The organism is Nocardioides oceani (assembly GCF_030412965.1).
GTDB lineage: Bacteria > Actinomycetota > Actinomycetes > Propionibacteriales > Nocardioidaceae > Nocardioides > Nocardioides oceani.
In genome coordinates this window covers 55,434-111,399 of sequence record NZ_JAUHJQ010000001.1, presented here as the reverse complement: position 1 = coordinate 111,399, position 55,966 = coordinate 55,434, and the positions used below count along the sequence as shown (strand labels likewise).

60 protein-coding genes and 2 tRNA genes (2 of these 62 only partly in view) are annotated in these 55,966 nt (G+C 74.2%); 43 read left to right on the top strand and 19 right to left on the bottom strand.

Annotated features, from left to right (window positions below):
* A protein-coding gene (locus tag QWY28_RS00600) for a helix-turn-helix transcriptional regulator (protein WP_300950360.1) crosses the window boundary here: on the top strand, window positions 1-277 show its end. Its footprint begins 863 nt before the window's first position; the window shows 277 of its 1,140 coding nt (coding positions 864-1,140); the start codon falls outside the window, past its left edge; its stop codon occupies window positions 275-277.
* 46 nt (window positions 278-323) lie between these two features.
* On the opposite strand, the gene msrB is transcribed toward QWY28_RS00600, so the two are convergent.
* Complete coding sequence (gene msrB, locus QWY28_RS00595; RefSeq protein ID WP_300950359.1) at window positions 324-740, bottom strand: peptide-methionine (R)-S-oxide reductase MsrB; 417 nt, start codon at window positions 738-740, stop codon at window positions 324-326.
* Window positions 741-859: 119 nt separating this feature from the next.
* On the opposite strand from msrB, the gene QWY28_RS00590 reads away from it, so the two are divergent.
* The 5 genes from QWY28_RS00590 to QWY28_RS00570 all read left to right on the top strand — a co-directional run bounded on the left by QWY28_RS00590 (window position 860) and on the right by QWY28_RS00570 (window position 5,382).
* Window positions 860-1,960, top strand: coding sequence for a ferredoxin reductase (locus QWY28_RS00590; protein WP_300950358.1), 1,101 nt, complete (start codon window positions 860-862; stop codon window positions 1,958-1,960).
* 80 nt (window positions 1,961-2,040) lie between these two features.
* On the top strand, window positions 2,041-3,294 hold the full coding sequence (locus tag QWY28_RS00585; protein WP_300950357.1) for a fatty acid desaturase family protein: 1,254 nt from the start codon (window positions 2,041-2,043) through the stop codon (window positions 3,292-3,294).
* Window positions 3,294-3,764 (top strand): hypothetical protein, encoded by a 471-nt coding sequence (locus QWY28_RS00580; protein WP_300950356.1) that lies wholly within the window; start codon window positions 3,294-3,296, stop codon window positions 3,762-3,764. Before QWY28_RS00585 ends, QWY28_RS00580 begins: the two co-directional genes overlap by 1 nt.
* An 18-nt stretch (window positions 3,765-3,782) precedes the next feature.
* Window positions 3,783-4,886: a DNA polymerase domain-containing protein gene (locus QWY28_RS00575; protein ID WP_300950355.1), complete on the top strand. Its 1,104-nt coding sequence runs from the start codon at window positions 3,783-3,785 to the stop codon at window positions 4,884-4,886.
* 19 nt (window positions 4,887-4,905) lie between these two features.
* The gene (locus QWY28_RS00570) at window positions 4,906-5,382 is read left to right on the top strand and encodes a DinB family protein (RefSeq protein WP_300950354.1); all 477 of its coding nucleotides are present in this window, start codon (window positions 4,906-4,908) and stop codon (window positions 5,380-5,382) included.
* Between the two features lie 40 nt (window positions 5,383-5,422).
* Here the strand turns inward: QWY28_RS00570 and QWY28_RS00565 are convergent, their stop codons facing one another.
* Entirely contained in the window at window positions 5,423-5,764 is a 342-nt protein-coding gene (locus QWY28_RS00565; protein WP_300950353.1) for a hypothetical protein, read from the bottom strand.
* A 76-nt stretch (window positions 5,765-5,840) separates the two neighbouring features.
* Here QWY28_RS00565 and QWY28_RS00560 point away from each other — a divergent pair, with 76 nt between their 5' ends.
* On the top strand, window positions 5,841-6,827 hold the full coding sequence (locus QWY28_RS00560; protein ID WP_300950352.1) for a sulfotransferase family protein: 987 nt from the start codon (window positions 5,841-5,843) through the stop codon (window positions 6,825-6,827).
* Window positions 6,828-6,844: 17 nt separating this feature from the next.
* Here the strand turns inward: QWY28_RS00560 and QWY28_RS00555 are convergent, their stop codons facing one another.
* The 4 genes from QWY28_RS00555 to QWY28_RS00540 are packed head-to-tail and all read right to left on the bottom strand — an operon-like array spanning window position 6,845 to window position 12,137.
* Window positions 6,845-9,541 carry a stealth family protein gene (locus tag QWY28_RS00555; RefSeq protein WP_300950351.1) on the bottom strand — a complete coding sequence of 899 codons (2,697 nt, stop codon included), beginning with the start codon at window positions 9,539-9,541 and terminating at the stop codon, window positions 6,845-6,847.
* Entirely contained in the window at window positions 9,538-10,440 is a 903-nt protein-coding gene (locus QWY28_RS00550; RefSeq protein ID WP_300950350.1) for a hypothetical protein, read from the bottom strand. The genes QWY28_RS00555 and QWY28_RS00550 overlap by 4 nt, the downstream gene beginning before the upstream one ends.
* A 1-nt stretch (window position 10,441) precedes the next feature.
* A complete protein-coding gene (locus tag QWY28_RS00545; RefSeq protein ID WP_300950349.1) occupies window positions 10,442-10,978 on the bottom strand; it encodes a hypothetical protein in 537 nt (178 codons plus the stop codon).
* A 10-nt stretch (window positions 10,979-10,988) separates the two neighbouring features.
* Window positions 10,989-12,137 carry an ATP-dependent DNA ligase gene (locus QWY28_RS00540; RefSeq protein ID WP_300950348.1) on the bottom strand — a complete coding sequence of 383 codons (1,149 nt, stop codon included), beginning with the start codon at window positions 12,135-12,137 and terminating at the stop codon, window positions 10,989-10,991.
* Between the two features lie 277 nt (window positions 12,138-12,414).
* On the opposite strand from QWY28_RS00540, the gene QWY28_RS00535 reads away from it, so the two are divergent.
* The 13 genes from QWY28_RS00535 (at window position 12,415) to QWY28_RS00475 (ending at window position 25,146) form a co-directional block, all read left to right on the top strand.
* Window positions 12,415-12,804 (top strand): GIY-YIG nuclease family protein, encoded by a 390-nt coding sequence (locus tag QWY28_RS00535; RefSeq protein WP_300950347.1) that lies wholly within the window; start codon window positions 12,415-12,417, stop codon window positions 12,802-12,804.
* Window positions 12,805-13,277: 473 nt separating this feature from the next.
* A tRNA-Gln gene (locus QWY28_RS00530) sits at window positions 13,278-13,356 on the top strand.
* Window position 13,357: 1 nt separating this feature from the next.
* Window positions 13,358-14,848, top strand: coding sequence for a bifunctional UDP-N-acetylglucosamine diphosphorylase/glucosamine-1-phosphate N-acetyltransferase GlmU (gene glmU, locus QWY28_RS00525; protein ID WP_300950346.1), 1,491 nt, complete (start codon window positions 13,358-13,360; stop codon window positions 14,846-14,848).
* A 34-nt stretch (window positions 14,849-14,882) separates the two neighbouring features.
* Window positions 14,883-15,863, top strand: coding sequence for a ribose-phosphate diphosphokinase (locus QWY28_RS00520; protein WP_300950345.1), 981 nt, complete (start codon window positions 14,883-14,885; stop codon window positions 15,861-15,863).
* Window positions 15,863-16,003, top strand: coding sequence for a hypothetical protein (locus QWY28_RS00515; RefSeq protein ID WP_300950344.1), 141 nt, complete (start codon window positions 15,863-15,865; stop codon window positions 16,001-16,003). The genes QWY28_RS00520 and QWY28_RS00515 overlap by 1 nt, the downstream gene beginning before the upstream one ends.
* A 211-nt stretch (window positions 16,004-16,214) precedes the next feature.
* The gene (locus tag QWY28_RS00510) at window positions 16,215-16,898 is read left to right on the top strand and encodes a 50S ribosomal protein L25/general stress protein Ctc (RefSeq protein WP_300950343.1); all 684 of its coding nucleotides are present in this window, start codon (window positions 16,215-16,217) and stop codon (window positions 16,896-16,898) included.
* Between the two features lie 66 nt (window positions 16,899-16,964).
* Entirely contained in the window at window positions 16,965-17,564 is a 600-nt protein-coding gene (gene pth / locus QWY28_RS00505; protein ID WP_300950342.1) for an aminoacyl-tRNA hydrolase, read from the top strand.
* 23 nt (window positions 17,565-17,587) lie between these two features.
* Entirely contained in the window at window positions 17,588-18,190 is a 603-nt protein-coding gene (locus QWY28_RS00500) for an HAD family hydrolase (protein ID WP_300950341.1), read from the top strand.
* 558 nt (window positions 18,191-18,748) lie between these two features.
* Complete coding sequence (locus tag QWY28_RS00495) at window positions 18,749-19,528, top strand: 3'(2'),5'-bisphosphate nucleotidase CysQ (RefSeq protein ID WP_300950340.1); 780 nt, start codon at window positions 18,749-18,751, stop codon at window positions 19,526-19,528.
* Between the two features lie 55 nt (window positions 19,529-19,583).
* Entirely contained in the window at window positions 19,584-20,096 is a 513-nt protein-coding gene (locus QWY28_RS00490; protein ID WP_300950339.1) for a hypothetical protein, read from the top strand.
* Between the two features lie 103 nt (window positions 20,097-20,199).
* On the top strand, window positions 20,200-23,772 hold the full coding sequence (mfd, locus tag QWY28_RS00485; protein ID WP_300950338.1) for a transcription-repair coupling factor: 3,573 nt from the start codon (window positions 20,200-20,202) through the stop codon (window positions 23,770-23,772).
* 28 nt (window positions 23,773-23,800) lie between these two features.
* Window positions 23,801-24,496: a hypothetical protein gene (locus tag QWY28_RS00480; RefSeq protein ID WP_300950337.1), complete on the top strand. Its 696-nt coding sequence runs from the start codon at window positions 23,801-23,803 to the stop codon at window positions 24,494-24,496.
* Between the two features lie 5 nt (window positions 24,497-24,501).
* Window positions 24,502-25,146, top strand: a complete 645-nt coding sequence (locus QWY28_RS00475) for a nucleoside triphosphate pyrophosphohydrolase (protein WP_300950336.1) — start codon at window positions 24,502-24,504, stop codon at window positions 25,144-25,146.
* A 24-nt stretch (window positions 25,147-25,170) separates the two neighbouring features.
* Here QWY28_RS00475 and QWY28_RS00470 read toward each other — a convergent pair whose 3' ends face one another.
* Window positions 25,171-26,658 carry an amidase gene (locus tag QWY28_RS00470; protein WP_300950335.1) on the bottom strand — a complete coding sequence of 496 codons (1,488 nt, stop codon included), beginning with the start codon at window positions 26,656-26,658 and terminating at the stop codon, window positions 25,171-25,173.
* 89 nt (window positions 26,659-26,747) lie between these two features.
* On the opposite strand from QWY28_RS00470, the gene eno reads away from it, so the two are divergent.
* From eno to QWY28_RS00415, 11 genes are all read left to right on the top strand, one after another.
* Window positions 26,748-28,025: a phosphopyruvate hydratase gene (gene eno, locus QWY28_RS00465; protein WP_300950334.1), complete on the top strand. Its 1,278-nt coding sequence runs from the start codon at window positions 26,748-26,750 to the stop codon at window positions 28,023-28,025.
* A gap of 21 nt (window positions 28,026-28,046) precedes the next feature.
* A complete protein-coding gene (locus QWY28_RS00460; protein WP_300950333.1) occupies window positions 28,047-28,640 on the top strand; it encodes an FtsB family cell division protein in 594 nt (197 codons plus the stop codon).
* On the top strand, window positions 28,637-29,152 hold the full coding sequence (locus QWY28_RS00455; protein WP_300950332.1) for a DUF501 domain-containing protein: 516 nt from the start codon (window positions 28,637-28,639) through the stop codon (window positions 29,150-29,152). Before QWY28_RS00460 ends, QWY28_RS00455 begins: the two co-directional genes overlap by 4 nt.
* On the top strand, window positions 29,149-30,048 hold the full coding sequence (locus QWY28_RS00450; RefSeq protein WP_300950331.1) for a Ppx/GppA phosphatase family protein: 900 nt from the start codon (window positions 29,149-29,151) through the stop codon (window positions 30,046-30,048). The genes QWY28_RS00455 and QWY28_RS00450 overlap by 4 nt, the downstream gene beginning before the upstream one ends.
* 92 nt (window positions 30,049-30,140) lie before the next feature.
* Complete coding sequence (locus QWY28_RS00445) at window positions 30,141-30,395, top strand: hypothetical protein (RefSeq protein WP_300950330.1); 255 nt, start codon at window positions 30,141-30,143, stop codon at window positions 30,393-30,395.
* Window positions 30,392-31,234: a uracil-DNA glycosylase gene (locus QWY28_RS00440; RefSeq protein WP_300951285.1), complete on the top strand. Its 843-nt coding sequence runs from the start codon at window positions 30,392-30,394 to the stop codon at window positions 31,232-31,234. Before QWY28_RS00445 ends, QWY28_RS00440 begins: the two co-directional genes overlap by 4 nt.
* Window positions 31,231-31,761, top strand: a complete 531-nt coding sequence (locus QWY28_RS00435) for a glycine cleavage system transcriptional repressor (protein ID WP_300950329.1) — start codon at window positions 31,231-31,233, stop codon at window positions 31,759-31,761. The genes QWY28_RS00440 and QWY28_RS00435 overlap by 4 nt, the downstream gene beginning before the upstream one ends.
* Window positions 31,758-32,315, top strand: coding sequence for a peptide deformylase (gene def / locus QWY28_RS00430; protein ID WP_300950328.1), 558 nt, complete (start codon window positions 31,758-31,760; stop codon window positions 32,313-32,315). The genes QWY28_RS00435 and def overlap by 4 nt, the downstream gene beginning before the upstream one ends.
* Before the next feature lie 16 nt (window positions 32,316-32,331).
* Window positions 32,332-32,405, top strand: a tRNA-Leu gene (locus QWY28_RS00425).
* 55 nt (window positions 32,406-32,460) lie between these two features.
* Window positions 32,461-33,141 (top strand): class I SAM-dependent methyltransferase, encoded by a 681-nt coding sequence (locus QWY28_RS00420; RefSeq protein ID WP_300950327.1) that lies wholly within the window; start codon window positions 32,461-32,463, stop codon window positions 33,139-33,141.
* Window positions 33,142-33,244: 103 nt separating this feature from the next.
* A complete protein-coding gene (locus QWY28_RS00415; RefSeq protein WP_300950326.1) occupies window positions 33,245-34,114 on the top strand; it encodes a Bax inhibitor-1/YccA family protein in 870 nt (289 codons plus the stop codon).
* 149 nt (window positions 34,115-34,263) lie between these two features.
* On the opposite strand, the gene QWY28_RS00410 is transcribed toward QWY28_RS00415, so the two are convergent.
* Window positions 34,264-35,331, bottom strand: a complete 1,068-nt coding sequence (locus tag QWY28_RS00410) for an SGNH/GDSL hydrolase family protein (RefSeq protein ID WP_300950325.1) — start codon at window positions 35,329-35,331, stop codon at window positions 34,264-34,266.
* A 78-nt stretch (window positions 35,332-35,409) separates the two neighbouring features.
* Between QWY28_RS00410 and QWY28_RS00405 the strand changes: the two genes are divergently transcribed.
* The 3 genes from QWY28_RS00405 to QWY28_RS00395 all read left to right on the top strand — a co-directional run bounded on the left by QWY28_RS00405 (window position 35,410) and on the right by QWY28_RS00395 (window position 38,502).
* Window positions 35,410-36,795, top strand: coding sequence for a cystathionine beta-synthase (locus tag QWY28_RS00405; RefSeq protein WP_300950324.1), 1,386 nt, complete (start codon window positions 35,410-35,412; stop codon window positions 36,793-36,795).
* A gap of 64 nt (window positions 36,796-36,859) precedes the next feature.
* Complete coding sequence (locus QWY28_RS00400; RefSeq protein ID WP_300950323.1) at window positions 36,860-37,312, top strand: Zn-ribbon domain-containing OB-fold protein; 453 nt, start codon at window positions 36,860-36,862, stop codon at window positions 37,310-37,312.
* Window positions 37,309-38,502 carry a lipid-transfer protein gene (locus QWY28_RS00395; protein ID WP_300950322.1) on the top strand — a complete coding sequence of 398 codons (1,194 nt, stop codon included), beginning with the start codon at window positions 37,309-37,311 and terminating at the stop codon, window positions 38,500-38,502. The genes QWY28_RS00400 and QWY28_RS00395 overlap by 4 nt, the downstream gene beginning before the upstream one ends.
* Before the next feature lie 41 nt (window positions 38,503-38,543).
* Here the strand turns inward: QWY28_RS00395 and QWY28_RS00390 are convergent, their stop codons facing one another.
* Genes QWY28_RS00390 through QWY28_RS00380 form a run of 3 tightly spaced genes read right to left on the bottom strand, consistent with a single transcriptional unit; the run spans window position 38,544 to window position 40,210 of the window.
* Window positions 38,544-39,305: an endonuclease domain-containing protein gene (locus tag QWY28_RS00390; protein WP_300950321.1), complete on the bottom strand. Its 762-nt coding sequence runs from the start codon at window positions 39,303-39,305 to the stop codon at window positions 38,544-38,546.
* 15 nt (window positions 39,306-39,320) lie between these two features.
* The gene (locus QWY28_RS00385) at window positions 39,321-39,839 is read right to left on the bottom strand and encodes a GNAT family N-acetyltransferase (protein WP_300950320.1); all 519 of its coding nucleotides are present in this window, start codon (window positions 39,837-39,839) and stop codon (window positions 39,321-39,323) included.
* Window positions 39,836-40,210 carry a YchJ family protein gene (locus tag QWY28_RS00380; RefSeq protein WP_300950319.1) on the bottom strand — a complete coding sequence of 125 codons (375 nt, stop codon included), beginning with the start codon at window positions 40,208-40,210 and terminating at the stop codon, window positions 39,836-39,838. Before QWY28_RS00380 ends, QWY28_RS00385 begins: the two co-directional genes overlap by 4 nt.
* A 53-nt stretch (window positions 40,211-40,263) precedes the next feature.
* Here QWY28_RS00380 and QWY28_RS00375 point away from each other — a divergent pair, with 53 nt between their 5' ends.
* Together QWY28_RS00375 and QWY28_RS00370 are read left to right on the top strand one after the other, a co-directional pair.
* A complete protein-coding gene (locus QWY28_RS00375) occupies window positions 40,264-41,649 on the top strand; it encodes a magnesium chelatase ATPase subunit I (protein ID WP_300950318.1) in 1,386 nt (461 codons plus the stop codon).
* Window positions 41,649-43,664 carry a vWA domain-containing protein gene (locus QWY28_RS00370; protein ID WP_300950317.1) on the top strand — a complete coding sequence of 672 codons (2,016 nt, stop codon included), beginning with the start codon at window positions 41,649-41,651 and terminating at the stop codon, window positions 43,662-43,664. The genes QWY28_RS00375 and QWY28_RS00370 overlap by 1 nt, the downstream gene beginning before the upstream one ends.
* 13 nt (window positions 43,665-43,677) lie before the next feature.
* On the opposite strand, the gene QWY28_RS00365 is transcribed toward QWY28_RS00370, so the two are convergent.
* From QWY28_RS00365 to QWY28_RS00355, 3 genes are read right to left on the bottom strand one after another with little or no spacing between them, the layout of a single operon-like run.
* Window positions 43,678-44,919, bottom strand: a complete 1,242-nt coding sequence (locus QWY28_RS00365; protein WP_300950316.1) for a hypothetical protein — start codon at window positions 44,917-44,919, stop codon at window positions 43,678-43,680.
* The gene (locus QWY28_RS00360) at window positions 44,916-46,172 is read right to left on the bottom strand and encodes a hypothetical protein (protein ID WP_300950315.1); all 1,257 of its coding nucleotides are present in this window, start codon (window positions 46,170-46,172) and stop codon (window positions 44,916-44,918) included. The genes QWY28_RS00365 and QWY28_RS00360 overlap by 4 nt, the downstream gene beginning before the upstream one ends.
* Window positions 46,169-46,474 (bottom strand): DUF2695 domain-containing protein, encoded by a 306-nt coding sequence (locus QWY28_RS00355; RefSeq protein ID WP_300950314.1) that lies wholly within the window; start codon window positions 46,472-46,474, stop codon window positions 46,169-46,171. The genes QWY28_RS00360 and QWY28_RS00355 overlap by 4 nt, the downstream gene beginning before the upstream one ends.
* A gap of 186 nt (window positions 46,475-46,660) precedes the next feature.
* On the opposite strand from QWY28_RS00355, the gene QWY28_RS00350 reads away from it, so the two are divergent.
* Genes QWY28_RS00350 through QWY28_RS00330 form a run of 5 tightly spaced genes read left to right on the top strand, consistent with a single transcriptional unit; the run spans window position 46,661 to window position 50,256 of the window.
* Window positions 46,661-47,542 carry a PorA family protein gene (locus QWY28_RS00350; protein ID WP_300950313.1) on the top strand — a complete coding sequence of 294 codons (882 nt, stop codon included), beginning with the start codon at window positions 46,661-46,663 and terminating at the stop codon, window positions 47,540-47,542.
* Between the two features lie 58 nt (window positions 47,543-47,600).
* A complete protein-coding gene (locus tag QWY28_RS00345) occupies window positions 47,601-48,383 on the top strand; it encodes a TSUP family transporter (protein ID WP_300950312.1) in 783 nt (260 codons plus the stop codon).
* Complete coding sequence (locus QWY28_RS00340; protein ID WP_300950311.1) at window positions 48,380-49,009, top strand: YigZ family protein; 630 nt, start codon at window positions 48,380-48,382, stop codon at window positions 49,007-49,009. Before QWY28_RS00345 ends, QWY28_RS00340 begins: the two co-directional genes overlap by 4 nt.
* Before the next feature lie 21 nt (window positions 49,010-49,030).
* The gene (locus QWY28_RS00335; RefSeq protein ID WP_300951284.1) at window positions 49,031-49,753 is read left to right on the top strand and encodes a VOC family protein; all 723 of its coding nucleotides are present in this window, start codon (window positions 49,031-49,033) and stop codon (window positions 49,751-49,753) included.
* Complete coding sequence (locus QWY28_RS00330; protein ID WP_300950310.1) at window positions 49,750-50,256, top strand: DinB family protein; 507 nt, start codon at window positions 49,750-49,752, stop codon at window positions 50,254-50,256. The genes QWY28_RS00335 and QWY28_RS00330 overlap by 4 nt, the downstream gene beginning before the upstream one ends.
* 26 nt (window positions 50,257-50,282) lie before the next feature.
* On the opposite strand, the gene QWY28_RS00325 is transcribed toward QWY28_RS00330, so the two are convergent.
* From QWY28_RS00325 to msrA, 5 genes are all read right to left on the bottom strand, one after another.
* Window positions 50,283-51,614 carry an ABC1 kinase family protein gene (locus QWY28_RS00325; RefSeq protein WP_300950309.1) on the bottom strand — a complete coding sequence of 444 codons (1,332 nt, stop codon included), beginning with the start codon at window positions 51,612-51,614 and terminating at the stop codon, window positions 50,283-50,285.
* Between the two features lie 84 nt (window positions 51,615-51,698).
* On the bottom strand, window positions 51,699-51,989 hold the full coding sequence (locus QWY28_RS00320) for a GlsB/YeaQ/YmgE family stress response membrane protein (RefSeq protein ID WP_300950308.1): 291 nt from the start codon (window positions 51,987-51,989) through the stop codon (window positions 51,699-51,701).
* A gap of 23 nt (window positions 51,990-52,012) precedes the next feature.
* Window positions 52,013-52,573, bottom strand: a complete 561-nt coding sequence (locus tag QWY28_RS00315; RefSeq protein ID WP_300950307.1) for a GNAT family N-acetyltransferase — start codon at window positions 52,571-52,573, stop codon at window positions 52,013-52,015.
* A gap of 20 nt (window positions 52,574-52,593) precedes the next feature.
* On the bottom strand, window positions 52,594-52,923 hold the full coding sequence (locus tag QWY28_RS00310) for a TIR domain-containing protein (protein ID WP_300950306.1): 330 nt from the start codon (window positions 52,921-52,923) through the stop codon (window positions 52,594-52,596).
* Window positions 52,924-52,952: 29 nt separating this feature from the next.
* The gene (gene msrA, locus QWY28_RS00305) at window positions 52,953-53,600 is read right to left on the bottom strand and encodes a peptide-methionine (S)-S-oxide reductase MsrA (RefSeq protein ID WP_300950305.1); all 648 of its coding nucleotides are present in this window, start codon (window positions 53,598-53,600) and stop codon (window positions 52,953-52,955) included.
* A gap of 106 nt (window positions 53,601-53,706) precedes the next feature.
* On the opposite strand from msrA, the gene QWY28_RS00300 reads away from it, so the two are divergent.
* The gene (locus QWY28_RS00300) at window positions 53,707-54,891 is read left to right on the top strand and encodes a cystathionine gamma-synthase (RefSeq protein ID WP_300950304.1); all 1,185 of its coding nucleotides are present in this window, start codon (window positions 53,707-53,709) and stop codon (window positions 54,889-54,891) included.
* 9 nt (window positions 54,892-54,900) lie between these two features.
* A protein-coding gene (locus QWY28_RS00295; RefSeq protein WP_300950303.1) for an AI-2E family transporter crosses the window boundary here: on the top strand, window positions 54,901-55,966 show its 5' portion. It continues 308 nt past the right edge of the window; 1,066 of the gene's 1,374 nt are visible here — the first part of the coding sequence; the start codon lies at window positions 54,901-54,903; its stop codon lies off the right edge, out of view.

The window sequence follows — 55,966 nt, the reverse complement described above, 5'->3', positions numbered from 1 at the left end:
GGCGCGGCCGCCGGAGATCGTCGCGCTCGTGGTCGCCGCGTTCGGGCTGACCCAGCGCGAGCGGGACGTCACGCAGCTGGTGCTGCAGGGGGTCGACACCAAGGAGATCGCCGCGACGCTGCACGTGTCGACGTACACCGTCCAGGACCACCTGAAGTCGGTCTTCGACAAGGCCGACGTCCGGTCCCGCCGCGAGCTCATCGCCCGGATCTACTTCGACCAGTACGTCCCGCGGATGGGTTCCGAGCTCGGGCCCTCGGGGTGGTTCAGCAGCTGACCTGCCCGGACACGTCGCGGAGACCCGCAGACGAGCCAGGCCCGGGTCAGCCCTGCTCGGCGGGCTGGGTCGCCGGCTCGAGGGTCAGGCTGATCGAGTTGATGCAGTACCGGTCGCCGGTGGGGGTGCCGTAGCCGTCGGGGAAGACGTGCCCGAGGTGGGAGCCGCAGCTGGCGCAGCGGACCTCCACGCGCCGCATGCCGTGGGAGTTGTCCTCGATGTACTCGATCGTTTCGGTCATCGGCTGGTAGAACGACGGCCAGCCGCAGCCGGAGTGGAACTTGGTGTCGGACTCGAACAGCGCGGCCTGGCAGGCGCGGCAGCGGTAGACGCCAGTGGTCTCGGTGTCGGTGTACTCACCGGTGAAGGCGCGCTCGGTGCCGGCCTGGCGCAGCACGGCGTACTCCTCGGGGGACAGCTGCTCGCGCCACTCCGCGTCCGACTTCTCGACCTGGTAACCCATGCCTCCCAGCGTACGGCGGGGCTCCAGCAGGCCCGCTGTCGCGGACAGCCCGTTGACCGGTCGGGAGAACATGTGTTCACTGAGGGTGCGACGGACGTCACGTGGGTATTGGGGGCGACATGGCAGGCACCATCCCGTGGGAGCGGGTCCGCAAGGCGGGCCACACGCTCACCACGCCGCTCGACCCGGACGACTACCTCCGGTTCCTCAACCCGTTGTGGACCTCGCGGGAGCTGCGTGGGCGCGTGGAGGAGGTCGTGCCCGAGACCGACGACGCAGCGACGCTGATCATCCGTCCCGGCTGGGGCTGGCGCTACCGCCACCGGCCCGGGCAGTACGTCGGCATCGGGATCCAGGTCGACGGCAAGTTCCAGTGGCGGTCGTACTCGGTGTCGTCCGCGCCCCGGCGCAAGGGCCGCACGATCGCGATCACCGTGCGGGCGATGCCCGAGGGCAAGCTGTCCTCGCACCTGGTCAAGGGGCTCGAGCCCGGCACGATCCTGCGCCTGGCACTGCCCGAGGGCGACTTCGTGCTGCCCGACCCGCCGCCGGCGAAGATGCTCTTCCTCGTCGCGGGCAGCGGCGTCACGCCGGTGATGTCGATGCTGCGCACGCTCGACCGCCGCGGCACCCTCGACGGCGCCGACGCCCCGGACGTGGTCATGCACTACTCCTCGCCGACGCCCGACCGGATGATCTTCCGCGAGGAGCTCGAGGCGCTGGCCGAGAAGCACGAGCGGCTCACCCTGCACCAGCTGCACACCGACACCGACGGCATGCTCGAGCTCGACCACCCCGAGAAGGGGCTCGACGGCATCTGCCCGGACTGGCGCGAGCGCGAGACCTGGGCGTGCGGCCCCGGCCCGATGCTGGACGCGATCACCGAGCACTTCGAGCAGGCGGGTCTCGAGGAGCAGCTGCACCTCGAGCGGTTCTCCCTCAAGCTCGGCGGCGAGGGCGGGGAGGGCGGCACGATCAGCTTCCGCAACTCCGGCAAGTCCATCGAGGTCGACGGTGCCACGACGGTCCTCGAGGCCGGCGAGCAGGCGGGCGTCGGCATGCCGTACGGCTGCCGGATGGGCATCTGCCACACCTGCACCCTGACCCTGGTCGAGGGCACCGTGCGCGACCTGCGCAGCGGCGACGAGTTCGGCCAGCCCAACGAGCCGGTGCAGACCTGCGTCACCGCCGCCGTCGGGGACTGCACCCTCGACATCTGAGCACCCGAGTCACCTGAGCCCCCGGCTCGAACGAGCAGCACCCACCACCGGCACGACCCGACACCACCACTGGAGGCCCCGTGGCCATCGCGGACGTCAAGGAGTACACCCACCTCTCCGAGGAGGAGGTCGAGCAGATCGGGCGGGAGCTCGACGCCATCCGGCAGGAGATCGAGGACTCGCGCGGCGCCGCCGACGCGGCGTACATCAACCGCCTCATCAAGATCCAGCGCGGCCTCGCCGCCGCCGGCCGGGTCTCGATGCTCGCGGGCACCTGGGGCGGCCGCTGGGCGCCGAAGGCCACGAAGCCGGCGCTCGTCGCGGGCGCCACCTTCCTCGGGCTGGCCAAGATCCTCGAGAACATGGAGATCGGCCACAACGTCATGCACGGCCAGTGGGACTGGATGAACGACCCGGAGATCCACTCCTCGAACTGGGAGTGGGACACCGCCCAGCCGGCCGAGCAGTGGAAGCACTCGCACAACTACATCCACCACCAGTTCACCAACGTGCTCGGCCACGACAACGACATCGGCTACGGCATCCTCCGGATGGCGCGCGAGCAGCGCTGGCACCCCTACTACCTGGGCCAGCCGGTCTACAACGCGCTGCTCGCCACGCTCTTCCAGTGGGGCGTCGCGCTCCACGACCTCGACCTCGAGCGGATCCGCAAGGGCGAGAAGGACCCCAAGGAGATGAAGCGGCAGCTCGCGCAGATCTTCCGCAAGGGTCGCAACCAGGTCCTCAAGGACTACGTCGTCTACCCGGCGCTGTCCGGCCCGCGGTGGAAGGAGGTCGCGGTCGCCAACGCCACCGCCAACCTCAGCCGCAACCTGTGGTCCTACGTGATCATCTTCTGCGGCCACTTCCCCGACGGCGCGATGCACTTCACCGAGGAGGAGCTCGAGGACGAGACCCGCTCGGAGTGGTACCTGCGCCAGGTGCTGGGTGCCGCGAACTTCAAGGGCGGCCCGCTGCTGCACATCATGAGCGGCAACCTCGGCTTCCAGATCGAGCACCACCTGTTCCCCGACCTGCCGAGCAACCGGTACGCCGAGATCTCGGTCAAGGTCCGGGCGCTGTGCGACAAGTACGACATCCCGTACACCACGGGTCCGCTGCACCGGCAGTACGGCCAGGCGCTGCGCACGATCATCAAGCTCTCGGTGCCGAACAGCTGGACGACCAGCAACGACCCGGCCCCGCCGGAGCGCTCGGACACCGCGAACGAGCCGTCGAAGGACCGTCGTCGCAAGTCCGACGAGGAGCGCCAGCCGCGGCGTGCCGAGCTCGGCGCCTGGACCCGCTCGCCCCGGGAGAGGAGCCACGACTGATGGATCCCGCCCCACGCGCGTTCGGCGAGCTCCCGACCGACCCCGAGCTGGGGGTGCCGGTGCCGTTCGCGGCCGGCACCGACGTCGGGTACGGCGACCGGCCGGCCGGCGCGCCGCTGTCGGCCCGCGGGCTGGACAAGCGCCGGGTGACCCAGTGCGCGCTCAGCCGGGTCTGCGGGGTCTGCGGCGCCACCCTCGGCCGCCCGCTGGCCTTCGTCGGCACGCGGACCGAGGTCGACCGGCTGGCCTTCCACCTGCCCCCGGCGCACCTGTCCTGCGCGCAGGCCCTGCTGGCGGCGTACGCCCCGGTGGGGGAGGCGGTGCTCGGGCTCGACGCGCCGCCGTCGGCGTGGGTGCTGGCGACGACCGCGAGCTTCGAGTTCGTCCGCCCGGGGCGCGACGACACCGACAAGCGGCCGACGTTCCAGCCGAGCTCGGCGCTCACGGAGGTCACGCCGGCCGGGCGTTGACCCCGCTAGCGTGGCCCCATGGCGAAGGCAGCGGCCGCGACGGTCGTGGCGGGGGACCGCGAGGTCCGGGTGACCAGCCCGGACCGGGTGATCTACCCGGCGACGGAGAGCACGCCCGAGGTGACCAAGCTGATGGTCGCGGAGTACGTCGCGTCCGTCGGCGACGGGCTGATGCGGGCGCTGCGGGGCCGGCCCACGGCGCTCGAGCGGTGGCCCGCCGGCGTGCACCCCGGCATCACGCTGGCCACCGGCCGGCCGGGTGAGAAGGCCGACGCCTTCTACCAGAAGCGGGTCCCGAAGGGGGCGCCGGACTACCTGGAGTCGGTGGAGATCACCTTCCCGTCGGGGCGCACCGCCGAGGAGATCTGCCCGACCGAGATCGCGGTGCCGGTGTGGTGCGCGCAGATGGGCACGCTGACCTTCCACCCGTGGCCGGTGCGGCGCGACCCGGCGTCGGAGACCTGGGCGGACCGCCCCGACGAGCTGCGGATCGACCTCGACCCGCAGCCGGGCACGGGCTTCGCCGACGCGGTCCGCGTGGCCGGCCTCGCGCGCGAGCTGCTCGAGGAGCTCGGCATCCGCGGCTATCCGAAGACCTCCGGCAACCGCGGGGTGCACGTCTACGTGCGGATTGAGCCGCGCTGGGAGTTCACCGACCTGCGGCACGCCGCGATCGGCTTCGGTCGCGAGCTGGCCCGCCGTGACGACGGCGTCACCGTCGAGTGGTGGAAGGAGGAGCGCGGGGAGCGGGTCTTCGTCGACTACAACCAGAACAACCGCGACCGCACCATCGCCTCGGCGTACTCCCTGCGCCCGATCCCCGGTGCGCCCGTCTCCACCCCGGTCACCTGGGAGGAGCTGTCGACGCTCGACGACCCACGGGGGTTCAACCTGTTCACGGTGCCCGACCGGCTTGCGGACGGCGACCCGTGGGCCGACATCGACGACGTCGCGCACTCCCTCGAGCCGCTGCTGCGGCTGTGGGAGGAGCTGCCCGGCGGCGAGCTGAACTTCCCGCCGGACTACCCGAAGATGCCGGGCGAGCCGCCGCGGGTGCAGCCGAGCAAGAAGGTCGCCTCGCACTGGGACGAGGACGGCAACCGGGTCGAGGACGCCCGGTGATCGCCCTGGTCGGTGCCCGGTGACGGACGTGCAGGTGGCCGGCGAGCGGGCCGTGCTGGAGGCGATGGTCGACCGACAGCGTGCGGAGGTCCGCGCGCTGCTGGAGGACCTCACCGAGGCGGAGGCGCGCGAGCGGCTGGTGCCGTCGCTGACGACCGTGCTCGGGCTGGTCAAGCACGCGACCTTCGTCGAGCGGGTGTGGTTCCACAGCCGGGTCGCCGGCGTGCCGCGCGCGCAGGTCGGTCTCCCCGACACGGTCGAGGAGAGCTTCGTGCTCGACGACGGCGACACGATCGCCTCCGTCCGGGCGGCCCACCTCGCCGCGTGCGAGCGCTCACGCGAGATCGCTGCGGAGCACGACCTGGACGAGGAGTTCCCCTGGCACGCCGGCCCGGTCAGCCTGCGCTACGTCCACGCCCACCTGGTCGCCGAGCTCGCCCGGCACGCCGGCCACGGCGACATCCTGGTCGAGCAGCTGCGGGCCCGACGGCGCTGAGCGCGGGTCGACCTCGGTCGGTCGCGGTCGGTCCCGGGGGTCAGCCGGCGGCGTGCTCGACGAGGCTGAGCGCGTAGCCGGCGTCGCCGGGGACCGCCCGGGCGACCTCGCGCCAGTCCTGGTCGGCGAGGCGACGGACATAGGCGCGCACGTCGGGCTCGCGCGAGCCCAGGAGCAGCAGCCGCCGTCGGTCCGGTGCCACGACGTCCTCGACGGGCAGCACCAGCTCGAGCTCGTGGACGACCGGCGCGGCGGTCGCGTCCTCGAACCGCACGCGGAGCACGGCCCGGGTCCCGTCCGGCCGCTCGGCCCACACCGCGGCCCGGCCCTCGTGCTGCACGGACCCCGCGGCCGGTGCCACGGGCAGGAAGTCGGCACCCATCGCTCTCACGGTCGCGCAGCCTACTGAGCGCGGGTCCGGGTCGGGACGAGAGCCGGTTCGCGTAGCCTCGGCGCCCGTGAGGCTCGTCATCGTCACCGGCTCCGGCCGCAGCGGCACCAGCAGCGTCGCGGGCACCCTCAAGCGGCTCGGGCTCCACGTCCCGCAGCCGGAGGTGGAGGCCGACGAGTCCAATCCGCGCGGCTACTACGAGCCGCTGTGGGTCACGGAGTTCCACAAGCGGCTGCTCAACCCGGTCCCCGTGCGCACCATCGACACCCGGCCCACGGCCGCCGAGGTCGCCGCGGGCGCCGTCACCCCCGAGGTCGAGGCGGAGCTGCGCACCTGGCTGGCCGAGGTGGTCGCGCTGGGCGAGCCGCAGGTGCTGGTCAAGGACCCGCGCGAGTTCTGGGTCCACGACCTGTGGCTGCGGGTCGCGGGCGAGCTGGGGGTGGAGGTGTCGACGCTGACGATGCTGCGCCACCCGACCGAGGTGGTGCGCTCGCGCGACACGGCGTACCTCACCGCCCAGTCCGACTCCTTCCGCCGCCAGCGCGAGACCGCGAACGTCGCGGCGTGGGTCAACGCCGCCTTCCTCACCGAGCAGGCGACGCGGGCGCACCGCCGCGCGTTCGTGCTGTACGCCGACCTGGTCGCGGACTGGCGCTCGGCGATGACCCGCGCCGGGGACCAGCTCGGGATCACCTACGCCGGGCCGCTGGACGCACCGCACCCGGTCGACGAGTTCGTCGACGTCCGGCTCAACCGGTCGCAGGTCACCTGGGACGACATCACCGTCGCCCCGGCGCTGCGCTCGCTGGCCGACCGGACCTGGGCCGCGATGGCCACGCTGGTCGCCTCGCCCCACGACGAGGGCGCGGTCGCCGAGCTCGCGGGCCTGCAGGAGGAGTACGTCGCGATGTACGACGCCGCTGCCGCGATGGCCTCCGACGAGACCCAGGCGCAGGTCGCCGCGGTCCGCCGGCAGCTCAAGGAGCGGCTCGCGGTGAAGAACGAACGGATCGAGAAGCTGCGCGCCGAGCTGAAGGCGCTGCGCCCCACCTGAGGGCGGGCCTGACCCGCTCAGCGCTCCCAGGGCGCGGCGACGGGGTAGTACTCGGCGTAGAAGTCCGCCAGCAGGCGGTCCAGCCGGGCGGCCGTCACCGCGTGGTCGTGGTGGTCGCCGAGGCAGAAGAAGTCCTGCTCGCGGTCCAGCAGCCGCTGCAGCTGCCACTCGACGTCGCTGTTGCTGACGTTGACGAACGCGTGCTCGGCCGTGCCGACGTACGCCGTGCCGGTCGCGAGGCCGTAGTGCTGGGCCAGCGAGCTGAGCAGCGACACGTCGGTCTCGGAGCGGAACGGCGCCCGCGCGGTGCGGTCCACGTCGCCCGCGAACCGCTCGGCGATCTCGGTGAGCACCGAGACGCGGTGCGGGTGCGGGGTGTGCGCGAGGGTGCTGGTGGTGGTGACGCCGAACGCGTCGCGGAGCAGCCGGCGGTTGTTCCAGGCGGCACGGAGGTACGCCGGCGCGCCGGGCGCGTCGTCGGGGCCGACGGTCGTGGCGGAGAGGAACACGGCGTTCTGCCCGGCCGGCGTGAACAGCTGCTCGGGCCGGACCGGCCGGCCCAGGAACACGTCGTCGTTGAGGTAGACCCACTGCTCGCTCAGCCCCGGGATGCGGTGCAGGCCGGTCTCGATGGCGTGGGAGCTGAACGTCGGCAGCGCGTCCGCGGGGAGGATCTCGCGGTGGTCGACGACGGTCACCTGCGGGTGGTCGGCGAGCCACTCCGGGCGCTGGCCGGCGGTGACGAGGTGGATGTTGCGGACCCACGGCGCGAAGAGGTGGACGCTGCGCATCGAGTGCCGCAGCTCGTCGCGGTGGACGAAGCGCGCCCGCCCGCTGGCCTCGCGGGTGGCCGCGGTGCCGGTGACCTGGGCGAGCCGGGCCGCCCGGGCGTCGTTCCACGTCGGGTCGTCGCCGTCGACCCAGGTGTAGACGACGTCGACGGGGAAGCGGCACTGGTCGAAGGTCGGCTCGGCCATGAGCGGCAGCGTCCGGACCGCCACGCCGTCGACCTCGTGGTCGACGAGGTCGGTGCCGAGCGGCACGAGCTGGACCCACCGGTTGCGGCGGGGCGCGACCAGGTCGCCGTCGACGGTGGACTCCCAGAACTGCACGTCCACCCCGCAGTCCTGGGCGAGGAGCCCCGGCCGGCCGGTGCGCGGGTCGGTCGGCCACGGCTCGAGGGCGACCTGGGTGGTCATCCCGCGCCGCAGGTCGCGGGCGAGGCCGGCGACCGGTCCCCGTCGCTCGTGCCAGCCGTGCTGGGCCGGGTCGCGCAAGGAGAGGTACGCCGGGACGTCCGCGGCGGCCAGGTGGTCGAGGAGCTCGCGGCGGGCCGACATCGGCACCACGACGGTCGGCGGGGCGGCGCCGTCGCGCGGCACCACGAACCACGCGTCGCTGGCGGTCCGGGCCGCGTCGACGGCCAGGCGCAGCGCGGTGCGGCGGGCCTCGGTCGGGGTGACGCCGGCGGCCTCGACCCGGTCCGCCGTCGACCGCGGCCGGCGGGGCGGCTTGGCGAGCGCCCGGGCCTCGAGGCGTCCGCGGCCGGCCCGGCGGGCGCGCGCGTCGGCGAAGACGCCGAGCCACCGCTCGGCGAGCGCGTGGGCGTCGTACTGCCGGGCGGCGCGGTGCGCGCTGGCGCCGAGGCGGTGGCGCAGCTCGTCGTCGGTGGCCAGGCGCAGCAGCGCAGCGGCCATGCCCGCGACCGACTCGGGCCCGACCAGGAGGCCGGAGACCTCGTGCTCGATGATCTCGCGCGGCCCGGAGGCGCAGTCGAAGCTGGCGACCGGCACGCCGGCGGCCATGGCTTCCTGGACCACGAGCGGGAAGCCCTCGGCCCGCGAGGTCAGCGCGGAGATGCTCGCCCGCGCCCACTCGCCGCGCATGTCGGGCACCGCGCCGGGCAGCTCGACGCGGTCCCAGAGCCCGTCCTTGCGGACCTGGCGCATGATCTCGGCGCGCTGCGGGCCCTCGCCGCAGATGCGCAGCCGCCATCCGGGGAGCCGGTCCGCGACCTGCCCGAACGCGGCGACCAGCTTCGGAAACTGCTTCTCCTGCACGAGCCGGCCGGCTGCCACGACGACCTTCTGGTCCAGCCGGGAGCGGGGGACGAAGCCGATCGGCAGGGGGTTCGGGACGACCACGGTCTCGGGCGCGACCTCGCCGAGCCGCTCGCGCAGCCACGCCTCGACCGTCGGGGTCAGCAGCGCGACGACGTCGGCCTGCGGCGCGTAGGTCAGCAGCGGCTCGAGGCCGGAGGTGCGGTCGGAGGAGGAGCGGTGCTCCTGGTGGACGACGGTGACGTGGTCGGGCAGCAGCTGCACGGCCGCGGCGAGCAGCGCGGGGGTGACCGTCACCAGCACGTCCACGTCGAGCGCGGGCAGCGCGGCCTCCATCGCGACGTCGGTCAACGCGGAGAACTGGCCGTCCCAGCGGGCCGGCACCAGCGCCGACTCCCGGTCGGCGAGGGCGGTCGCGACGGCCGGGGTGACGCCCGGGACCGGCGGTGCGCTGGGGTCGCGGTCCTCGCGGACGTCGACGAGGTACTGCACCGCGACCCGGTCGTCCACGTCGTAGTGCGGCCGGTCGCCGCTGCGGGTCACGCTGACCAGGCGCACGTCGTGGTCGGCGGCGAGCGCGTTGGCCTGCGTGATGGCCGAGCGCGACGTCCCGCCCATCCCGTCGAGGTTGAAGACCAGCCAGGCGATCCTCACGAGGCGTCCTCCTGCGCGTCGGCCGCGCTGTCCTGGCCGCGGGGCGGCACGCGCACGCCGAGGGTCCGGTCGGGCGTCCACACCAGGCGCCACAGCGGGCGGTCGGCGTCGTCGAGGTAGAGGTGGGGCAGCAGCGTGGCCGGGTTCGCCTCGCGCAGGTCGTTGGCGTCGCGCGCGACCGGGCGGGCCGCGGCGGCGGTGCCCGCGGTGACCGCCAGCTTCCGGCCGCGGTCCAGCGGCACGTCGTCGCGGTGGAGGACCGCGCGGCCGGCCACGATCGGCACGGTCACCACGACCTCGCCGTCGGCCCCGCCGGCCCGCAGGTGGAGCTCGCCGCCGAGCGCGCCGACCACGTGCAGCTCGACCGCGTCGCCGGTCGAGGTGACCGACGCCAGGCGGGGGAGCGGCTCGGCGACCGGCGTGCGGATCACCCGCAGCGTGCCGTCCTCGGACCGCTCGAGCGCGAACCGGACCGACCCGTCGCGGCTCGTCGGCGCCAGCGTCGGGCCGTCGTGCACGTCGGGGCCCACGTCGGCCAGCGGCGGCGTCCACACCGGCTTCGGCGAGCGGCCGCCCGGGCCGACCAGCACGGCGTCGTACGTCGCCTCGCCGGTGCCGGGCAGGACCAGCAGGTCCGCGCGGACCGAGAGGTGGCTCAGGGAGTCCTCGTGGTCGCCGACCAGGGGCACCACCTCGCCGGTGCCGGTCTCCCGGAGCGCGAGCGTGCCCGGGGCCGCCTCGACGGCCAGCCAGAGGTGCTCGCCGTCCAGGACGGCGGCGTACGCCGCGACGGGGCGCCCGCGCGGGGGCGTCGGGCGGGCGGGGCGCTCGAGCGTCGTCGCGGGGACGGGCTCGTCGGCGGGGCCGGTCTCGGTGGACCGGCGGAGGGGGAGTCGCACCTCAGAAGCCCGTGACGCCCTCGCCGCCGCCGGCCTGCTCGTCGAAGTTCTCGTGCTCGAGCAGGTGCAGCACCGGCACGCCGATCTTGCGGCGGGCCTGGGAGGTCCAGTCGACGTGGAAGAACTCGGCGACCACGTGCGGGCGGGTCAGGATGATCGCCTCGCGGCCGTCGACGGCCTTGACCTTCTCGGCCAGCGCGTGGATGGGCGGGTCGGTGACGACCTCGCCGGAGGCGGTCGCGCCGGCGGCGTGCAGCGCGTCGAGCGTGCGGGCCAGGTCGTCGCGCGAGCGCTCCTCGCAGTCGTGGCGGACAGCGTCGAGGTCGACCTCCGACATCGCCATCGCCGGGGAGGCCAGCAGCTCGCCGCCGGACAGGGACCCCATCGCGGACTCGATGCGCGCCGCGGCGTCCTCCATGGGCAGCAGGACGTGGTAGGTCACCGGCTCCTCGATCGCCTCGTGCAGCGAGCGCACCTGGGCGGCGTCGGCGGGCGTCAGCGCCTGCTCGACGAGGAGTACGACGTCGTAGTCGGCCATGGCCGTCACCCTAGTCCCCGGCCGGGTCGGCCGCGGGCGCCCCGGGGGCGGCGCTGAGCACCTCGGCGAGGTCGTAGCGGACCGGCTCGTCGAGCTGGTCGTAGCCGCACGAGGCCGGGTCGCGGTCGGGCCGCCAGCGCTTGAAGTGGGCCGTGTGGCGGAAGCGCCGGCCCTCCATGTGGTCGTACTTCACCTCGAGCACCCGCTCGGGCCGCAGCGGGGTGAACGACAGGTCCTTGCCGACGCTCCACCGGCTCTGGGTGCCGGGGACGCGGTCGGGGTTGGCGATCGCCATCTCGCTCCACGCGCCCCACGGGTGCTCCTCGGGCGGGCAGACGAGCGGCTGCAGCTCCTGGAGCAGCTCGGCGCGACGCTTCTCGGTGAAGCTGACGCTCACGCCGATGTGCTGGAGCGAGCCGTCGGCGTCGTACAACCCGAGCAGCAGGCTGCCCAGCAGCGGCCGCTCCGGCGTGCTCGTCTTGTGCTCGCGGTAGCCGGCGACCACCACGTCCGCGGTCCGCTCGTGCTTGACCTTCATCATCGTCCGGCCGTTCTGGACGTACGCCGCGTCGAGCGGCTTGGCGACGATCCCGTCGAGGCCGGCGCCCTCGAAACGGGTGAACCAGCCCTCCGCCTCCGCGGGGTCGGTCGTCGCCCGGGTCAGGTGGCACGGGCCACGGCCCCCGACCAGGTGCGCCAGCGCTTCCTCCAGCGCGGCCCGGCGCTCGGCGAACGGCCGCTCGACGTACGACTCATCGCCCAGCGCCAGCAGGTCGAAGGCCACGAAGCCCGCCGGCGTCGTCTCGCTGAGCATCGTCACGCGGGAGGCCGCCGGGTGGATCCGCTCTTGCAGCACCTCGAACTCCAGACGGTCCGCCCCCGAGGCCGAGCGCTGCGCCACGAACAGCTCGCCGTCGAGCACGCACCGCTCGGGCAGCTGCTCCTTCACCGCCGCCACCACCTCGGGGAAGTAGCGCGTCAGCGGCTTGGTGTTGCGGCTGGTCAGCTCCACCTCGTCGCCGTCGCGGAACACGATGCAGCGGAACCCGTCCCACTTCGGCTCGTACAGCAGCCCGCCCGCGTGCTTGGCCGGGTCGGGCACCCCCGCCACCGACTTGGCGAGCATCGGCTGGACAGGTGGCATCACGGGCAGGTCCACGCCCCCGAACCTAGCGAGGAACGGGAACGCCGTCCGGGAGGTCCCTGCTGGTCGAGCAGCGAGGTGCACCAGCGCCGGCTGTTGGTCGAGCAGGGAGGCGCGCCAGCGCCGAGCGTCGTCGAGACCCGGTGGGGTGGCTGCGGTCCACCGCTGGTCGAGCAGGGAGGCGCGCCAGCGCCGAGCGTCGTCGAGACCCGGTGAGGTGGCTGCGGTGTCGGGGACGGTCGCTGGGCCTCGACGACGTCGCGGACGCTCGCTGCTCGACCAGCGGTGGGCGGTGAGCCGCCTCGTCCACAGCCGGCCGGCCGTCGTGCGTGGCTCCGCCGGGATCGGGCAGGAGGCGACCATGGCCTGGACCTACATCCTCGAGTGCGCGGACGGCAGCTTCTACGTCGGCAGCACCACCGACATGGCGCGCCGGTTGAGCGAGCACGACCTGGGGCTCGGCGCGGCGTACACGCGTCCGCGACGCCGCCGGCCGGTTCGGCTCGCCTGGTGCGCGGAGCTCGGTCGCATCGACGACGCCTACGCGTTCGAGAAGCAGGTGCAGGGGTGGAGCAGGGCGAAGCGCCAGGCCTTGATCGACGGACGGTTGGACGACCTGCCGGTGCTGGCCCGCGGGCGTTGCCGGCCGCCTCCGTCACCCGGGGCGGGGGAGCGCGGCTGAGGCCCTGCGCCGGTGCGGGGGTCTCGACGACGCTCGCTGGCGCTCGCTGCTCGACCAGCGGCGGACCCGTTGTCGAGCAGGGAGGCGCGCCAGCGCCGAGCGTCGTCGAGACCCGGTGAGGTGGCTGCGGTGTCGGGGACGGTGGCTGGGTCTCGACGACGCTCGCTGGCGCTCGCTGCTCGGCCGGCGGTGGGCGGCGTTCGCTGGCGCTCGCTGCTCGACCAGCGGCGGACCCGTTGGTCGAGCAGGGAGGCGCGCCAGCGCCGAGCGTCGTCGAGACCCGGTGAGGTGGCTGCGGTGTCGGGGACGGTGGCTGGGTCTCGACGACGCTCGCTGGCGCTCGCTGCTCGACCAGCGGTGGGCGACGTTCGCTGGCGCTCGCTGCTCGGCCGGCGGTGGGCGACGCTCGCTGCCGCTCGCTGCTCGACCGGCCGGCGCTCATCTAGGCTGGGCCGGTCCTCCACGGGGGACATTCCCCGGTTGGTCTGCCGGCAGGGCCCGCCTGACTTTGAATCAGGACTAGCGACGTAGGTTCGACTCCTACCCGGGGAGCGTGACGAACAACCTGACGGTCATCGTGCTCGCTGCCGGCGGCGGCACCCGGATGCGGTCGAAGACCCCGAAGGTGCTGCACCCCGTCTGCGGGCGCAGCATGGTCGGGCACGTGCTGCACGCCGTGCGCGCGGTCGAGCCGCGGCAGGTGGTCGCGGTGGTCGGCCACCAGCGGGAGCTGGTCGCGCCCCACGTGGAGGAGCAGCTGCCCGGCGTCGTGCTCGCGGTCCAGGAGGACCAGCTCGGCACCGGCCACGCCGTGCGGGTCGCGGTGGAGGCCGCCGGCGGGATCGGGGCCGGCACGGTGCTCGTGGCGTACGGCGACACCCCGCTGCTCGAGGGCGAGTCGCTGCGGGCCTTCACCGCCGAGCACGAGGCGGCCGAGCGGGCGGTGAGCATCCTCAGCGGGATCGTGCCGGAGCCGTTCGGGTACGGCCGGGTCGTCCGCGACGGCGACGGCGACGTGGTGGCCATCGTGGAGGAGAAGGACGCGACGCCCGAGCAGCGCGAGATCCGCGAGATCAACTCCGGGATCCTCGCGTTCGACGCCGCCTTCCTCGCCGAGGCGCTGCCGCGGATCGGCAACGACAACGCCAAGGGCGAGTACTACCTGACCGACTGCGTCCAGCTCGCCCGCGACGCCGGCCTCACCGTCGGCGCCTATCCGCTCGAGGACGTCCTGCAGACCGAGGGCGCCAACGACCGGGCACAGCTGGCCGACCTCGGCCGTGAGATGAACCGCCGCATCGTCACCCGGTGGATGCGCGCGGGCGTCACGGTGATGGACCCGGCCACGACGTGGATCGACTCCGAGGTCGAGCTGGCCCAGGACGTCACGATCCTCCCGGGGACCCAGCTGCTCGGCGCGACCGTGGTCGGCGAGGACGCGGTCGTCGGCCCCGACACCACCCTGGAGGACTGCGAGGTCGGTGCGGGGGCGCAGGTCGTCCGCACGCACGGCCAGCTCGCGGTCGTCGGCGACGGCGCGAACGTCGGCCCGTTCGCCTACCTGCGGCCCGGCACCAGGCTGGGCGAGGGCGGCAAGATCGGCACCTTCGTGGAGACCAAGAACGCCGACCTCGCGCCGGGCGCGAAGGTCCCGCACCTGTCGTACGTCGGTGACGCCACCATCGGCGAGGGCACCAACATCGGCGCCGGCACGATCTTCGCCAACTACGACGGCGTGGCCAAGCACCGCACGACCGTCGGCCGCCAGGCGCGGACCGGCTCCAACAACACCTTCGTCGCGCCGGTGACGGTCGGCGACGGGGCCGGGACCGGGGCCGGGACCGTCGTCCGCGACGACGTGCCGGCGGGTGCGCTGGCGGTCAGCGCGGGCCCCCAGCGCAACCTCGAGGGCTGGACGCTCCGGCGCCGCGCGGGCACCGCACAGGCGGCCGCGGCGGAGGCCGCGGGAGATCCCGCTCACAAAACGTCTCAGGACGACGGGGACGGAGTTGGGGGGACCCCGTCGGCAGGGGCAGAATCCTGACCGCACCCACCTCCGGCGACCAGGGAGCACCACCATGACCGGGATGAAGAAGACCACCGAGAAGAACCTGATGGTCTTCAGCGGTCGGGCCCACCCCGAGCTCGCCGAGGAGGTGGCCGGGATCCTCGGCACCGACCTCGTGCCGACCTCGGCCTACGAGTTCGCGAACTCCGAGATCTACGTCCGCTACGAGGAGTCGGTCCGCGGCTGCGACGCCTTCGTGCTCCAGAGCCACACCGCTCCGATCAACGAGTGGATCATGGAGCACCTGATCATGGTCGACGCGCTCAAGCGCGCCAGCGCCAAGCGGATCACCGTGGTCATGCCGTTCTACGGCTACGCCCGCCAGGACAAGAAGCACCGCGGCCGCGAGCCGATCTCGGCCCGCCTCATGGCCGACCTGTTCAAGACCGCCGGCGCGGACCGGCTGATCTCGGTCGACCTGCACGCCGACCAGATCCAGGGCTACTTCGACGGCCCGGTCGACCACCTGATGGCGCTGCCGATCCTCACCGACTACGTGCGCGAGCGGTACGGCCGCGAGCAGCTGTGCGTCGTCTCGCCCGACGCGGGCCGGATCAAGGTCGCCGAGCGCTGGTCGGCCAAGCTCGGCGGCGTCCCGCTGGCGTTCATCCACAAGACCCGCCGCACGGACCGGCCGAACGAGACGGTCGCGAACCGCGTCGTCGGCGAGGTCGCGGGCAAGATGTGCATCCTGACCGACGACATGATCGACACCGGTGGCACGATCGTGAAGGCCGCCGAGGCGCTCATGGCCGACGGCGCCGCGGGCGTCATCATCGCCGCCACGCACGCGATCCTCTCCGACCCGGCCGTCGACCGGCTCAAGAACAGCCCGGCCGTCGAGGTCATCGTCACCAACACCCTGCCGATCGCCCCCGAGCGGGAGTTCGACAAGCTGACCGTCCTCTCCATCGCCCCGCTGGTCGCCCGCGCGATCCGCGAGGTGTTCGAGGACGGCTCGGTGACGTCGATGTTCGACGGCCACGCCTGATGCGCGGGGTCCTCGCAGGCCCCGCCTCGACCGCCGGCGTGCGCGCGACCTGGACCACCGAGGACGGCCAGGCGGGGGAGACGACCGTCGACCTGCCCGGGCGGTGGACCTCCGCCGAGACCGAGGCGGACCGCGCCTGAGCGCACGGCGTACGCCGCCCTCCCGCGGTGATTGGGCATCCGTCGGCATCGCCCCTAGACTGCTGCGGTTGCCTCGGCGAGGGAGGGTCCGGCCACGCCGGCCGTGGACCGCTCCGTGATCGACAGGGCTGGCCGTACCTCCGGGTGTGCCGCGCCGTCGAGCCGAGGCCCCTGAGACGCACGACCAGACCCACGTACGAGGAGAGCCACGATGGCCAGCGAGAAGATCACCGCCGAGAAGCGGACCGAGTTCGGCAAGGGCGCCGCCCGCCGCATCCGCCGCGAGAACAAGGTGCCCGCCGTCATCTACGGGCACGGCAACGACCCCATCCACGTGACCCTGCCGGGCCACGCCACGATGCTCGCGCTCAAGCACGGCGGCGCCAACGCGCTGCTCGAGCTCGACATCGACGGCGACACCCAGCTCGCGCTCACCAAGCAGGTGCAGATCGACCCGATCAAGCGCCACCTCGAGCACGTCGACTTCGTCGCGGTCGTCCGCGGCGAGAAGGTCACCGTCGACGTCCCCGTCGTCGTGACCGGCGAGGCCGCCAAGGAGACGCTCGTCGTCACCGAGAACGCCACGGTGTCCCTCGAGGCCGAGGCCACCCACATCCCCGAGTCCATCGAGGTCTCCGTCGAGGGCCTCGAGGCCGGCACGCAGATCCTCGCCTCGCAGCTCGAGCTGCCCTCCGGCTCGACCCTGCTGGTCGACGGCGAGACCCTCGTCGTCAACGTGACCGAGCAGGTCTCCGCCGAGGCCCTCGAGGCCGAGCTCGCCGACGCCGAGGCCGAGGCCGGCATCGAGCGCGACGAGTCCGAGGCGACCGAGGGCGAGGGCGCCGAGGCCGAGGCCGACGCCGCCGGCGACGAGCAGGCCGCCGACTCCGAGTAAGGCACGCCCGCAGGGGGCACGTCGTACGGCGTGCACCTCTTCGGAACCAGGAAGGGCCGGGAACCCGTGACCGACACCGCCAACCCCGTGTGGCTCGTCGTCGGCCTCGGGAATCCCGGCCCTTCCTACGCCGGTCACCGCCACAACATCGGCTACCTGGTGACCGACGAGCTGGCGCGGCGGATGGGCTCGCCGTTCCGGGCCCACAAGACCGGTCGCGCCGACGTGGTCGAGGGCCGGTTCGGGTCGCCCGGCTCGGACCAGGCGCGCGTCGTGCTGGCCCGCCCCCGGTCGTACATGAACGAGGTCGGCGGGCCGGTCAAGGCCCTCGCCACCTTCTACAAGGTGCCGCCCGAGCGCATCGTGGCGATCCACGACGAGCTGGACATCCCCTTCGACACGATGCGCGCCAAGCTCGGTGGCGGCGACAACGGCCACAACGGCCTGAAGTCCATGCGCTCCTCGCTCGGCACCGGCGACTTCCACCGGGTGCGCGTCGGCATCGGCCGCCCGCCCGGCCGGCAGGAGGTCGCGGACTTCGTGCTGTCGAACTACTCCGCCGCCGAGCGCAAGGTGCTGCCGTTCCAGGTCGACACCGCGGCCGACGCCGTGGAGTGCCTGGTGCTGGAGGGCCTCGAGCGGACCCAGCAGAAGTTCAACTCGTGAGTGCTGGGGCTTCGGCGCGGGCCGTGCGAGCCGTGCTCCTCGACGCGGACGGCGTGCTGCAGGTCAACCCGCCCGGCTGGCTCGACACGCTGCGCGCCCTCGTGCCGGACGGCTCGGGGGAGGAGTTCAGCGACCACCTCTTCGAGGCCGAGCAGGCGGCGCTCACCGGCCACCGCTCCTTCCGTGACGTCGTCGCGGAGGTGCTCGAGCACTGGGGCGTGCCCGATCGCGCCGAGGACCTGGTGGACCACTACCACCACATCGAGGTCGTCTCCGACACCGCCGAGGTCGTCCGCGACCTGCGCGAGGCCGGCGTCCCGGTCCACCTCGCGACCAACCAGCACGACCTGCGCACGGCGTACATGCGCGAGGAGCTGGGCTACGGCGACCTGCTGGACTCCACCTTCACCTCCTGCGAGCTGGGGGTCACCAAGGCCGACCCCGCGTTCTTCCGCCGGGTGGTCGAGCAGCTCGGCCTCGAGCCTGCCGCGGTGCTGCACGTCGACGACAAGGACCGCTTCGTCGACGCCGCCCGCGACGCCGGTCTGCGCGGCGTCGTGTGGACCGTCGACGACGGGCCCGACGCCCTCCGTGCGCGGCTGCGTGAGCACGGCCTGCCGCTCTGAGCGTTCGCCGGGGCCGCGTCGTCGCTCCTGCTGCTCGAGCAGGAGGAAGCGCGGAGGCATCGCTCCCGCTGGTTGAGCAGGGAGGCGCCCCGGCGCCGACCGTGTCGAAACCCGGTGAGGGGCTCGGGGCGGTGGGCACGTCACCGGGTTTCGACACGCTCGCTGGCGCTCGCTGCTCAACCAGCGGTGGGGTGGCTGTGTGGGCACGTCGCCGGGTTTCGGCACGCTCGCTGGCGCTCGCTGCTCAACCAGCGGTGGGGTGGCTGTGTGGGCACGTCGCCGGGTTTCGACACGCTCGCTGGCGCTCGCTGCTCAACCAGCGGTGGGGTGGCTGTGTGGGCACGTCGCCGGGTTTCGGCACGCTCGCTGGCGCTCGCTGCTCAACCAGCGGTGGGGTGGCTGTGTGGGCACGTCGCCGGGTTTCGGCACGCTCGCTGGCGCTCGCTGCTCAACCAGCGGCGCGGCGGTGGGCACGTCACCGGGTTTCGACACGCTCGCTGGCGCTCGCTGCTCAACCAGCGGGGCGCCAGGCGCGGGGCGGGTCCTAGGCTGGCGCCCGTGACCTTCGACGCCGGTTCCCCTCCCGAGTCCGCTGCCCACGACGACCACGTCCTGGCGACGTGGCTGGCCACCGTCGCCGGTGAGCGCCTGCTCGAGGTGCGTGGGGAGGGGCTGGAGGGCAAGGAGCTCAAGGACGCCGGCGACCGCGCCGCGCACGAGCTGCTGATGGGCCTGATCGCCGAGCACCGCCCCGCGGACGCCGTGCTGTCGGAGGAGGGCAAGGACGACAAGGTCCGCCTGGGCAAGGACCGGGTCTGGATCGTCGACCCGCTGGACGGCACCCGGGAGTTCTCCGAGGTGCCCCGCGAGGACTGGGCCGTCCACGTCGCGCTGTGGCAGGGCGGCGACCTCGTCGCCGGGGCCGTCGCGCAGCCGGCGCTGGGGGAGACCTTCAACACCGGCCAGCCGCCGGTCGTCCCGCCGCGGACGAGCGCGCGGCCGCGGATCGCGGTCTCGCGCAGCCGCCCGCCGGAGTTCGTCCACGCGCTGGCGCAGGAGATCGATGCCGAGCTGGTCGCGATGGGCTCGGCCGGGGTGAAGGTGATGAGCGTCGCGCGCGACATCACCGACGCCTACGTGCACGCCGGCGGGCAGTACGAGTGGGACTCGGCCGCCCCGGTCGCGGTCGCCCGCGCGGCCGGGCTGTTCACCAGCCGCGTCGACGGCACCCCGCTGGAGTACAACCAGGAGGACGTCTACCTCCCCGACCTCATCGTGTGCCGGCCCGAGCTGGCCGAGCAGATCGTGGAGTTCGTCAAGCGCCACGGCGTCGGCTGAGGCCACGACCGCCGAGCGCCGGGCGGCGCGACCGGCCCCGGCGCACACTGGACGGGTGGAGCCAGCCGAGGTCCTCGAGCAGCCGGGGCGCACGCCGCTGCGGCGGCGTACGCGCTGGGTCCTGGCCGTCGCCGCGCTGGTCCTGGTCGCCGGCTGGGCCGCCGACCACGAGCTGCGCGAGCGCGAGCAGCGTGCGGTCGAGCGGTGCGCGGACGCCACGGCCGCCGCGACCGCGCGGACGGACGCCTCGATGGCGATGATCCGCACCTACGTCCAGCCCGCCCTGCTCTCGGTGCCGAGCGGCAGCAGCCAGGACGGGTTCTTCGCGCTGGTCGCCGAGGAGGCCCGTGAGGCCGAGCCCCGGGTCCGCGACGCGCTCGCGCGGTGCGAGGAGGTCGACGTCCTCGCCGTCCACCTCGGCCTGACCGAGCGCCGCGACGCGTACGTCGCCCACCTGTCCGCCCGCGCCGACTGGCTCGCCGAGATCGGCGCCGACGGCCGCGCCTACTACCGCGACCGGCCCGAGCTGGCCCGCCTGCGCGAGGCCGCGCTCGGGGACCGCCCGTAGGATCGGGTACCGCCCCCGTGTCGTCGCGACCCGGGGCGTTCGTGCTGCCACCCCCGGCACCGCACCCCCCTCGGACCACCCCCTCGGACAACACAGGAGCACCGTGAGCCTCACCGGCCTGGCCGACGCCGTCCTCGCCGACCCCACCCTCGCCACCGCGGTCGAGGACGCCCGCGGCGGGGCGGTCCGTGCGCTGGACCTCACCGGGCCGGAGGCGCTGCGGCCGTTCGTGGTCACCGGCCTGGTCCGGGCCGGCCGCACGGTCCTCGCGGTCACCGCGACCGCGCGCGAGGCCGAGGACCTGGTCGACGCGCTCGGCTGCTTCCTGGACCCCGCCACCATCGCCTACTACCCGAGCTGGGAGACCCTGCCCCACGAGCGGCTCAGCCCGCGCAGCGACACCATCGGCAAGCGGCTCGCGGTGCTCCGCCGGCTCGTCCACCCCGGTGACGACGCCAGCAACGGCCCGCTCCAGGTCGTCGTCGCGCCGGTCCGCAGCGTCCTGCAGCCGCAGGTCAAGGGCCTCGGCGAGCTCGCCCCCGTCGAGCTGGTCCCCGGCGACACCGCCCCCCTCGACGACGTCGTACGCCGCCTGGCGGACGCGGCGTACTCCCGCGTCGACCTGGTGGAGAAGCGCGGCGAGTTCGCGGTCCGCGGAGGGATCGTCGACGTCTTCCCGCCCACGGAGGAGCACCCGCTGCGGGTGGAGTTCTGGGGCGACGACGTCGAGGAGATCCGCACCTTCTCCGTCGCCGACCAGCGCACCCTCGACAAGGCCGAGCGGCTCTGGGCGCCACCGTGCCGCGAGCTGCTGCTCACCGACGAGGTGCGCGAGCGGGCCGCCGAGCTCGGCCGGCAGCACCCGACCCTGGTCGAGCTGACCGACAAGATCGCCGCGGGCATCGCGGTCGAGGGCATGGAGTCGCTGGCGCCGGTGCTCGTCGACGAGATGGAGCTGCTCGTCGACCTGATGCCGCCGGACACCCACGTGCTGGTGCTCGACCCCGAGCGCGCCCGCAGCCGCGCCCACGACCTGGTCGCCACGAGCGAGGAGTTCCTCGGGGCCAGCTGGGCCGCGGCCGCCAGCGGCGGCACCGCCCCGATCGACCTCGGCGCGGCGTCGTACCGCTCGCTCTCCGACGTGCGCGAGCACTCCCTGGACCAGCACAAGCCGTGGTGGACGATGAGCCCGTTCGGCATCGGCGGCGACGGCGGTGGCGGGGCCGCCCGTCCGGTCACCGACGTCGACGCGATCGACGGGGCGGTGCCGAGCCGGGCGCTGCCGATGCGGCCGGTCGACGCCTACCGCGGCGACCTGGAGCGCGCGGTCAAGGACATCGCGACCTGGCTGGCCGAGGGCTACCGCACCGTCGTCGCGCACCCCGGCCACGGCCCGGCCCAACGGATGGTGGAGGTGCTCGCCGAGCACGACGTCCCCGCGCGGCTGGTCGAGGACCTCGACGAGCCGCCCGCCGCCGACGTCGTGACCGTCACCTGCGCCTCGGCCGCCCACGGCTTCGTCGACGAGCAGGGCCGCACGGTGCTGCTCACCGGCGAGGACCTCACCGGCCAGAAGTCCTCCACGCGCGACATGCGCAAGATGCCGGCCCGCCGCAAGAAGCAGATCGACCCCCTCGAGCTCAAGGCCGGCGACTACGTCGTCCACGAGCAGCACGGCGTGGGCCGGTTCGTGGAGATGAAGCAGCGCGAGGTCGGCGGCGCGGTCCGCGAGTACCTCGTCCTGGAGTACGGCGCCTCCAAGCGTGGCGGCCCGGCCGACCGGCTCTACGTGCCGGCCGACGCGCTCGACCAGGTCACCCGGTACGTCGGCGGCGAGCAGCCCAGCCTGGACCGCCTCGGCGGCGCCGACTGGGCCAAGCGCAAGGGCCGCGCCCGCAAGGCCGTCCGCGAGATCGCCGCCGAGCTGATCAAGCTGTACGCCGCGCGGCAGGCGACGCAGGGCTACGCCTTCGGGCCGGACACGCCGTGGCAGCGCGAGCTCGAGGACGCCTTCCCGTTCCAGGAGACGCCCGACCAGCTGAGCACCGTCGACGAGGTCAAGGCCGACATGCGCCGCACGATGCCGATGGACCGCCTCGTCTGCGGCGACGTGGGCTACGGCAAGACCGAGATCGCGGTGCGGGCGGCGTTCAAGGCGGTGCAGGACGGCAAGCAGGTCGCCGTGCTCGTGCCGACGACGCTGCTGGTCACCCAGCACCTCTCGACGTTCGCCGAGCGGATGGCCGGCTTCCCGGTCGTGCTCAAGGCGCTCTCGCGCTTCCAGAGCGACAAGGAGGCCGCCGAGGTCATGGCGGGGGTCGCGGAGGGGAGCATCGACATCGTCGTGGGCACCCACCGGCTCCTCAACCCGGACATCCGGTTCAAGGACCTGGGGCTGATCATCGTCGACGAGGAGCAGCGCTTCGGTGTGGAGCACAAGGAGCAGATGAAGCGGCTCCGCACCTCCGTCGACGTGCTGTCGATGTCGGCGACGCCGATCCCGCGCACCCTGGAGATGGCGATCACCGGCATCCGGGAGATGTCGACGATCACCACCCCGCCCGAGGAGAGGCACCCCGTGCTGACCTACGTCGGCGCGTACGAGGACCGCCAGGTGATCGCCGCCGTGCGCCGCGAGCTGCTGCGCGAGGGCCAGGTCTTCTACATCCACAACCGGGTCAACTCGATCGAGAAGGCCGCCGCGAAGATCCGCGAGCTCGTCCCGGACGCGCGCGTCGCCACCGCGCACGGCCAGATGAACGAGAAGCAGCTCGAGCAGGTGATGCTCGACTTCTGGGAGAAGCGCTTCGACGTCCTGGTGTGCACCACGCTGGTCGAGTCCGGCCTCGACGTCTCCAACGCCAACACCATGATCATCGAGCGCGCCGACACCCTCGGCCTCTCCCAGCTGCACCAGCTGCGAGGTCGCGTCGGCCGGTCCCGCGAGCGCGCCTACGCCTACTTCCTCTACCCGGCCGAGAAGCCGCTGACCGAGACCGCCCACGAGCGGCTCGCGACACTGGCGCAGCACTCGGACCTCGGCGGCGGCATGGCGATCGCGATGAAGGACCTCGAGATCCGCGGCGCCGGCAACCTGCTCGGCGGCGAGCAGTCCGGCCACATCGCCGACGTCGGGTTCGACCTCTACGTCCGGCTCGTCGGCGAGGCCGTCACCGAGTTCAAGGGCGAGGCCGAGCCGGAGCTCAACGAGGTCCGCATCGAGCTGCCCGTCGACGCGCACCTGCCGCACGACTACATTCCCAGCGAGCGGCTGCGGCTGGAGGTCTACAAGCGGCTCGCCGAGGTCCGCAGCGACACCGACGTCGACCAGATCCGCGAGGAGCTCGTCGACCGGTACGGCGAGCCGCCGGAGGTCGTCGCCTCGCTGCTGCTCGTCGCGCGCTTCCGCGCCCGGGCCCGCAAGGCCGGCATCGGTGAGGTGACGGCCGCGGGCAAGAACATCCGGTTCGCGCCGGTCAGCCTGCCGGAGTCGCGGGTCGTCCGGCTCAACCGGATGTACCCGAGGTCGATCGTCAAGGCGAACCTCGACACGATCCTCGTGCCGCGCCCGCAGACCGCGGTCGTGGGGGGCAAGCCCATCGCCGGCATCGCCCTGCTTCAATGGGCCCACGGTGTGATCGACGCCATCATCGACCCGCCGGAGACCACCAGCTGACCGCCCCGGTCCACCTCCAGGAGACGCCGTGAAGCAAGCCCGTCCCCTCCTCGGCCTCGCCGCCGCCTCGACCCTGCTCGCCTCCGGCCTGCTCAGCGGCTGCGGGGTGGCGGGGACGGGGTTCTCCCCGGGCCTCGCCGCCTCCGTGGGGGACACCTCGATCACGACGGACCGCGTCGACGCCGTCGCGGCGTCGTACTGCGACGCGATCACGCCGCAGCTCGAGGGCCAGGTCCTGCCGAACCGCTACCTGACCAGCGGGGTCGCCGGCCAGCTCGCGCTCGCCGCGGCCGCCGAGCAGCTGGCGGCCGAGCACGGCGTCGAGCCGGGGGACCAGTACGCCGGACAGGTGGCGCAGCTGGAGCAGGCCGTCGCCCAGCTGCCCGAGGACCAGCAGGACGCCGTGGTCGAGGTGGAGTCGGCCGGCAGCCTGGTCAGCGACCTCGTCCTCGGGGTCGGGCGCACGCTCGCAGAGGAGCAGGGCGTCGCCGACCCGACCGAGGAGCAGGTCGCGCAGCTGGGCAACGAGGCGCTGGCCGCGTGGATCGAGGACAACGACGTGGAGCTCAACCCGCGCTACGGGGTGGAGCTGCGCGACGGCCAGCCGCTCGACACCGACACCGAGACCTCGGTCGCGGTCGGCGACGTCGCCACGGCCGCGATGGCCGAGTCGCCCGACCAGGAGTACGCCGCCGCGCTGCCCGACGCGCAGCGCTGCGGCTGACCCGCGTGCCGGAGGTCCCCGGGTCCGCCGACGACGTACCCCTCCTGGAGTTCCTCGCCGTCATGCGGCGGCTGCGCGCGGAGTGCGGCTGGAAGCGCGCGCAGACCCACCGCTCGCTGGCCCGCTACCTGCTCGAGGAGACCCACGAGACGCTCGAGGCGATCGACGTGGGGGAGGAGACCGGCGACTGGTCGCACCTGCGCGAGGAGCTCGGCGACCTGCTGCTGCAGGTCTACTTCCACGCGGTCGTCGCCGAGGAGCGCGGGGCGTTCACCATCGACGACGTCGCCGGCGACGTGACCGCGAAGATGCGCCGCCGCAACCCGCACGTCTTCGGCTCCGCGGCCGAGGCCGCCGGCGTCGACGCGGACGACCCGGCCGCCGTCAACGAGGCATGGGAGGCCGCGAAGGCGACCGAGAAGCAGCGCACGTCGGTGACCGACGGGCTGCCGCCCGGCCTGCCGGCGCTCCTGTACGCCGACAAGGTGCTCGACCGGCTCGAGCGGGCCGGGACCCCGGCCGACCTGGGCGGGGCCGACCCGGCCGCGGACCTCGGCGACCGGCTGCTCGCGCTCGTGGCCGAGGCCCGCGCCGCCGGCACCGACCCCGAGCAGGCGCTCCGGGACGCGGTGCGGCGCGTGCTCGGCTGACCCTCCGTGAGCCGGGCGCCGGGGTCAGTCCGCCATCGCGCGCCGGTCCCACCAGGGTGCCGCCCGCTCGAGCTGCGCCGCGAGCCGCAGCAGCAGGGCGTCGTCGCCGAGCCGGCCGACGAGCTGCGCGCCGATCGGCAGCCCCTCGGGCGTCCAGTGCAGCGGCACGCTCATCGCCGGCCGGCCCGTGAGGTTGGCCAGCTGGGTGTAGGGCACCCAGCCGAGGTTCTCGGAGATCATCTGGTCCACGATCGGGGTGAACCGCAGCACGCCGCCGGCCCGGGCGGTCAGCAGCGCCCGCTGCAGGAGCGCCACCGGCGCCGGCAGGTCGAACGCTCCGATCCGCGGGGGTGGCGTCGCGGTGGTCGGGGTCAGCAGCAGGTCGTGCTCGGCGTGGAAGGCCGCCAGGCGGCGTACGTGCTCGTGGCGGCCCTCGACGGCGCGGACGAAGTCGGTGGCGCTCGTGGCGCGGCCCAGCGCGGCCATCACGCGGGTGTCGGGCTCGAAGGCGTCCTCGCCGGCGCCGGTGAGCCGGCGGGCCTCGTCGACCGACACCGCGCAGTGCGCGAACCAGGTCGTCAGGAAGTCCTGGGCCAAGCGCGCGTCGTCGACCGGCATCGCGACCTCCACCACCTCGTGGCCGAGGTCGGCCAGCAGGTCCGCGGCCCGGCGGACGGCGGCGCGGGCCTCGGGGTGCGGGTCGGGGTTGATGGCGCTGTCGGCGGTCATGCCGATCCGCAGGCGGCCGGGCTCGCGGTCGAGGCCGGCGGCGAAGCCGTCGGCGGAGAGGCCGCCGGGGAGGTACGGCGAGACCTCGGTCGGGCCGGCGAGAACGCCGAGCATCGCGGCGGTGTCGCGGACGCTGCGCGAGACGACGCCGTCGGTGGCGGTGCCGCCCAACGGCTCGCCCCGAGCCGGCCCGTAGGGGAGCAGGCCACGGCTCGGCTTGAGGCCGAACAGCCCGCAGGCCGAGGCCGGGATGCGGATGGAGCCGCCGCCGTCGCTGGCGGCCGCGCACGGCACGATGCCGGCGGCGACCGCGGCGGCGCTGCCGCCGGAGGAGCCGCCCGGGGTGTGGTCGGTGTCCCAGGGGTTGCGGGTCGGGCCGAAGGCGTGCGGCTCGGTGATGCCCTTGGCGCCGAACTCGGGGCTGTTGGTCTTGCCGAAGACCACCAGTCCGGCGTCGAGCCAGCGCTGCACCACGGTGGCGGTCTCGGCCGCGGGGTGGTCCCTCAGCGCCCGGCTGCCGCCGCTGGTGGGCAGGCCGGCGACGTCCTGGTGGAGGTCCTTGAGCAGGAACGGCACGCCGGCGAACGGCCGGCCACCCTCGGGCTCGGGACCCGACGGCATGGGCACCGACGCAGGGTCGACGTCGCGGATGATCGCGTTCAGCCCGGGGTTGACCTCCGCCGCGCGGGCACGGGCCGCGGCCAGCAGCTCGCCGGCGGTGACGTCTCCGGAGCGGACCAGGGCGGCCAGCCCGGTCGCGTCGTGGTCGCGGTAGCTCTGCACCAGCCGAACACTAGCCAGGTGCGCGGGGGCCATCCCCTAGGCTCGGCGCCGACTCGTCCCACCCCCTCACCCCGCCCAGGAGCAGCCCCGTGGCATCCATCGAAGCTGTCGGCGCCCGCGAGATCCTCGACTCGCGCGGCAACCCCACGGTCGAGGTCGAGGTGCTCCTCGACGACGGTGCGTTCGCGCGCGCCGCGGTCCCCAGCGGTGCCTCCACGGGCGCCTTCGAGGCGGTCGAGCTGCGCGACGGCGGCGACCGCTACCTCGGCAAGGGCGTCGAGAAGGCCGTCGAGGCCGTGATCCAGACGATCGGTCCCGCCATCGAGGGCCTCGACGCCGACGACCAGCGCGTCGTCGACCAGACGATGCTCGACGCCGACGCCACGCCCAACAAGGCGACGCTCGGCGCAAACGCGATCCTCGGCGTCTCCCTCGCCGTCGCCCGCGCGGCCGCGGACTCCGCGGGCCTCCCGCTCTACCGGTACGTCGGCGGACCCAACGCCCACCTGCTGCCGGTGCCGATGATGAACATCCTCAACGGCGGCGCCCACGCCGACACCAACGTCGACATCCAGGAGTTCATGATCGCGCCGATCGGCGCCCCGACCTTCCGCGAGGCGCTGCGCACCGGCGCGGAGGTCTACCACGCGCTGAAGTCGGTGCTGAAGAAGCGCGGCCTGGCCACCGGCGTCGGCGACGAGGGAGGCTTCGCGCCGGACCTGGAGTCCAACCGCGCCGCGCTCGACCTGATCGCCGAGGCCGTCGGCGCCACCGGCCTCACCCTGGGCCGCGACGTCGTGCTCGCGCTCGACGTGGCCGCCTCGGAGTTCTGCGAGGGTGGCTCCTACACCTTCGAGGGCCAGCAGAAGAGCGCCGAGCAGATGACGGCGTACTACGCCGACCTGGTCTCCTCCTACCCGATCGTCTCCATCGAGGACCCGCTCGACGAGGACGACTGGGAGGGCTGGAAGGCCATCACCGACCAGCTCGGCAGCCGTACCCAGCTCGTCGGCGACGACCTGTTCGTCACCAACGTCGAGCGGCTCCAGCGCGGCATCACCGGCGGCCAGGCCAACGCGCTGCTGGTCAAGGTCAACCAGATCGGCTCGCTCACCGAGACCCTCGACTCCGTCGAGCTGGCCCACCGCAACGGCTACCGCTGCATGATGAGCCACCGCTCCGGCGAGACCGAGGACACCACGATCGCCGACCTCGCGGTCGCCACGAACTGCGGCCAGATCAAGACCGGCGCCCCCGCCCGGTCCGAGCGCGTCGCGAAGTACAACCAGCTCCTGCGCATCGAGGACGAGCTGGGTGACGCGGCTCGCTATGCCGGCCCCGGCGCGTTCCCCCGCTACCAGGGCTGATCGTCAGGCAGGCTTGGCCCCATGGCCGACGACCGACGCGACCCCCGGGGTGCACGCCGCCCCCGGGGTCGCACCGGTCCCGGCCGGGCGGCACCGGGCGGGACCGGCGCGGCCGGAGCGGCACGCGGCGTACGCAGCGGGTCGTCGCCGGCGTCCGCGCAGCGCCGCCCCCGGCTCACCGGTCGGGCGGCGGTGCTCGTGCTGGTGCTGGCGGTCCTGGCCGTCTCCTACGCCTCCTCGATGCGCGCGTTCCTGCACCAGCGCGCCGAGATCGCCGAGCTCAAGGCGCAGATCGACGAGCGCAAGGCCGCGATCGACGACCTGGAGCGGGAGAAGAAGCGCTGGCAGGACCCCGCCTTCGTGCAGTCGCAGGCGCGGGAGATGGGCTACGTCATGCGCGGCGAGACGCCATTCGTCGTGCTGAAGGACGGCGAGCCGCTCACCACGGGGGCCACGCTGAGCGACCCCGACGACCTGCCGGAGCGGACGCCGACCGCCTGGTGGGTCGACGCCTGGAGCTCCGTGGAGCTGGCCGGGCACCCGCCCAAGGACGAGCCGCCGCCGGCGACGACCATCGACGGCAGTGCTGAGGAACAGGACGAGGAGACCGAGTGATCGACCCCCGCGACGAGGCGGCCATCGCCTCGCAGCTGGGACGTGAGCCGCGCGCCATCCACGAGGTCGGGCACCGCTGTCCCTGCGGCAACCCCGACGTCGTGACCACCGAGCCGCGGCTGCCGAACGGGACCCCGTTCCCGACGACGTTCTACCTGACCTGCCCGCGCGCCGCGTCCCGCATCGGCACCCTCGAGGGGTCCGGGCTGATGAGGCAGATGCAGGAGCGGCTCGCCACCGACCCCGAGCTGGCCGAGCAGTACGCCGCGGCGCACGAGCGCTACCTCGAGGCGCGCGAGGCGATCGGCCACGAGGCCGGGCTCGACGTGCCTGAGATCGCCGGCATCTCCGCCGGCGGGATGCCCGACCGGGTCAAGTGCCTCCACGTGCTCGCCGGGCAGGCGCTCGCGCAGGGGCGTGGGGTCAACCCGCTGGGCGACGAGGTGCTCGACGAGCTCGGCGAGTGGTGGTCGGCCGGCCCGTGCGTCACGCCCGAGGCCCCGCCGGCGTGATCGCCGCGATCGACTGCGGGACCAACTCGATCCGCCTGCTCGTCGGCGAGTCCCCGGACCGGCCGGTCGTGCGCGAGATGCGCGTGGTGCGGCTGGGGGAGGGCATCGACGCCACCGGGCGGATGTCGGAGGCGGCGCTGGCGCGGACGTTCGCGGCGCTCGACGACTACGCGGCCACCATCCGCGAGCACGGCGCGACCCGCGTCCGGCTGTGCGCGACGTCGGCCACCCGCGACGCCGCGAACGCCGACGTCTTCGCGGCCGGCGTGCGCGAGCGGCTGGGCATCGACCCCGACGTGGTGACCGGGGCCGAGGAGGCCGCGCTCTCCTTCGCCGGCGCGGTCCGCGGGCTGCGCTCGGAGCCGGCGTGGCCGGTGCTCGTCGTCGACCTCGGCGGCGGCTCGACCGAGCTCGTCCTCGGCGGACCCGGCGGCGTGTCCGCGGGCCACTCGATGGACGTCGGCTCGGTGCGCCTGCACGAGCGGCACGCGTTCTCCGACCCGCCGACGGCCGCCGAGGTCGAGGCGTGCGAGCGCGACGTCGACGCCCACCTCGACGCCTGCCCGGTCGACCCCGCCGACGCCGCGACGGTCGTCGGCGTCGCCGGCACGGTCACCACGGTCGCCGCGGCTGCGCTGGGCCTGACGGCGTACGACGCCGGCTCGATCGACCAACAGGTGCTGGCCGTCGACGATGTCCACGCCGCGATCGACCGGCTCCTCGCGATGAGCGTCGAGCAGCGGCGCGCCCTGCCGTTCATGCACCCCGGCCGGGCCGACGTCATCGGCGCCGGCGCGCTCGTCCTGCGCCTGGTGCTGCGGCGCTCGGGCGTCGGCCGGCTCGTCGTCTCCGAGGCCGACATCCTCGACGGGATCGCCTGGTCGCTGCTCGACTGAGGCGCGGCGCACCCGGGGCCACCCGTTTGGGGGTCGGCGCAGCGGCAACCGGAGGAGGACCGCACGCACCGCATCCCACGAAGGAGCACCTCGTGAAGAAGCTCATCCTGCTGACCGGCATCGGCATCGGCTACGTCCTCGGCTCCAAGGCCGGCCGCGAGCGCTACGAGCAGATCCGGGCCGGCGCGAAGAAGGTCGCCGAGAACCCGACCGTGCAGTCGGCGGCCGCGAAGGCCACCGAGCAGGCCGCGTCCGCCGCCGAGGCGGCCAAGGACAAGGCCACCGACGCCGCGTCGAGCGTGGCCGACAAGGCCCGCCGCGAGGCCTCGATCCAGCCCGCGCCCTGACCCTGCTGCCGCACCCGGCGACGGGGCAGCCCTTCGCCTCGCCCGTGCCGCCCGGCACCGGCTGGCCGGGGGACCCCGCCGAGCCGGGCACGCCGGTGGCGACCACGGCCGCCGGGGTACGCCGCCTGGCCCGCGACGCCGGCCTCCACGAGCTGGGGGCCGGCGTCAGCGTGTGCCGGGCCTGCCCGCGGCTGGTCCGCTGGCGCGAGGACGTGGCGCACGCGAAGCGCGCCTCGTTCGCCGGTGAGCCCTACTGGGGGCGGCCGATCCCCGGGTTCGGCGCCGAGCACCCCAGCATCCTCGTGGTCGGCCTCGCGCCGGCCGCCAACGGCGCGAACCGCACCGGCCGGGTCTTCACCGGCGACCGCTCGGGTGACTGGCTCTTCGCGAGCCTGCACCGCGTCGGCCTGGCCACCCAGGCGACCAGCGTGCACGCCGCCGACGGCCTCGAGCTGCCCGACACCCGGCTGGTCGCGACGGTCCGCTGCGCCCCGCCGCTGAACAAGCCGACGCCCGAGGAGCGCGACACCTGCGCCCCGTGGCTGGACCGCGAGGTCGCGCTCGTCGCGGGCTCCGTCCGGGTCGTCGTCGCCCTCGGGTCCTTCGGGTGGGACGCGGCGCTGCGCACCTACCGCCGCGCGGGGCACGACGTACCCGTCCCCAAGCCGCGGTTCGGCCACGGCGCCGAGGCGCACCTGGCGCGGGCGGGCGCGGCCGGGGTGACGCTGCTCGGCTGCTACCACCCCAGCCAGCAGAACACCTTCACGGGCCGGCTCACCGAGGCGATGCTGGACGAGGTGCTCGGCCGCGCGGCGGCCCTTGCGAGAATGCCCCGGTGAGCACCCCCGCACCCCTGCACGCCATCACCGTCCTGGGCCACGACCGGCCCGGCATCATCGCCGAGACCACCGGTCGCCTCGCCGACCTCGGGCTCAACCTCGAGGACTCCACGATGACCCTCCTGCGAGGGCACTTCGCGATGATGCTGCTGTGCGCCGGCCCCGTCGAGGCCGACGCCATCGAGGCCGCGCTCCAGCCGCTGACCGCCGACGGCACCCTGACCGTCACCGTGCGCGACGTGCCGCAGGCGGACGCCGCCGGCCCGGCCGGCGCCTCGTGGGTGCTCACCGTCCACGGCGGCGACCGCCCCGGCATCGTGTCCTCCGTCGTCGCCCGCGTGGCGGCGGTCGGCGGCAACATCACCGACCTCACCACCCGCCTCGCCGGCGACCTCTACCTCCTCGTCGCCGAGATCGACCTGCCGGCCGACGCCGACGTGCCCGCCCTCGAGGCGGCCGTCTCCGCCGCCGCGGCCGAGCTCGGCGTCGGCGCGACCCTGCGCGCCGTGGAGGCAGACGAGCTGTGAGCGTCGACCCCACCGTCCAGGGCTGGTCGGAGCGGGAGCTGGGCGTCGAGGGGCGGGTGCTCGACGTCGTCCGCGCCCCGGACCCGGTGCTCTCGACCCGCGGCGCCGACGTCGACCCGACCGACCCGACGACCGTGCAGCTGGCCGCCGACCTCGTCGCCACCATGCGGGTCAGCCCCGGCTGCGTCGGCCTCGCCGCCAACCAGGTCGGCGTCGCCGCCCGGGTGTTCTGCGTCGACGTCTCCGAGCACCCCAAGACCCGCGACCACCACGGCACGTTCGTGCTGTGCAACGCCGAGATCGTCGAGGCCAGCCGCAACGAGAAGGCCCGCGAGGGCTGCATGAGCGTCCCGGACCTCACCGGCGACGTGAAGCGCTCCTCGCGCCTGGTCGTGCGCGGGCAGCTGCCCGGGACCGGCGCGGAGGTGACCCTCACCGCGAACGCGTTCGAGGCACGCGCGCTCCAGCACGAGATCGACCACACCGACGGCTTCCTGTTCCTCGACCGGGTCGCCGGGGCGCACGCCATCCATCCGCGCAAGACTTACCTCTAGCCACGTCCGTGGCGGGGCCCCCGTGTCCCAACTGGCAGAGGAAGCCGCCTTAAAAGCGGCGAGGTGCGGGTTCGAGTCCCGCCGGGGGCACCGGCTCGTCCCGCCGCTTGACTTCAGGTCGACCTGAAGCGCCACGCTGGGGGACATGAGCGAGCACCAGCACGAGCAGCACGAGCACCGGCACGGCGACGACCACGACCGGGGGATCGACCCGGCGATGTGGACCGCGGCCTTCTGGGACGAGCGGTACGGCGGCACGGACGCCGTCTGGTCGGGCCGGCCCAACCGGCGCCTGGTCGAGCAGGCCGCCGACCTCCCGCCCGGGACCGCGGTCGACGTCGGGTGCGGCGAGGGGGCCGACGCCGTGTGGCTGGCCCGGCAGGGCTGGCAGGTCACCGGCGTCGACGTGTCCCGCGTGGCGCTGGAGCGGGGCGCGGCGCACGCCGCCGAGGCCGGGGTGGCCGTCGAGTGGCGGCAGGTCGACCTCGTCGCGGGCGAGGGGCTCCCGGCGGCGTACGACCTGGTCTCGGCGCACTTCCTGCACCCGCCGGCCGAGCTGCTCGGCGACCTGCTGCGCCGGCTGGGCGAGGCGGTGCGGCCGGGAGGGACGCTGCTGTTCGTGGGGCACCACCCGCGCGACCTCGCGGCGCGCGACCAGCACGCCGCGATGCTGCCGCTGATGCCGACGCCCGAGCAGGTCGTGGCGCACCTGGACCCGCAGGTCTGGGACGTCCGGGTCGCCGACGTGCAGGCGCGCGAGCAGCTGGTCGAGGGGCGGCCGGCGACCGTCCACGACTCCGTGGTCAGGGCCGTCCGCGCCCGGTGAAGAAAGGCGCCGCGGCGGGAACGCCGGGCGCTCGCCGGGCGTTGTACCTGCACAGGCCCCACTAGGGTGGGCCCACCAGTTCCACGGCCTCCAAGGAGAGACCATGCAGAGCAACAACCCGGTGTTCCGTCGCTCGGAGGAGTTCAACCGCGGCGGCGCGAACGCCTACGGCAACCAGACGTACGCCGGCAACGGAGCCGCCTACCCGGGCTACGGCTCCGACCCGTCCCAGTGGGGCGTCGGCACCCCGGGTGCGCCGACCACCCCGCAGGTGACCGGCGGCCCGATGACGATCGACTCGGTCGTCCAGAAGACCGCGATCACCCTCGGCACCGTCATCGTCTTCGCCTTCCTGACCTGGGTGATGACGCCCGACATCAGCGGCGTCGTGAGCTCCGAGGACCTCGGTGCGATCACGGGCGCCGTCATGATCGGCGCCCTCGGTGCCTTCGTGCTGTCGATGGTCAACTCCTTCAAGCGCGTGATCAGCCCGGCCCTGGTGCTGGCCTTCGCGGCGCTCGAGGGTGTGGCGCTCGGCGGCCTGAGCAAGCTGTTCGACGCCCAGTTCGGCGGCGGCATCGTGACCCAGGCGGTCATCGGCACCTTCGCGGCGTTCGCGGGCACGCTCGCGGCGTACAAGTTCTTCAACATCCAGGTCGGCCAGAAGTTCCGCACCTTCGTCGTCGCCGCCGTCTTCGGCATGCTGGCGCTGAGCCTGATGGAGATCGTCCTCGGGTTCTTCGGCTCCGCCATCGGCCTCCACGGCTTCGGCGCGATGGGCCTGCTGTTCTCGGTCGCCGGCCTGGTGCTCGGTGTGTTCATGCTGATCCTCGACTTCGACTTCGTCGAGCAGGGCGTGGCCAACCGGGTCCCCGAGCGGGAGTCGTGGCGCGCGGCGTTCGCGATGACCGTCAGCCTGGTCTGGATCTACACCAACCTGCTGCGCCTCCTGGCGATCTTCAGCCAGGACTGACCCCTCAGGTTCCGACCCCCGCAACGGTCGGCGCGGTACGCGAACGGCCCCGGACTGCGGTCCGGGGCCGTTCGTGCGTCCTGGTCGCCCGTGACATCCGCCGTACGCCGCTCGCACCGGCCACCAGGGAGGGTGCGGACGGGGCAGGGTCAGGCGTCGGCGGGCTGGGCCTCGGGGGAGCCGGAGGCACCCGGGTCGGCCGCGGCCGCGTCGTCGTCGGTCTCCTCGGGGGCCGTGCCGTCGGTGGCCGGCTGGCGACGGCGGTGCCGCAGCTCGACCCAGAGGCCGCGGACGCCGCGGCGGTTGCCGCCGACCTCGGTGCCGCCGAGCTCGGTGCCCGGCGTGTTGACCGCCTGCAGCGCGGCCGCGGTGATCGGCAGGACGCCCTCGCCGCGGTAGGGCTCGACCTCGACCTCGTCGATGGCCAGCAGGTCGAGCGCGGCCAGCGTGGAGGGGAGGAGCACGGAGGCGAGCGACCGGTAGCCCTGGGCGGAGGGGTGGAACTGGTCGGGCCCGAACAGCAGCGCGGGGGCGGCGGCGAACTCCGGCCCGAGGATCGAGGCGAGCGAGACCGTCCGGCCGCCCTCCTCGACCACGGCGATGGTCTGCCCGGCGGCGAGCCGGCGCGACCAGGCGCGGGCGACCTGCTTGAGCGGCGGGGCGATCGGCTTGAGGGTGCCGAGGTCGGGGCAGGTGCCGACCAGCACCGCGACGCCGGCCTCGCGCAGGCGGCGCACGCCCTCCGCCAGGTGGCGCACCGAGTGGGAGGGCAGCACGGTGTGGGTGACGTCGTTGGCGCCGACGAGGATGACCGCGACGTCCGGCTCGATCGGCAGGGCGCGGGAGATCTGCTGGTCCAGGTCGGAGGACTTCGCGCCGACGACCGCGAAGCTGCGCAGGTAGACCCGCCGGTCCGCGCGCTCGGCGACGCCGCTGGCGAGCAGGGCGCCGGGGGTCTCCTCGACCCGCTCCACGCCGTACCCGGCCGCGCTGGAGTCCCCCAGCAGCGCGACCTTGATCGCGGGGCCCGGCCGGCCGCGGCCGTACCAGCCGGTCGCGTCCGGCGGCGGCTCGTCGCGCGGCTCGCCGATCGTCTTGCGGGCGAGCTTGGCCTCCACCCGCATCACGCCGTAGAGCGCGGCGCCGAGGGCGGACACGCCGCCCCCGCCGAAGGCCGCGGCGCCGGCGAGCTTGCGTGCTGCAGCTGCTTTACCCACGACTGCACTCTACGGATGGGTGGCCGTGGGCCCGCGCCGGGTTTAGACCGGCGTGACGGCCGCCTCTAGCCTGGGGCGGTGCAGTACGTGAACTCGCTCCTCGACCTCATCGGCAACACCCCGCTGCTGCGCCTGGGGCGCTCGCTGGACGACCTCGGCGGGGCCGAGGGGCCGATCGTCCTGGCGAAGGTGGAGTACCTCAACCCCGGCGGCTCGGTGAAGGACCGCATCGCCACGCGGATGATCGACGCCGCGGAGGCCTCCGGCGAGCTCCAGCCGGGCGGGACGATCGTCGAGCCGACGTCCGGCAACACCGGCGTCGGGCTGGCGATGGTGGCCCAGGAGCGCGGTTACAAGTGCGTGTTCGTGTGCCCGGACAAGGTCAGCGAGGACAAGCGCAACGTGCTGCGCGCGTACGGCGCGGAGGTGGTCGTCTGCCCGACGGCCGTCGACCCCGACCACCCGGACTCCTACTACAACGTCTCCGACCGGCTCTCCAGCCAGCCGGGCGCGTGGAAGCCGAACCAGTACGCCAACGTCAACAACCCGCGCTCCCACTACGAGACCACCGGTCCGGAGATCTGGGCGCAGACCGAGGGCCGGATCACCCACTTCGTGACCGGCATGGGCACCGGCGGCACGATCAGCGGGGTGGGCCGCTACCTCAAGGAGCAGAACCCCCAGATCCAGGTCGTCGGCGCCGACCCGTCGGGCTCGGTCTACTCCGGCGGCACCGGCCGCCCCTACCTCGTCGAGGGCGTGGGCGAGGACTTCTGGCCCGACACCTACGACCGCACTGTCGCGGACCGGGTCATCGAGGTCTCCGACGCCGACTCGTTCGCGTTCACCCGCCGCCTCGCCCGCGAGGAGGCGCTGCTGGTCGGCGGCTCGTCCGGCATGGCGGCGTACGCCGCGAAGCAGCTGGCGACCGAGCTCGCCGCCGAGGGCCGCACGGACGCGGTGATCGTGGTCCTGCTGCCCGACTCCGGCCGCGGCTACCTCGGCAAGATCTTCAACGACCAGTGGCTCTCGCAGTACGGCTTCGGCGGCGAGCAGGCCGCCCAGACCGTCGGCGAGGTGCTCCGAGGCAAGGACGGCCGGCTGCCCGACCTCGTCCACACCCACCCCGGCGAGACGCTCGCCGAGGCCGTCCAGATCCTGCAGGAGTACGGCGTCTCGCAGATGCCCGTCGTCCGCGCCGAGCCGCCGCTGGTGGCCGCCGAGGTCGCCGGGTCGGTCTCGACCCGCACGCTGCTCGACGCGCTCTTCGCCGGCCACGCCCGGCTGACCGACCCGGTGGAGCAGCACATGTCGCCGGCGCTGCCGACGATCGGCGCCAACGCCGACGCCCGGGACGCCGTCGCGCTGCTGGAGAACGCCGACGCGGTGCTCGTCCAGGAGGAGGGCAAGCCGGTCGGCGTCGTCACGCGACAGGACCTGCTCAGCTTCCTCGCGGGGGCCTGAGACCGGTCGCTGGCGGTCCGTCCCCGGCGCTAGGGTGAGAACACGTTCTAGTTCTGGAGGCCGGATGACGACGACCGCGACGCCCGCGATCGACGGGTGGTTCACCACCGGGCCGGAGCCGGCCCTGCTCGGCTCGCGGTGCACCGCCTGCACCACGGTGTACTTCCCGCCCGCGGCCGGGTTCTGCCGCAACCCCGCCTGCGCGGGCGAGCAGTTCGAGCGGGTCGAGCTGTCCCGGCGGGGGACCGTGTGGTCCTACACCGACGCGCAGTACCAGCCGCCGGCGCCGTACGTCCCTGCCACCGACCCCTACGTCCCGTTCGCGCTCGCCGCGGTCGAGCTGCCCGAGGGGCTGACGGTCCTGGGCCAGGTCGCGGAGGGCTACGGCGTGGCCGACCTGCGGGTGGGCGCCGAGGTGGAGCTGGTCGTCGAGACGCTCTGCGCCGACGAGACCGGTGAGCGCACGATCTGGCGATGGAAGCCCGTCGTCGAGATGGGCGAGGAGGCCGACCAGTGAGCGCGCGCCAGGTCGCCGTCCTCGGCGTCGGGATGCACCCCTGGGGCAAGTGGGGCAAGCCGTTCGTGGAGTACGGCGTGCACGCCGCCCGCGCCGCGCTCGCGGACGCCGGCGTCGCCTGGACCGACGTGGACCTCGTCGTCGGCGGCGAGACGGTGCGCAACGGCTACGGCGGGTACGTCGCGGGCGCGACGTTCGCCCAGGCCCTCGGCTGGAACGGTGCCCGCGTCGCCACGTCGTACGCCGCCTGCGCCACCGGCGCCCAGGCGCTCGACACCGCGCGGGCCCGGATCCTGGCCGGCCTGTCCGAGGTGGCGCTGGTCGTCGGCGCCGACACCACGCCGAAGGGGTTCCTGGCCCCCAACGCCGGCGAGCGCTGGGACGACCCGGACTGGCTGCGCTTCCGGCTGCTCGGCATGACCAACCCGGCGTACTTCGCCCTCTACGCGCGCCGCCGGATGGACCTCTTCGGCGCGACCAGCGAGGACTTCGCGCAGGTCAAGGTAAAGAACGCCAGGCACGGGCTGGCCAACCCCTACGCGCGCTACCGCAAGGAGGTCAGCGTCGCCGACGTGCTCGGCTCGGCGGTGGTCTCCGACCCGCTGCACCTGCTCGACATCTGCGCGACCTCCGACGGCGCCGCGGCGGTGCTGGTGACCAGCACGGAGTACGCCGCCCGCCACGGGCTGGCCGACAGCGTGCGGATCGCCGGCATCTCGACGGTCACGCCGACCTTCCCGAACACGGTCATGGACATGCCGAACCTGTCCACCGACTCCTCCCTGGCCACCGGTGAGCCGGAGCGCACGTTCAAGGCGTCCATCGGCCACGCGGCGTACGAGGAGGCGGGGGTGGGCCCGGCCGACGTGGACGTGGCGGAGGTCTACGACCTGTCGACCGCGCTGGAGCTGGACTGGATCGAGGACCTCGCGCTGTGCGGGCCCGGCGAGGCCGAGAAGCTGCTGCGCGCGGGCGAGACGACCATCGGCGGCCGGATCCCGGTCAACCCTTCCGGTGGACTGGCCTGCTTCGGCGAGGCGGTGCCCGCCCAGGCGCTGGCCCAGGTCTGCGAGCTGACCTGGCAGCTGCGCGGCCAGGCCGAGGGCCGCCAGGTCGAGGGCGCCCGGGTCGGCATCACCGCCAACCAAGGCCTGTTCGGCCACGGCTCCTCGGTGGTCCTCACCCGCTGACCCGCCGAAGTGCTGGTGGAAGTGGGCCTCCGGGCGTCGGGCTAGGCGGCAGCGCCCCCACCGGGCCGGACATCCACCAGTACTTCGGCGAGCGCCACCGCGCGGGCCAGCACTGCCCGGACCTCGTCGGGATGGAACATGACGTCCTCGTAGGTGAACCGGACCACGATCCAGCCCGCGACGACCATCCGGTTGTAGCGGCGCGCGTCCGAGGCGAGCGCCGACCGGCTGCCGTGCCAGGCGAAGGAGTCGGCCTCGCAGACGATCCGCAGCCGCTCGTCCACGAGGTCTGCTCGGGCCGAGAAGCCGTCGTCGGTGATCCTCACCTGGGGGCGGACCGCGAGACCGGGCACGTCGAGGCAGGTCGCGCGCAGCACCGACTCGAAGGGGTTCGCCGCCAGCTCCGTCGCCAGTGCAGCGACCTGGCGGATCCGTGGCGAGCCCGGCCCGCGGGCCGTCTCCGCCAGCTCCTCGAGGAGCCGCCGGCACGCCGATTCGCGCAGGGCGGAGTCCGCGATGGCGAGCGCCTCGTCCATCGCAGCGTCCGCAGGCACTGGCCGAGGGTCACCGCCTCGGAAGCCGTGCTGGAGCGCGGCGCTGGCGTGGGAGACGACGCCGCCGAGGTCGGCCGCGACGCGGAGCGCGTCGTCGACCCCCGGCAGCGCGTACAGGCCCCGGCCCGCGCGGGTCACGGTCCCCGCCGCGAGCGCCCGCTCGAGGTCTCCTCGCTCGACGACGCCCAGCAGCACCCCGCGGCGCGCCACGCCGCCGAGGTCCGCGAGCAGGTCGACGACGTCCGGCACGCGGCTGAGCCTGCCTCAGTCCGCGCCGGTCCTGCGGTCACCCTCCACAGGCCCGGGCGGGAGCGTCATCAGGACGAGGTCGTCCTCGTCGGCGGGCAGCCAGTCGGGGCGGAGCCGCCCGACCTCGACCCAGCCACGGTGCCGGTAGACCTCCACCGCCCGCGAGTGCCGCGGGACGACGTCGAGCACCGGCACCCGGCCCCGCTCGCGCACCCAGGCGACCGCCGTGTCGAGCAGCCGGCCGCCGAGGCCACTGCCGCGGACGGCCGGGTCGACGAACAGCACCGCCACCGCGGCCAGGTCTCCAGGCACGCGGAAGACCGCCGGGTCGGTCACCGAGCAGACCGCGACGTGACCGACGAGCCGGCCGTCGGCCTCGGCGACCCAGGCCGCCTCCTCGCTCTCGCGCACGAGGAACCGCTCGACAGGGAACGGCAGCGGCCACCGCATCGGGTAGCGCGACCCGGCCTGCTGGGCGGCCAGCACCTCGGCCAGCGCCGGGACGTCCTCGGGCCGGCGCGGGCGGACGCTCACCCGAGGTCGCCGTCGACGTAGACCCACCGGCCGCCGCGCCGCTCGAAGCGGGAGCGCTCGGACTGCTCGCCCGGCCCGGCGGGGGAGTCGTAGGTCGCGACGAACTCCACCCAGTCCTCGCCGGAGCCGAGCACCCGCAGGCCGGTCCACGTCCGCGAGGCGTCCAGCTCCAGGTCCTCGGGGCGGGTGCGGGGGTGCCAGGTGCGCCAGAGGTACGCCGCGTCGCCGACCGCGAACGCGGCGTACCGCGATCGCATCAGCTCCTCGGCGGTCCCCGCCTGGGCGGAGCCGCGGTGCAGGCGGCCGCAGCACGCGCCGTACGCCGCGCCGGATCCGCAGGGGCAGGTCGGGCGCAGGGGTGAGGCGGTCACGGCGCCGACCGTAGCCCGCCGGTGCCGGTTGGCCCGCTGAGTAGCGTGGGAGCGTGACCGCTCCTCCGATCTCCACCGTCGGCGAGCTCCGCGCATCGGGCCACGTCAGCAAGCCCGTGCGCGTCGAGATCCGCGACAACCTGCTCGCCGCCCTCCGCGAGGGCCGCGACCCCTGGCCCGGCCTGCACGGCTTCGAGGACACCGTCGTCCCGCAGCTGGAGCGGGCGCTCATCGCCGGCCACGACGTCGTGCTGCTCGGCGAGCGCGGGCAGGGCAAGACCCGCCTGCTGCGCACGATGGTCGGCCTGCTCGACGAGTGGACGCCCGTCATCGCCGGCTCCGAGCTCGGCGAGCACCCCTACGAGCCGGTCACCCACGTCTCGCGCCGCCGCGCGGCGGAGCTGGGCGACGAGCTGCCGGTGGAGTGGCGTCACCGCGACGAGCGGTACGCCGAGAAGCTGGCCACCCCCGACACGAGCGTCGCCGACCTCATCGGCGACGTCGACCCGATGAAGGTGGCCGAGGGCCGCAGCCTGGGCGACCCGGAGACCATCCACTTCGGGCTCATCCCGCGCAGCCACCGCGGCATCGTGGCCATCAACGAGCTGCCCGACCTCGCCGAGCGGATCCAGGTCGCGATGCTCAACGTGATGGAGGAGCGCGACATCCAGATCCGCGGCTACGTGCTGCGGCTGCCGCTCGACGTGCTCGTGGTGGCCAGCGCCAACCCCGAGGACTACACCAACCGCGGCCGGATCATCACCCCGCTCAAGGACCGCTTCGGCGCCGAGATCCGCACGCACTACCCCACCGCGCTCGAGGACGAGGTCGCGGTGATCCGCCAGGAGGCCGACCTCGTCGCGGACGTGCCGGACCACCTGGTCGAGATCCTCGCCCGGTTCACCCGCAACCTGCGCGAGTCCAGCGCGGTCGACCAGCGCTCCGGCGTCTCCGCCCGGTTCGCGATCGCCGGCGCCGAGACCATCGCCGCAGCCGCGATCCACCGTGCGACCAGCCAGGGCGAGGACGAGGCCGTCGCCCGCGTCGTCGACCTGGAGACCGCGGTCGAGGTGCTCGGCGGCAAGGTCGAGTTCGAGTCCGGCGAGGAGGGCCGCGAGGCGGAGGCCCTCACCCACCTGCTGCGCACCGCGACCGCCGAGACGGTCCGTACGCACCTGCGCGGGCTCGACATGAGCCTGCTGGTCGACGCGCTCGAGTCCGGCGCGATGGTCACCACCGGCGAGCGGGTCACCGCCCGCGACTTCCTCACCGGGCTGCCGGTGCTGGGGGAGTCGGAGCTGTACGACGACATCTGCGACCGGCTCGGCGCCACCAACGACGGCCAGCGGGCGGGCGCGATCGAGCTGGCCCTCGAGGGGCTCTACCTCGCGCGCAAGGTCGGCAAGGACACCGACGGGTCCGAGACGGTCTACGGCTGATGAAGGACCGCACCCGGTTCCGGCGCTACGAGGGCGGCGACCCGCTCGCGCCGCCGGTCGACCTCGCCGAGGCGCTCGACGCGATCGGCGAGGACGTGATGGCCGGGTACAGCCCTGAGCGGGCCATGCAGGAGTTCCTCCGCCGCGGCGGCAAGGACCAGCGCGGGCTGGACGACCTGGCCCGGCGCGTGGCCGAGCGGCGCCGCGAGCTGCTCCAGCGACACAACCTCGACGGGACGCTCCAGGAGGTCAAGGAGCTGCTCGACCGGGCGGTGCTCGAGGAGCGCAAGCAGCTGGCCCGCGACGCGATGATGGACGACGCGGACCGGGACTTCCGGGAGATGCAGCTGGGGAACCTGCCGAGCAGCCCGGCCGCGGCGGTGAGCGAGCTGTCGTCGTACGACTGGCAGAGCCGGCAGGCGCGCGAGGACTACGAGAAGATCAAGGACCTGCTGGGGCGGGAGATGCTCGAGCAGCGGTTCTCCGGCATGAAGCAGGCGCTGGAGAACGCGACCGACGAGGACCGCGCGCGCGTCAACGAGATGCTGCAGGACCTCAACCAGCTGCTCGACGCGCACCGTCGCGGCGAGGACACCGACGAGCAGTTCCAGGAGTTCATGGACAAGCACGGGGACTTCTTCCCCGAGCGGCCCGGCAACGTCGACGAGCTCCTCGACTCCCTCGCCCAGCGCGCCGCCGCGGCCCAGCGGATGCGCAACTCGATGACCCAGGAGCAGCGCGACGAGCTGGACGCGCTCGCGGCGCAGGCCTTCGGCAGCCCCGAGCTCATGGACTCCCTCTCCCAGCTCGACTCGAACCTGCAGGCGCTCCGCCCGGGGGAGGACTGGGGCGGCTCGGAGCGGATGGACGGTGAGGAGGGGCTGGGCCTCGGCGACGGCACCGGCGTCTTCCAGGACCTCGCCGACCTCGACCAGCTCTCCGAGCAGCTCTCCCAGTCCTACGGCGGCGCCCGGATGGACGACCTCGACCTCGACGCGCTGTCGCGGCAGCTCGGCGACCAGGCGGCCGTCGACGCCCGCACGCTCCAACAGCTGGAGAAGGCGCTGCGGGACTCCGGGACGCTCAAGCGGGACTCCTCCGGGCAGCTCCGGTTGACCCCCAAGGCGATGCGCCAGCTGGGCAAGGCGCTGCTGCGTGACGTCGCGCAGCGGCTCTCGGGCCGCCAGGGGCAGCGCGACATGGACAAGGCCGGTGCGGCCGGCGAGCGCTCGGGCGCCACCCGGGAGTGGGCGTTCGGCGACACCGAGCCGTGGGACGTCACCCGCACCGTGCTCAACGGCGTCCTGCGCCGCGCCGGCGACCCGACCGGCCCGCTCGTGGAGATCGGCGACGTCGAGGTCCAGGAGACCGAGGCGCGCACGCAGGCGGCCGTCGCGCTGCTCGTGGACACGTCCTTCTCGATGGCGATGGACGGCCGCTGGGTGCCTATGAAGCGCACCGCGCTCGCCCTGCACACCCTCATCCGCTCCCGCTTCCGAGGGGACCACCTGCAGCTGATCGGCTTCGGCCGGCACGCCGAGGTGATGGAGATCGAGCAGCTCACCGCGCTGGACGCGATGTGGGACAAGGGCACGAACCTGCACCACGCCCTGCTGCTGGCCAACCGGCACTTCCGCAAGCACCCCAACGCCCAGCCGGTGCTGCTGATCGTCACCGACGGCGAGCCGACTTCGCACCTCGAGCCCGACGGCGAGGTGTGGTTCAGCTACCCGCCCCACCCCCTGACCGTGGCGTACGCCGTCCGCGAGCTCGACAACGCGGGCCGGCTCGGCGCGCAGACGACGTTCTTCCGGCTCGGCGAGGACCCGGGGCTGGCGCGCTTCATCGACTCGATGGCCCGGCGGGTGGACGGCCGCGTGGTCGCCCCGGAGCTCGACGACCTCGGCGCGGCCGTGGTCGGGTCCTACCTCGGCAGCCGCCGGGGCTCGGCCGGCGGGCCCGGCGGGGGCGACCTCGGCGGCTGGTTCGGCGGCCGCGGGTTCTGGGTGGGCTGACCCCACCCGGGCGTCACCTCCGGTAGGTCACGACCAGCTGGTCGTAGCGCGGCCGGCACGAGTGGCTGCGGCGGTTGGCGACGAGCACGTGGCCACCGCCGCTGGCGACGACCAGGTCGCTCGACCCGCAGTCGTTGTCGTAGCCCGGCGCCTCGATGATGCGGGTGGACCGTGACACGCGCCGGCCGTCCCAGGCGTGGGCCGAGACGTGGTGGTCCATCCAGGTGTCGACGAGCGACACGACCACCACTCGGTCCCGGGCCACCGCGAGCAGGTTGTCGTAGCCGGTCAGCACCGCCGGCCCCAGCCGCATCCACGGGCCGGGCTGCCGGGGCACGACGCCGCCGCGGACACCCGACCGGCTGCGGAACGCGGCCAGCACCCGGCCGTCGGGCAGGGCGGAGAGCTCCAGCTGCCGGCCGCCCTCGACCGTGCCGGTGAGCGCCCGGACCGGAGACACCTCGCCGGCCGGGCCGACGTGGCGGACCCGCAGCCTGCGCTCGGCGCGGGGGCCCTCCCACCAGGCCGCGACGGCCGTGCCGTCGGTGCGGACGGCGAGGTCGGCGGGGGCCTCGGACGTCCCGAGGGTGACCTCCGCGACCACGTCACCGTCGCGCAGCACCCGCAGCCGGAGCGTCCCGTCAGGGTCCTGGTCGAACAGCCGGAAGCCTCCGTCGGCGGCCGGCTCGACGACCGACTCCGCGCCGAGCGGCACCTCCGGGCCCACCGTGCCGTCGGCCGCGAGCACCCGCAGCCAGCGCCGGGCGTCGCGCCGCACCTGCACGGCGACGTCGCCGGTGGGCGAGACGTCCAGGGCGACGGGGGCGGCGTCCTCCTCGACGACGACCGGGTCGCCGACCGGTCCGTCCGGGCGGAGCCGCTGGGCGAGGAGGACCGAGCCGCCCTCGCCGGGGGCGGTGTGCAGCAGGGTTGCCGTGCCGTCCCGGTCCAGGGCGACGCGGAACGACGCCGCGTTCGTCGTCGGGATGCGGGCCGTCCTGCCGAGACCACCGTCGGGGCTGCGCCGGCGGACGCAGATCGAGTGGTCGCACCACCACGCCACGACCGCGACCCCGGCGGGGTTCACCGCGACGGCCGGTGAGTGCGCTTCCCGGGCGACGACCTGCGGTGACGTCCACACCGGGCCTCGTGCCGGCGCCGGCGCGGCGGGCGCGGGCAGCACGGTGAACCCGGCCGTGAGCAGCCCGCCGAGCAGCCCACCGACCAGGGCGGCGACGCGTGCGGGCGCCCTCATCGCCGCACCGTGACCCACATCGTGGCGAAGGCGTCGCGGCCCCGGTGGGGCAGCGCCATCTCGCGGTGGTTGACCAGCACGACCGGGCCGCCGGCCGAGGCCGCGGCGAGCTCGGTCAGCCCGAGCTCCTTGCGGTAGCGCGGGTCGACGAGGACGTGGCGGCGGGCGGAGGCCTCCCCGGTGCCGTCCCACGTCCGCACGGTGACGCGGTGGGGGCGGTCGGACGACCGCAGCAGGACCAGCCGGTTGCGCGCGGCGTGGACGCCGAGGTGCTTGGTGGAGATCCGGCGGAAGGTGAACGCGGCGTCCTCGGCCACCGGGAGGACCCCCGCCCGCAGGCCCTGGCCACGGGCCCAGGTCACGACCACCCGGCCGTCGCCGAGCGTGTGCAGCCGCAGGTCGCGGAGCTGGTCCTGCTCGGCGGCGAGCACGGCCGGCTCGCCGAAGCCGTCCTCGGCCCTCCAGCGCCGCGCCACGAGGTCGTCGCCGGCCGGCGTGCGCTGCCACCACAGGAAAGCGAGCGAGCCGTCGGCGAGGAAGGCAGCGTCGTGGAAGCCGGTCGGGCGCTCGGTCGGGGCCTGCGGCTCGCCGACGACGCCGTCGACGACCGGGCGGACCCACAGCCGGTCGCCGGTGCGGCCGACCAGCACGAACGAGCCGTCCGGCGCCGCCAGCACCCGGTGCGGCAGGTCGGGCAGCGAGCCGGTCGGGCCGAGCGTGCCGTCGGGCCGCAGCAGCCGCACCCGGTGCTCCGCCCCGGCGGTCCAGGCCACCAGGACGTCGCCGGCGCGGTTGACCGCGGCGAGGGAGGCGTCGGCCTCGGCCGGGTCGAGCACCACCGGCTCGCCGGGCCGGTCGTCGGCGTCGAGCTGCTGGGCCTGGAACGGCCCGCCGCCGGCGTACGACGACCAGAGCACCGTGACCCGACCCTGGTCGTCGACGAGCGGCTCGCGGGTCCAGTGGAAGCCGCCGTCCGCGTCGCCGGCGCGCACCAGCGGGCCCAGCCCGCCGTCGCGGTGCCGCACCCGCACGCACAGCCCGTCGCACTCCCAGGTGATGACCGCGTCGCCGTGCCGGTTGACGGCCACCCGCGGCTCGACGAAGCCGAACCCTGTCCGCATGTCGTCGGCCACGACCCGGGGCGGCGTCCACCCCGGTGCGGCGGACACGGGGCCGGGGGCGGCCACGAGCAGTCCGCCGGCCGTGGCGAGGGCGAGGAGGGGCGTGAGGACGCCGGCGAGCGGTCGCTTCATCGCGTGACCCTAACCCGGTCCCAGTTCGCGCAGGGGCGGGTCGAGGTGGGTCCGACGCCGGAGCACCCGGGCGCCTCGGGCGGCTGCTCGAGCTCGTCGGTGCTCAGGTCGCGCACGAGGAGGTGCCGCGCGAGGGTCCACCGCTCGAGGGTGGCGCAGTCGCACGCGGCCACCCGCTTCTCCAGGCCGGTCGCGGTGGGCGAGCGGAGCTCGCGGAACAGCCCGACCCAGCGCAGGGTGTCGTCGCAGCCCTCGGTCAGGACCTGGCGGGTGGTGAAGCACAGGAGGCACTCGGCGCGCACCCCGGCTGTCTACCGCCGGCCACCGACATCGACCCGGCCGGTCGGTCCGGTCGGCGCCGGGTGAGCGGGCAGCGCGGCGCGCTCGCGAGCGAGGTCACACCCGATTGTGGGGTGATGACTACCACAGGGTAACTTTCGCCTCGGAGGGTTCGAGGGAGAGGTACGGGAGCAAACGTGCGTGTGATCGTGGGACGAGTTCTGCTGGGTCTGGGCGCCTTCTTGCTGGTGGCCGGGATCCTGGGTGTGGCCTGGGCGCCGGGCGCGGTGAAGAAGACGCCGGTCGAGGTGGACCAGAAGACCGACCTGACCGGGTCGGCGGAGCGCTTGAACACCTCGACGGGGGAGACCCGCGAGCTCGAGGTGAGGTACACCAGCATCACCAAGTCCGACACCGAGGCGTCGGACGACGACACCGTCTACTTCAAGCAGGCGACCTGCCTGGTCGAGGTCGACGGGGAGACCCCGGACTGCGTCTCCGACGCGGACGACCGGTTGATCTCCGCCGGCGAGGAGACCTTCGCGACCGACCGCGAGACCGCCCTGGCGGTCGACGGCTCGAAGCTGCCCGACGACGTCGAGCCCTTCGAGGGCCTGGTCAACAAGTGGCCCTTCGACGCCGAGGAGAAGGACTACGAGGTCTACGACAACGTCATCGACGAGCCGGTGACCGCGCGCTTCGACCGCGCCGAGGAGATCGACGGCCTCGACGTCAACGTCTACGTGACCGAGACCGAGCGCGCCCCGATCGACCTGGGCAGCGACATCGACGGCCTCTACTCCGACCGCAAGGAGTACTCCGTCGACCCGCGCACCGGCGCGATCATCAAGCAGGTCGTCGACCAGCAGCGCTACCTCGCCGACGGCACCCTCGTCCTGGACCTGCAGATGCAGTACACCGACGAGGAGGTCGCGGACAACGTGGCCGACGCCGAGGACAACATCGCCAGCGTCGACCTGCTGACCCGCACGGTCCCGCTCGTGGGCTTCATCGGCGGCGCGCTCTGCGTGCTCGCCGGCCTCGCGCTGATCCTGACCGGTCGCCGGACCAAGGCCGCCCACACCGCCTGAGGCACCGCCTGAGGCACCGCCTGAGGCCACCCCGGACGCGCCCGTTAGCGTCGTACCGGTGGAGGACCCGACGCTGACCGTGCTGGCCCTGCTCGGGCTGGCGGCGCTGACGGCGGGGTTCGTGGACGCCGTCGTCGGAGGCGGGGGGCTCATCCAGCTCCCCGCCCTCCTCGTCGGGCTCCCCGCGGCCTCGCCGGTCGAGATTTTGGCGACCAACAAGCTGGGGTCGATCTGCGGGACGACGGTCAGCTCGGCGACGTACTACCGCCGGGTCCGTCCGGACCCGCGCACGTTCCTGCCGCTCATGGCCCTCGCGCTGGTGGGCTCCTTCGGGGGCGCGCTGGTCGCCTCGCAGGTGCCGCGGGAGGCGTTCGAGCCGATCGTCCTGGTCGTGCTCGTGGCCGTCGGGGCGTACGTGCTGCTCAAGCCCTCGGTCGGCGAGGCGACCGCACTGCGGTTCAGCGGCCACCGCCACCTCGGCCTGGCCATGGCGGTCGGCGTCGCGATCGGCTTCTACGACGGCGCGCTCGGCCCCGGCACGGGCAGCTTCTTCGTCTTCGCGCTCGTCGGGCTGCTCGGCTACGGCTTCCTGGAGGCGTCGGCCAAGGCGCGGCTGGCCAACTGGGCCACCAACCTCGGCGCGCTGCTGCTGTTCGTGCCGCAGGGCGCCGTGCTGTGGAAGACCGGCCTCGTCATCGGCGCGTGCAACCTGCTCGGGGGGTACGTCGGCGCGCGGACCGCCGTGGCCCGCGGCTCGCGCTTCGTGCGGGTCTTCTTCGTGCTGGTCGTCGCCGCGTTCGTCGTGCGGATCGGCGGCGAGGTGCTCGGCCTGTGGTCGTGAGCGGCTACCTCGTCCCCGCCCGCGACGCCGAGGCGGAGGTCGAGGTCAAGCGGTCGCGGTTCCTCTGCACCCTCCGCCGGGTCGAGGACGAGGCCGCCGCCCGCGCGGTCGTCGAGCGGCTGCGCAAGGACCACTGGGACGCCCGCCACCACTGCAGCGCGTTCGTGCTCGGCCCGCCGCCGGTACCGGTGGAGCGGTCGAACGACGATGGCGAGCCCGCCGGCACGGCCGGTGCGCCGATGCTCGAGGTGCTCCGCGGGCAGGAGGTCTCCGACGTGGTGGCGGTGGTGAGCCGCTGGTTCGGCGGCACCCTGCTCGGCGCCGGCGGGCTGGTGCGTGCCTACGGGGACGCGGTCCGGGTGGCGCTCGCCGAGGCCGGCACGGTCCGCCGCGAGCTGCGCCGCGAGCTCGTGGTCGACGTCGGCCACGCCGAGGCCGGGCGCGTCGAGACCGAGCTGCGGGCCCGTGGCGTGGCGGTGCTCGGGACGACGTACGGCGCCGGCGTGGAGCTCCGCGTCGGCGTGGCACCCGACGACGAGCCGCGGCTCCTCGCCGTCCTGGCCGAGCTCACCCACGGGGCGGCGGCCACGCGAAACGTGGGTGAGCGCTGGGTCGACGGTCCGTAGGGTGCCGCGTGTGCACCCGTTCTGGACGACCGCGTTCCTCGACCTGGCCCCGGCGACCTCGAGCCGGCAGTCGCCCACTGGACCGCCGTGACCGGCTACGGCCTCTCGACCTCCCGCGGGGAGGGCGGGGAGTTCTCCTCCCTGCTCCCGGCCGACGGCGACGTCCACCTGGCCGTGCAGCGGCTGGGCGAGGGCCCCTCGCGGCTCCACCTCGACCTGCACGTCGCCGAGGTCGGCCCGACCGTCGAGCGGGCGGTCGCCGAGGGCGCGACGCTCGTCCGCGACGGGGAGTACGCCGTCCTCGACTCGCCCGGGGGCTTCCCCTTCTGCCTCGTCACCCACCGCGCCGTGGTCCGCCCGGCCCCGGTCGACTGGGGCGGGCACACCTCGATCGTCGACCAGGTGTGCCTCGACGTGCCGCCGCGGCTGCACGAACGAGAGCTGGCGTTCTGGTCGGCGGTGACCGGCTGGGAGGTGCAGGGGTCGGGCTCGGAGTTCTCCCGGCTCTCCCGGCCCGCGCAGAGCCCGCTGAACCTGCTGGTCCAGCGGCTCGACGACGACCAGGAGCTGGTCACCGCGCACCTCGACCTCGCCACCAGCGACCGCGCCGCCGAGACCGCCCGCCACGAGGCGCTCGGCGCCCGCGTCGCGGGTGTCTTCGACGAGTGGACCGTGCTCGAGCCGCCGGCCGGCCCGACGTACTGCATCACCGACCGCGTGCCCGACCAGGGGCCGGTCGCGTGAGCAGCGGCACGCAGTCCGGCGACGAGCGCACGCTGCTGCTGCAGTTCCTCGACGAGCAGCGGTCCGTCCTGCGCCGCGTGTGCTCCGGGCTGACCGCCGAGCAGCTCGACACCCCGCTGCCGCCGTCGGACATGACGCTCGGCGGGATGCTCAAGCACCTCGCCTACGTCGAGAGCTGGTGGACCACCGGCGTGCTGCTCGGCCGCGAGCAGGGCGAGCCGTGGGACTCCGTGGACTGGCGGGCGGACGTCGACTGGGACTGGCACAGCGCCCGCGACGACACCCCCGAGCAGCTGTGGGAGCTCTTCGAGCGCGAGGTCGCCCGCGCCGACGAGGTGATCGCGGCCGCCGGCCTCGACGACCTGTCCGCCCGAGCCAACGCGCGGACCGGCGAGCGGGCCAGCCTGCGCTGGATCCTGCTGCACCTGGTCGAGGAGTACGCCCGGCACTGCGGCCACGCCGACCTCATCCGCGAGTCGATCGACGGGCTCACCAACGCCTGACCGGGAGGTCTGACCGACCGCTCCGGTCAGCCGGCGAAGCCGGGCAGGTGCTCCTCGAGGATCGCCCGGAACGGCGCCTCGGCCTCGAGCTGGCTGAGCACGCCGACGCCGCCGAGCCAGGTGCGGTGGATGAGGAGGTACGACGGCGGGAGGTTGAGCTTCATCGCCAAGGTGTACGTCGGGGAGCGCGGGTCGTTGATCCGCTGGAACTGCTCGCGCATCCACTCGCGCGAGAACCGGAACCGCTCGACCTGGGTCGGCTCGACGAACGGTGCGAGGTACTCCAGCACCAGGTCGGGGTCGACCGTGATGCCCGGGCGCAGGAAGCCCTCGGCGCGCAGGCCGTCGACCAGGCCGGAGGTGTCCCCGGCCGCGGCGAGCCGGATCAGCCGACCCATCGCCTCCGGCAGCCCGCGGGTCTCGAGCCGGGCGACGGCGCCGTAGTCGAGCACGCCCATCCGGGCCGGCCCGCCGTCGGGGTCGCGCACGACCCGGAAGTTCCCCGGGTGGGGGTCGGCGTGGAGCATGCCGGTGCGCTCGGGACCGGCGAAGAGGAAGCGGGCGAACAGCTCGCCGAAGCGGTCGCGGTCCTCCTGCGAGCCGTCGGCGATCACGGCCGCCAGGGACGACTCGCTGTCGAGCCACTCGGTGACGAGGACGGTCTCGCCGACCGCGACCACCCCCGGGACGACGATGTCGGGGTCGCCGGCGAACGCCGCGGCGTACACCTCCTGCGCCTCGGCCTCGAGCCGGTAGTCCAGCTCGTCGACCGCACGAGCCTGCAGCTCGGCGACCAGCGGCTTGATGTCGACGCCGGGCACCAGCGACCCGACCGTGCGCGCGAGGCGGGCCAGCTGGCGCAGGTCGGAGCGGAGCGCCTCGCCGGCCCCGGGGTACTGCACCTTGACCGCCACGTCGCGGCCGTCGTGCCACCGGCCGCGATGGACCTGGCCGATCGACGCGGCCGCGGTCGGGCCGCCGTCGAGCCAGACCAGCTGCTCGCGCCAGTCCGGGCCGAGGTCGCGGGCGAGCGCCTCGCGGACCGTCGAGGTCGGCATCGGGGGAGCGGAGTCCTGCAGCAGCGTCAGCTGCTCGCGGTAGGGACCGGCGAGCTCGTCGGGCAGCGCCGCCTCGAGCACCGAGAGCGCCTGGCCGAACTTCATCGCCCCGCCCTTGAGCTCGCCGAGGGTGCGGAAGAGCTGCTCGGCGGTGCGCTGCTGGATCTCGGTCATCACCGTCTCCGCAGGCCGACCGCCGAGACGCTTGCCCAGGCCGATCGCGTTGCGCCCGGCGAAGCCCAGCGGCAGGGCCGCCAGCCGGGCGGTGCGCGCGACCGCCTTGCGAGGGAGCTCGCTCATGCCTCCATCATGCCGCCGGGGTGGGCACGGGCGCCGTACGCCGTCCGGCGCACCGTCCCCGCGCCGCCGGGTCCTGCCGTGCCGTCAGCGGCGCGCGGAGCTCCGCCCGCCGCTGAGGCCCTCGGCCACGCCGATGAGCAGCACCGCGGCGACGACCGCCAGCACGAAGCCGAGCACGTTGAGCTCCCAGATGTCGCCGGTGCCGAGCGCGCTCGCGACGAGCCCGCCGATCACCGACCCGGCGAGGCCGAGCAGGAGCGTCCACAGCAGGGAGAGGTGCTGCTTGCCGGGCTTGAGCAGACGGGCGAGGGCGCCGATGACGAGGCCGGCGACGAGGAAACCGATCATGTCGGCGCGGTACCCCGGCACGCGCACCGGGAACGGTCCTCGCGGCGTGGTCAGGGTCGCAGCAGGCTCCACACGGCCACGTCGTGCCGCTCGGAGCCGACCTGCGCGGCCGAGCGGAGGGTGCCCTCGTGGACCATGCCGAGCCGCTCGTTGAGGACGCGGGTGCGGGGGTTGTGCGCGGAGGTGCGGGCCTCGACCCGGGCGACGTGGTGGTCCTCGAAGAGGTGCTCCACCATCCGCCGCATCGCCCGCAGCACCAGCCCGCGCCCCTCGTGGCCGGCGTCGATCCAGCACCCGATCTCCGCGGTGCCGTTCCAGCCGTCGATCCGGGCGCCGACCGACCCGACCAGCTCCCCGCCGTGCTCGATCGCGAACGGGACCGCGCGGCCCTCGACCCAGTCCAGCAGCTGCTGGCGGGTGTAGGCGCGCTGCGCCGCCGGCGTCTGCTCGGCGTGCGCCCAGTGCTCCCACCGCCGCAGCCGCTCGAGGTTGGCGACGGTCAGCCGGTGCATCGCCGGCACCGTCCACAGCTCCCGGAGGACCAGCCGGGCCTCGGGCTCGTCCGGGTGGTCGGCGCGGCCCGGCAGCGGGATCGCGAGGGCGGTCGGCATGGCCGCGAGGGTAGCGCCGGTCAGCCGTCGACCAGGTCCCCCTCCGTGGGCGGCTCGAGGAACCGCACGCGGATCCCGCGCGACCGCGCGTGCTCGACCTCGCGACGAGTGCTGTCCCCGACGTAGCCGCCGACGTCCACCACGAGGACCTCGTCCGCCGACTCGATCCTGCGCAGGTGCGCCTCGCCCAGGCGCGCCCGCTCCTCCGCGTCCGGCTCCGCGCCGGCGGGCAGGAGGGTCGGCACCAGCACCTCGTGCCCCGCGAGCGTCAGGTCCGCGGCCAGCCGCTCGAAGGCGTCGCGGAACCGCAGCGAGCCACAGAGCGTGATGACGGTGCGGTCGGTGGACACGGGGTGCGGCGGTGGACCAGGGACCGGGGTCAGGCGGTCTGGGGGAACTTCACACCGGTGTTGGCGTGGCAGCGGTAGCCGTGCGGGTTCTTCGCGAGGTACTGCTGGTGGGCGTCCTCGGCGTAGTAGTACGTCGGCACCTCGCGGATCTCGGTCGTGATCTCGCCGAGCCCGCGGCGGCGCAGCTCCGCGGCGTACACGTCGGTGAGCTCGCGGGCGACCTGCTCCTGCTCGGGAGTGGTCCAGTAGATCGCCGAGCGGTACTGCGTGCCGACGTCGTTGCCCTGGCGCATGCCCTGGGTGGGGTCGTGGACCTCGAAGAACGTCTTGACCAGGTCGGCGAACGAGACGACCGAGGGGTCGAAGACGACCCGGACGGCCTCGGTGTGGTTCGTCGCGCCGGAGCAGACCTCCTCGTACGACGGGTGCGGCGTCGTGCCGCCGGCGTACCCCACCGACGTCGACCAGACGCCCGGCATCTGCCAGTAGACCTCCTCGGCGCCCCAGAAGCAGCCGAGGCCGAAGACCGCGACCTCCATGCCCTCCGGGGCCTCGTCGGTGACCACGGGCGTGCCCAGCACGAGGTGCCGGTCGGCCAGGTGGAACCACCGCTCGGTACGTCCGGGGAGCGTCTGCTCCGGGGCGACGAGCTGGGTCTGCTTGCGGGCGAAGAACACGGGCTTCCTCCTGGGGTCGATCCATCCTGGCACCCGGTGCAACACCGCGGCCGGGCCGGACGTTCCCCGACGCGGTGGCCTCCCCGTCCGTGGGTAACCTCACGGGGTGAGCGAACAGCAGCACCGGGAGCAGGCCGGTCAGAAGAGCGGGTTCGAGACGCGGGCGATCCACGCGGGCTACGAGCCGGACGAGGCGACGGGGGCGGTCATCCCGCCGATCTACGCCACCTCCACCTACAAGCAGGACGGCGTCGGGGGGCTCCGCGGCGGCTACGAGTACAGCCGCTCGGGCAACCCCACGCGCACCGCGCTCGAGGGCAACATCGCCGCGCTGGAGGAGGGCGAGCGGGGCTTCGCCTTCGCCTCCGGCCTCGCCGCCGAGGACACGCTGGTCCGCGCGCTGTGCGCACCCGGCGACCACGTGGTCGTGCCCGACGACGCGTACGGCGGCACCTACCGGCTCTTCGACAAGGTCGAGCGCGCCTGGGGGCTCGAGCACAGCTCCGCGGCCGTCTCCGACGTCGACGCGGTCCGCGCCGCGATCCGTCCCGGCGAGACGAAGCTGGTCTGGGTCGAGACCCCCACCAACCCGCTGCTCAACATCGGCGACATCGAGGCGCTCGCGGGCGTGGCCCACGACGCCGGGGCGCTGCTCGTCGTCGACAACACCTTCGCCTCGCCGTACCTCCAGCAGCCGCTCACCCTCGGCGCGGACGTCGTCGTGCACTCCACGACGAAGTACTGCGGCGGTCACTCCGACGTCGTCGGCGGCGCCCTCGTGGTCCGCGACCTCGAGGTCGCCGAGCGGGTCGCCTTCCACCAGAACGCGATGGGCGCGGTCGCCGGGCCGTTCGACTCCTGGCTGGTGCTGCGCGGACTGAAGACGCTCGGCGTCCGGATGGACCGTCACTGCGACAACGCCGAGCGGGTCGTGGAGTTCCTCGCCGGCCACCCCGACGTCACGCAGGTGATCTACCCCGGCCTGGAGGAGCACCCCGGCCACGCGGTGGCCAGCCGGCAGATGAAGCGGTACGGCGGGATGGTGTCGTTCCGCGTCGCCGGCGGCGAGCAGCAGGCGCTCGGCGTCTGCGAGCGGGCCGAGGTCTTCACCCTCGGCGAGTCGCTCGGCGGCGTCGAGTCGCTGATCGAGCACCCCGGCCGGATGACCCACGCGAGCGTCGCGGGCACCGACCTGGAGGTGCCGGCCGACCTGGTGCGGCTCAGCGTCGGCATCGAGACCGCCGACGACCTGCTCGCCGACCTCGACCGGGCGCTCGGCGCCCGCGCCTAGGCGACGCGCGTGAGCGAGCAGCCCGGCGGGGGCGCGGCGACGCCCCCGGACCGGCCCGGCGCCCCGCAGGGCGGCGACGACCACGAGCCCCGGCGGCGGCTGCCGCTGCCCCTCCCGCTGCGGCTGCCGCGGCTGGCCGACGACGACGACGGCCTCGCGCAGCGCCTGGCCCACCAGTGGGCGCAGATGCGCGAGGAGCGGCGGCCGGCGCCGGCGCCGATCCCGACCGGGCCCTCGAACTTCTCCCGCGCGCAGGTGCCGTGGGGCGTCGACCTCGCCGCCGCCTGGGCGTGGCGGCTGCTGGTCATCTGCGCCGCCGGCTACGTGCTGCTGCAGCTGATCGGGTTCTTCTCGGTCGTCACGATCCCGCTCGCGGTCGCGCTTCTCGTGGCCGCGCTCGTCTCGCCGCTGGTCGGCGTGCTCGACCGCGCGGGCCTGCCGCGCGGGCTCGCCTCGATCACCGTGGTCGTCGCCGGCCTCGGCCTGCTGGGCCTGCTGCTGACCTTCGCCGGCCAGCAGGTCGCGACGGGCGCCACGGACCTGGCCGACCAGACCGTCAAGGGCCTCGGCGAGATCAAGACGTGGCTCAAGACCGGCCCGCTCAACGCCAGCGACAGCCAGATCAACGACTACATCGACGCCGCGCAGCGGGCGATCAGCGAGGGCACGCAGGACGGTGGCGTCGTCTCCCGCGCCACCGAGGTCGGCTCGACGCTGACCCACCTGTTCGCCGGCTTCTTCATCGTGCTGTTCGCGACGTACTTCTTCCTCGCCGACGGCGAGCGGATCTGGGCCTTCCTGGTCCGGATCGCCCCGCGCGCCGCCCGCGAGCACGTCGACACCTCGGGTCGCGTCGCGTGGGTCTCGCTGACCCAGTTCGTGCGGGCCACCGTGATCGTCGCGCTGGTCGACGCGATCGGCATCGCGATCGTCGCAGCCGTCCTCGGCGTGCCGTTCGTGCTGGCCATCGGCGTGCTGGTGTTCCTCGGCGCGTTCGTGCCGATGATCGGCGCGACCGTCGCCGGCTCGGTGGCCGTGCTCGTGGCGCTCGTCGACCAGGGGCCCATCACCGCGC

What these genes read in the sequence shown, in the direction of transcription:
- QWY28_RS00460 (WP_300950333.1), top strand. Translation starts at nt 28,047, where the DNA reads ATGGCCGACGACCGACGCGACCCCCGGGGTGCACGCCGCCCCCGGGGT.
- QWY28_RS00365 (WP_300950316.1), bottom strand. Translation starts at nt 44,919, where the DNA reads ATGAGGGCGCCCGCACGCGTCGCCGCCCTGGTCGGTGGGCTGCTCGGC.
- QWY28_RS00420 (WP_300950327.1), top strand. Translation starts at nt 32,461, where the DNA reads ATGAGCGAGCACCAGCACGAGCAGCACGAGCACCGGCACGGCGACGAC.
- QWY28_RS00325 (WP_300950309.1), bottom strand. Translation starts at nt 51,614, where the DNA reads ATGAGCGAGCTCCCTCGCAAGGCGGTCGCGCGCACCGCCCGGCTGGCG.
- msrB (WP_300950359.1), bottom strand. Translation starts at nt 740, where the DNA reads ATGGGTTACCAGGTCGAGAAGTCGGACGCGGAGTGGCGCGAGCAGCTG.
- QWY28_RS00590 (WP_300950358.1), top strand. Translation starts at nt 860, where the DNA reads ATGGCAGGCACCATCCCGTGGGAGCGGGTCCGCAAGGCGGGCCACACG.
- QWY28_RS00400 (WP_300950323.1), top strand. Translation starts at nt 36,860, where the DNA reads ATGACGACGACCGCGACGCCCGCGATCGACGGGTGGTTCACCACCGGG.
- QWY28_RS00510 (WP_300950343.1), top strand. Translation starts at nt 16,215, where the DNA reads ATGGCCAGCGAGAAGATCACCGCCGAGAAGCGGACCGAGTTCGGCAAG.
- QWY28_RS00580 (WP_300950356.1), top strand. Translation starts at nt 3,294, where the DNA reads ATGGATCCCGCCCCACGCGCGTTCGGCGAGCTCCCGACCGACCCCGAG.
- QWY28_RS00360 (WP_300950315.1), bottom strand. Translation starts at nt 46,172, where the DNA reads ATGAAGCGACCGCTCGCCGGCGTCCTCACGCCCCTCCTCGCCCTCGCC.
- QWY28_RS00370 (WP_300950317.1), top strand. Translation starts at nt 41,649, where the DNA reads ATGAAGGACCGCACCCGGTTCCGGCGCTACGAGGGCGGCGACCCGCTC.
- QWY28_RS00565 (WP_300950353.1), bottom strand. Translation starts at nt 5,764, where the DNA reads ATGGGTGCCGACTTCCTGCCCGTGGCACCGGCCGCGGGGTCCGTGCAG.
- QWY28_RS00520 (WP_300950345.1), top strand. Translation starts at nt 14,883, where the DNA reads ATGACCGGGATGAAGAAGACCACCGAGAAGAACCTGATGGTCTTCAGC.
- QWY28_RS00315 (WP_300950307.1), bottom strand. Translation starts at nt 52,573, where the DNA reads ATGCCGACCGCCCTCGCGATCCCGCTGCCGGGCCGCGCCGACCACCCG.
- QWY28_RS00545 (WP_300950349.1), bottom strand. Translation starts at nt 10,978, where the DNA reads ATGGCCGACTACGACGTCGTACTCCTCGTCGAGCAGGCGCTGACGCCC.
- QWY28_RS00415 (WP_300950326.1), top strand. Translation starts at nt 33,245, where the DNA reads ATGCAGAGCAACAACCCGGTGTTCCGTCGCTCGGAGGAGTTCAACCGC.
- QWY28_RS00575 (WP_300950355.1), top strand. Translation starts at nt 3,783, where the DNA reads ATGGCGAAGGCAGCGGCCGCGACGGTCGTGGCGGGGGACCGCGAGGTC.
- QWY28_RS00515 (WP_300950344.1), top strand. Translation starts at nt 15,863, where the DNA reads ATGCGCGGGGTCCTCGCAGGCCCCGCCTCGACCGCCGGCGTGCGCGCG.